The organism is Rhizobium sp. H4 (assembly GCF_003013335.1).
Lineage (GTDB): Bacteria > Pseudomonadota > Alphaproteobacteria > Rhizobiales > Rhizobiaceae > Rhizobium > Rhizobium sophoriradicis.
The window spans coordinates 57,672-111,778 of record NZ_PSOW01000017.1 but is presented as its reverse complement, the minus strand read 5'-3'; the positions used below and the strand labels follow the sequence as shown (position 1 = coordinate 111,778).

At 62.8% G+C, this 54,107-nt stretch carries 61 protein-coding genes and 2 pseudogenes (2 of these 63 cut by a window edge); 34 read left to right on the top strand and 29 right to left on the bottom strand.

From position 1 onward, the window contains the following. Window positions 1-287, bottom strand: partial view of a DUF721 domain-containing protein gene (locus C4N04_RS24335; protein WP_038692305.1) — the 5' portion only. It extends 211 nt beyond the left edge of the window; the window shows 287 of its 498 coding nt (coding positions 1-287); its start codon is at window positions 285-287; the stop codon falls past the left edge of the window. 108 nt (window positions 288-395) lie between these two features. Here C4N04_RS24335 and mutY point away from each other — a divergent pair, with 108 nt between their 5' ends. Genes mutY through C4N04_RS24320 form a run of 3 tightly spaced genes read left to right on the top strand, consistent with a single transcriptional unit; the run spans window position 396 to window position 2,479 of the window. Further along, window positions 396-1,487 (top strand): A/G-specific adenine glycosylase, encoded by a 1,092-nt coding sequence (gene mutY, locus C4N04_RS24330; RefSeq protein ID WP_106797207.1) that lies wholly within the window; start codon window positions 396-398, stop codon window positions 1,485-1,487. Window positions 1,488-1,489: 2 nt separating this feature from the next. After that, window positions 1,490-2,104, top strand: coding sequence for an HAD family phosphatase (locus C4N04_RS24325; RefSeq protein WP_096762575.1), 615 nt, complete (start codon window positions 1,490-1,492; stop codon window positions 2,102-2,104). Between the two features lie 3 nt (window positions 2,105-2,107). After that, entirely contained in the window at window positions 2,108-2,479 is a 372-nt protein-coding gene (locus C4N04_RS24320; RefSeq protein WP_038687371.1) for a nuclear transport factor 2 family protein, read from the top strand. Window positions 2,480-2,572: 93 nt separating this feature from the next. On the opposite strand, the gene C4N04_RS24315 is transcribed toward C4N04_RS24320, so the two are convergent. The 3 genes from C4N04_RS24315 to C4N04_RS24305 all read right to left on the bottom strand — a co-directional run bounded on the left by C4N04_RS24315 (window position 2,573) and on the right by C4N04_RS24305 (window position 4,765). Further along, the gene (locus C4N04_RS24315; RefSeq protein WP_039618319.1) at window positions 2,573-3,715 is read right to left on the bottom strand and encodes a site-specific DNA-methyltransferase; all 1,143 of its coding nucleotides are present in this window, start codon (window positions 3,713-3,715) and stop codon (window positions 2,573-2,575) included. A 373-nt stretch (window positions 3,716-4,088) separates the two neighbouring features. Then, the gene (locus tag C4N04_RS24310) at window positions 4,089-4,439 is read right to left on the bottom strand and encodes an antibiotic biosynthesis monooxygenase (protein ID WP_096762576.1); all 351 of its coding nucleotides are present in this window, start codon (window positions 4,437-4,439) and stop codon (window positions 4,089-4,091) included. After that, window positions 4,436-4,765 carry an NIPSNAP family protein gene (locus tag C4N04_RS24305; RefSeq protein WP_009989779.1) on the bottom strand — a complete coding sequence of 110 codons (330 nt, stop codon included), beginning with the start codon at window positions 4,763-4,765 and terminating at the stop codon, window positions 4,436-4,438. The genes C4N04_RS24310 and C4N04_RS24305 overlap by 4 nt, the downstream gene beginning before the upstream one ends. Before the next feature lie 70 nt (window positions 4,766-4,835). On the opposite strand from C4N04_RS24305, the gene C4N04_RS24300 reads away from it, so the two are divergent. From C4N04_RS24300 to C4N04_RS24285, 4 genes are all read left to right on the top strand, one after another. Next, window positions 4,836-5,522 (top strand): metalloregulator ArsR/SmtB family transcription factor, encoded by a 687-nt coding sequence (locus C4N04_RS24300; protein WP_086156082.1) that lies wholly within the window; start codon window positions 4,836-4,838, stop codon window positions 5,520-5,522. A gap of 181 nt (window positions 5,523-5,703) precedes the next feature. Beyond that, window positions 5,704-6,276: a hypothetical protein gene (locus tag C4N04_RS24295; protein WP_086156430.1), complete on the top strand. Its 573-nt coding sequence runs from the start codon at window positions 5,704-5,706 to the stop codon at window positions 6,274-6,276. 51 nt (window positions 6,277-6,327) lie between these two features. Then, on the top strand, window positions 6,328-6,672 hold the full coding sequence (locus tag C4N04_RS24290; RefSeq protein WP_038687366.1) for a hypothetical protein: 345 nt from the start codon (window positions 6,328-6,330) through the stop codon (window positions 6,670-6,672). 9 nt (window positions 6,673-6,681) lie between these two features. After that, window positions 6,682-7,125, top strand: coding sequence for a hypothetical protein (locus tag C4N04_RS24285; RefSeq protein ID WP_096772267.1), 444 nt, complete (start codon window positions 6,682-6,684; stop codon window positions 7,123-7,125). 119 nt (window positions 7,126-7,244) lie between these two features. Here C4N04_RS24285 and C4N04_RS24280 read toward each other — a convergent pair whose 3' ends face one another. After that, the gene (locus tag C4N04_RS24280) at window positions 7,245-8,144 is read right to left on the bottom strand and encodes a LysR family transcriptional regulator (protein WP_106797206.1); all 900 of its coding nucleotides are present in this window, start codon (window positions 8,142-8,144) and stop codon (window positions 7,245-7,247) included. Window positions 8,145-8,262: 118 nt separating this feature from the next. Between C4N04_RS24280 and C4N04_RS24275 the strand changes: the two genes are divergently transcribed. After that, the gene (locus tag C4N04_RS24275; protein ID WP_183599161.1) at window positions 8,263-9,651 is read left to right on the top strand and encodes an MFS transporter; all 1,389 of its coding nucleotides are present in this window, start codon (window positions 8,263-8,265) and stop codon (window positions 9,649-9,651) included. Window positions 9,652-9,808: 157 nt separating this feature from the next. Continuing rightward, complete coding sequence (locus tag C4N04_RS24270) at window positions 9,809-10,498, top strand: HAD family hydrolase (protein ID WP_106797205.1); 690 nt, start codon at window positions 9,809-9,811, stop codon at window positions 10,496-10,498. A gap of 591 nt (window positions 10,499-11,089) precedes the next feature. On the opposite strand, the gene C4N04_RS24255 is transcribed toward C4N04_RS24270, so the two are convergent. Both C4N04_RS24255 and C4N04_RS24250 read right to left on the bottom strand, forming a co-directional pair. Continuing rightward, complete coding sequence (locus tag C4N04_RS24255) at window positions 11,090-11,737, bottom strand: hypothetical protein (protein WP_179363813.1); 648 nt, start codon at window positions 11,735-11,737, stop codon at window positions 11,090-11,092. Between the two features lie 56 nt (window positions 11,738-11,793). After that, on the bottom strand, window positions 11,794-11,997 hold the full coding sequence (locus tag C4N04_RS24250; protein WP_106797204.1) for a hypothetical protein: 204 nt from the start codon (window positions 11,995-11,997) through the stop codon (window positions 11,794-11,796). Window positions 11,998-11,999: 2 nt separating this feature from the next. Here C4N04_RS24250 and thrC point away from each other — a divergent pair, with 2 nt between their 5' ends. The 7 genes and pseudogenes from thrC (at window position 12,000) to C4N04_RS24215 (ending at window position 19,948) form a co-directional block, all read left to right on the top strand. Beyond that, window positions 12,000-13,424, top strand: a complete 1,425-nt coding sequence (thrC, locus tag C4N04_RS24245) for a threonine synthase (RefSeq protein ID WP_086156076.1) — start codon at window positions 12,000-12,002, stop codon at window positions 13,422-13,424. A gap of 3 nt (window positions 13,425-13,427) precedes the next feature. Next, window positions 13,428-14,726, top strand: a complete 1,299-nt coding sequence (locus C4N04_RS24240; RefSeq protein WP_106797203.1) for a pitrilysin family protein — start codon at window positions 13,428-13,430, stop codon at window positions 14,724-14,726. Between the two features lie 28 nt (window positions 14,727-14,754). Beyond that, complete coding sequence (locus C4N04_RS24235) at window positions 14,755-15,369, top strand: GNAT family protein (RefSeq protein ID WP_009994254.1); 615 nt, start codon at window positions 14,755-14,757, stop codon at window positions 15,367-15,369. Continuing rightward, the gene (locus C4N04_RS24230) at window positions 15,366-18,278 is read left to right on the top strand and encodes a sensor domain-containing phosphodiesterase (protein WP_106797202.1); all 2,913 of its coding nucleotides are present in this window, start codon (window positions 15,366-15,368) and stop codon (window positions 18,276-18,278) included. Before C4N04_RS24235 ends, C4N04_RS24230 begins: the two co-directional genes overlap by 4 nt. A 116-nt stretch (window positions 18,279-18,394) precedes the next feature. Next, window positions 18,395-18,814, top strand: a complete 420-nt coding sequence (locus tag C4N04_RS24225; protein WP_106797201.1) for a hypothetical protein — start codon at window positions 18,395-18,397, stop codon at window positions 18,812-18,814. A 96-nt stretch (window positions 18,815-18,910) separates the two neighbouring features. Continuing rightward, the gene (locus C4N04_RS24220) at window positions 18,911-19,219 is read left to right on the top strand and encodes a Dabb family protein (RefSeq protein WP_038687345.1); all 309 of its coding nucleotides are present in this window, start codon (window positions 18,911-18,913) and stop codon (window positions 19,217-19,219) included. Window positions 19,220-19,243: 24 nt separating this feature from the next. Further along, window positions 19,244-19,948 (top strand): annotated as a pseudogene (locus C4N04_RS24215) (substrate-binding domain-containing protein). Between the two features lie 59 nt (window positions 19,949-20,007). On the opposite strand, the gene C4N04_RS24210 reads toward C4N04_RS24215, so the two are convergent. From C4N04_RS24210 to C4N04_RS24195, 5 genes are all read right to left on the bottom strand, one after another. Next, the gene (locus C4N04_RS24210; protein ID WP_106797200.1) at window positions 20,008-20,910 is read right to left on the bottom strand and encodes a zinc ABC transporter substrate-binding protein; all 903 of its coding nucleotides are present in this window, start codon (window positions 20,908-20,910) and stop codon (window positions 20,008-20,010) included. Window positions 20,911-20,926: 16 nt separating this feature from the next. Further along, the gene (locus C4N04_RS24205) at window positions 20,927-21,799 is read right to left on the bottom strand and encodes a metal ABC transporter permease (RefSeq protein ID WP_039618285.1); all 873 of its coding nucleotides are present in this window, start codon (window positions 21,797-21,799) and stop codon (window positions 20,927-20,929) included. Then, entirely contained in the window at window positions 21,796-22,545 is a 750-nt protein-coding gene (locus tag C4N04_RS24200) for a metal ABC transporter ATP-binding protein (RefSeq protein WP_106797199.1), read from the bottom strand. Before C4N04_RS24200 ends, C4N04_RS24205 begins: the two co-directional genes overlap by 4 nt. Continuing rightward, a complete protein-coding gene (locus C4N04_RS32520) occupies window positions 22,542-22,670 on the bottom strand; it encodes a hypothetical protein (RefSeq protein ID WP_280950813.1) in 129 nt (42 codons plus the stop codon). The genes C4N04_RS24200 and C4N04_RS32520 overlap by 4 nt, the downstream gene beginning before the upstream one ends. Window positions 22,671-23,103: 433 nt before the next feature. After that, window positions 23,104-24,042 carry a LysR family transcriptional regulator gene (locus tag C4N04_RS24195; RefSeq protein WP_009997087.1) on the bottom strand — a complete coding sequence of 313 codons (939 nt, stop codon included), beginning with the start codon at window positions 24,040-24,042 and terminating at the stop codon, window positions 23,104-23,106. A gap of 98 nt (window positions 24,043-24,140) precedes the next feature. Between C4N04_RS24195 and C4N04_RS24190 the strand changes: the two genes are divergently transcribed. The 9 genes and pseudogenes from C4N04_RS24190 to pcaD all read left to right on the top strand — a co-directional run bounded on the left by C4N04_RS24190 (window position 24,141) and on the right by pcaD (window position 32,698). Continuing rightward, window positions 24,141-25,289: a muconate/chloromuconate family cycloisomerase gene (locus C4N04_RS24190; protein WP_077990937.1), complete on the top strand. Its 1,149-nt coding sequence runs from the start codon at window positions 24,141-24,143 to the stop codon at window positions 25,287-25,289. A gap of 11 nt (window positions 25,290-25,300) precedes the next feature. Beyond that, window positions 25,301-25,591 carry a muconolactone Delta-isomerase gene (gene catC, locus C4N04_RS24185; protein ID WP_009997083.1) on the top strand — a complete coding sequence of 97 codons (291 nt, stop codon included), beginning with the start codon at window positions 25,301-25,303 and terminating at the stop codon, window positions 25,589-25,591. A gap of 63 nt (window positions 25,592-25,654) precedes the next feature. Continuing rightward, window positions 25,655-26,593 carry a catechol 1,2-dioxygenase gene (gene catA, locus C4N04_RS24180; protein ID WP_077990939.1) on the top strand — a complete coding sequence of 313 codons (939 nt, stop codon included), beginning with the start codon at window positions 25,655-25,657 and terminating at the stop codon, window positions 26,591-26,593. A gap of 106 nt (window positions 26,594-26,699) precedes the next feature. Then, window positions 26,700-28,051, top strand: a pseudogene (locus C4N04_RS24175) (Rieske 2Fe-2S domain-containing protein). After that, entirely contained in the window at window positions 28,048-28,536 is a 489-nt protein-coding gene (gene benB / locus C4N04_RS24170) for a benzoate 1,2-dioxygenase small subunit (RefSeq protein WP_106797198.1), read from the top strand. Before C4N04_RS24175 ends, benB begins: the two are co-directional and overlap by 4 nt. A 37-nt stretch (window positions 28,537-28,573) precedes the next feature. Then, the gene (gene benC, locus C4N04_RS24165; RefSeq protein WP_077990941.1) at window positions 28,574-29,599 is read left to right on the top strand and encodes a benzoate 1,2-dioxygenase electron transfer component BenC; all 1,026 of its coding nucleotides are present in this window, start codon (window positions 28,574-28,576) and stop codon (window positions 29,597-29,599) included. After that, window positions 29,596-30,384, top strand: coding sequence for a benzoate diol dehydrogenase BenD (benD, locus tag C4N04_RS24160; RefSeq protein WP_009997077.1), 789 nt, complete (start codon window positions 29,596-29,598; stop codon window positions 30,382-30,384). Before benC ends, benD begins: the two co-directional genes overlap by 4 nt. A 39-nt stretch (window positions 30,385-30,423) precedes the next feature. After that, entirely contained in the window at window positions 30,424-31,758 is a 1,335-nt protein-coding gene (locus C4N04_RS24155) for an MFS transporter (protein ID WP_106797197.1), read from the top strand. A gap of 151 nt (window positions 31,759-31,909) precedes the next feature. Then, window positions 31,910-32,698 (top strand): 3-oxoadipate enol-lactonase, encoded by a 789-nt coding sequence (gene pcaD, locus C4N04_RS24150; protein ID WP_077991117.1) that lies wholly within the window; start codon window positions 31,910-31,912, stop codon window positions 32,696-32,698. A gap of 53 nt (window positions 32,699-32,751) precedes the next feature. On the opposite strand, the gene C4N04_RS24145 is transcribed toward pcaD, so the two are convergent. Together C4N04_RS24145 and C4N04_RS24140 are read right to left on the bottom strand one after the other, a co-directional pair. Then, entirely contained in the window at window positions 32,752-33,237 is a 486-nt protein-coding gene (locus C4N04_RS24145; protein ID WP_009986679.1) for a peroxiredoxin, read from the bottom strand. An 83-nt stretch (window positions 33,238-33,320) separates the two neighbouring features. Beyond that, window positions 33,321-34,163: a protein-disulfide reductase DsbD domain-containing protein gene (locus C4N04_RS24140; RefSeq protein ID WP_179363811.1), complete on the bottom strand. Its 843-nt coding sequence runs from the start codon at window positions 34,161-34,163 to the stop codon at window positions 33,321-33,323. 141 nt (window positions 34,164-34,304) lie between these two features. On the opposite strand from C4N04_RS24140, the gene C4N04_RS24135 reads away from it, so the two are divergent. The 3 genes from C4N04_RS24135 (at window position 34,305) to C4N04_RS24125 (ending at window position 36,365) form a co-directional block, all read left to right on the top strand. Next, window positions 34,305-34,910, top strand: a complete 606-nt coding sequence (locus C4N04_RS24135) for a YqgE/AlgH family protein (RefSeq protein ID WP_038687330.1) — start codon at window positions 34,305-34,307, stop codon at window positions 34,908-34,910. A gap of 101 nt (window positions 34,911-35,011) precedes the next feature. After that, complete coding sequence (locus tag C4N04_RS24130; RefSeq protein ID WP_009992169.1) at window positions 35,012-35,203, top strand: CsbD family protein; 192 nt, start codon at window positions 35,012-35,014, stop codon at window positions 35,201-35,203. A gap of 91 nt (window positions 35,204-35,294) precedes the next feature. Continuing rightward, entirely contained in the window at window positions 35,295-36,365 is a 1,071-nt protein-coding gene (locus C4N04_RS24125; RefSeq protein ID WP_106797196.1) for a putative zinc-binding metallopeptidase, read from the top strand. 164 nt (window positions 36,366-36,529) lie between these two features. On the opposite strand, the gene C4N04_RS31625 is transcribed toward C4N04_RS24125, so the two are convergent. The 6 genes from C4N04_RS31625 to C4N04_RS24095 form a co-directional block, all read right to left on the bottom strand. Beyond that, window positions 36,530-36,760, bottom strand: coding sequence for a hypothetical protein (locus C4N04_RS31625; RefSeq protein ID WP_125461962.1), 231 nt, complete (start codon window positions 36,758-36,760; stop codon window positions 36,530-36,532). A gap of 238 nt (window positions 36,761-36,998) precedes the next feature. Then, window positions 36,999-37,454, bottom strand: coding sequence for a ribonuclease HI (gene rnhA / locus C4N04_RS24115; protein ID WP_009994544.1), 456 nt, complete (start codon window positions 37,452-37,454; stop codon window positions 36,999-37,001). Then, window positions 37,451-38,416: a homoserine kinase gene (locus C4N04_RS24110; RefSeq protein WP_096762589.1), complete on the bottom strand. Its 966-nt coding sequence runs from the start codon at window positions 38,414-38,416 to the stop codon at window positions 37,451-37,453. Before C4N04_RS24110 ends, rnhA begins: the two co-directional genes overlap by 4 nt. A gap of 54 nt (window positions 38,417-38,470) precedes the next feature. Then, window positions 38,471-39,472: a 4-hydroxy-3-methylbut-2-enyl diphosphate reductase gene (gene ispH, locus C4N04_RS24105; protein WP_039618273.1), complete on the bottom strand. Its 1,002-nt coding sequence runs from the start codon at window positions 39,470-39,472 to the stop codon at window positions 38,471-38,473. 138 nt (window positions 39,473-39,610) lie between these two features. Continuing rightward, window positions 39,611-40,366 carry an SURF1 family protein gene (locus C4N04_RS24100; protein ID WP_039618271.1) on the bottom strand — a complete coding sequence of 252 codons (756 nt, stop codon included), beginning with the start codon at window positions 40,364-40,366 and terminating at the stop codon, window positions 39,611-39,613. Continuing rightward, window positions 40,359-40,739 carry a DUF983 domain-containing protein gene (locus C4N04_RS24095; protein WP_096762591.1) on the bottom strand — a complete coding sequence of 127 codons (381 nt, stop codon included), beginning with the start codon at window positions 40,737-40,739 and terminating at the stop codon, window positions 40,359-40,361. The genes C4N04_RS24100 and C4N04_RS24095 overlap by 8 nt, the downstream gene beginning before the upstream one ends. A 144-nt stretch (window positions 40,740-40,883) precedes the next feature. Between C4N04_RS24095 and C4N04_RS24090 the strand changes: the two genes are divergently transcribed. Together C4N04_RS24090 and C4N04_RS24085 are read left to right on the top strand one after the other, a co-directional pair. Next, on the top strand, window positions 40,884-41,525 hold the full coding sequence (locus C4N04_RS24090; protein ID WP_096771219.1) for a chloramphenicol phosphotransferase: 642 nt from the start codon (window positions 40,884-40,886) through the stop codon (window positions 41,523-41,525). Next, window positions 41,525-42,001 (top strand): GNAT family N-acetyltransferase, encoded by a 477-nt coding sequence (locus C4N04_RS24085; protein WP_106797195.1) that lies wholly within the window; start codon window positions 41,525-41,527, stop codon window positions 41,999-42,001. The genes C4N04_RS24090 and C4N04_RS24085 overlap by 1 nt, the downstream gene beginning before the upstream one ends. Window positions 42,002-42,012: 11 nt before the next feature. Here C4N04_RS24085 and C4N04_RS24080 read toward each other — a convergent pair whose 3' ends face one another. The 7 genes from C4N04_RS24080 to coxB form a co-directional block, all read right to left on the bottom strand. Continuing rightward, window positions 42,013-42,495 (bottom strand): HIT family protein, encoded by a 483-nt coding sequence (locus tag C4N04_RS24080; protein ID WP_009992277.1) that lies wholly within the window; start codon window positions 42,493-42,495, stop codon window positions 42,013-42,015. A gap of 433 nt (window positions 42,496-42,928) precedes the next feature. Further along, window positions 42,929-43,807, bottom strand: a complete 879-nt coding sequence (locus C4N04_RS24075) for a cytochrome c oxidase subunit 3 (protein ID WP_010055616.1) — start codon at window positions 43,805-43,807, stop codon at window positions 42,929-42,931. A gap of 60 nt (window positions 43,808-43,867) precedes the next feature. Then, on the bottom strand, window positions 43,868-44,476 hold the full coding sequence (locus tag C4N04_RS24070) for a cytochrome c oxidase assembly protein (RefSeq protein WP_077990962.1): 609 nt from the start codon (window positions 44,474-44,476) through the stop codon (window positions 43,868-43,870). Next, on the bottom strand, window positions 44,473-44,613 hold the full coding sequence (locus tag C4N04_RS31925; protein WP_038687313.1) for a hypothetical protein: 141 nt from the start codon (window positions 44,611-44,613) through the stop codon (window positions 44,473-44,475). The genes C4N04_RS24070 and C4N04_RS31925 overlap by 4 nt, the downstream gene beginning before the upstream one ends. Continuing rightward, the gene (locus tag C4N04_RS24065) at window positions 44,613-45,563 is read right to left on the bottom strand and encodes a heme o synthase (RefSeq protein ID WP_106797240.1); all 951 of its coding nucleotides are present in this window, start codon (window positions 45,561-45,563) and stop codon (window positions 44,613-44,615) included. Before C4N04_RS24065 ends, C4N04_RS31925 begins: the two co-directional genes overlap by 1 nt. A 68-nt stretch (window positions 45,564-45,631) precedes the next feature. Further along, on the bottom strand, window positions 45,632-47,332 hold the full coding sequence (gene ctaD, locus C4N04_RS24060) for a cytochrome c oxidase subunit I (protein ID WP_038687311.1): 1,701 nt from the start codon (window positions 47,330-47,332) through the stop codon (window positions 45,632-45,634). 18 nt (window positions 47,333-47,350) lie between these two features. Next, window positions 47,351-48,235 (bottom strand): cytochrome c oxidase subunit II, encoded by an 885-nt coding sequence (gene coxB, locus C4N04_RS24055; protein WP_077990963.1) that lies wholly within the window; start codon window positions 48,233-48,235, stop codon window positions 47,351-47,353. A gap of 315 nt (window positions 48,236-48,550) precedes the next feature. Here coxB and C4N04_RS24050 point away from each other — a divergent pair, with 315 nt between their 5' ends. From C4N04_RS24050 to C4N04_RS24040, 3 genes are all read left to right on the top strand, one after another. Next, window positions 48,551-49,213, top strand: coding sequence for an invasion associated locus B family protein (locus C4N04_RS24050; protein ID WP_077990964.1), 663 nt, complete (start codon window positions 48,551-48,553; stop codon window positions 49,211-49,213). Window positions 49,214-49,520: 307 nt separating this feature from the next. After that, complete coding sequence (gene tldD, locus C4N04_RS24045; protein ID WP_106797194.1) at window positions 49,521-50,936, top strand: metalloprotease TldD; 1,416 nt, start codon at window positions 49,521-49,523, stop codon at window positions 50,934-50,936. 14 nt (window positions 50,937-50,950) lie between these two features. Next, a complete protein-coding gene (locus C4N04_RS24040; RefSeq protein WP_106797193.1) occupies window positions 50,951-51,442 on the top strand; it encodes a GNAT family N-acetyltransferase in 492 nt (163 codons plus the stop codon). 19 nt (window positions 51,443-51,461) lie between these two features. Here the strand turns inward: C4N04_RS24040 and C4N04_RS24035 are convergent, their stop codons facing one another. Continuing rightward, window positions 51,462-51,779 (bottom strand): MazG nucleotide pyrophosphohydrolase domain-containing protein, encoded by a 318-nt coding sequence (locus tag C4N04_RS24035; RefSeq protein WP_009990581.1) that lies wholly within the window; start codon window positions 51,777-51,779, stop codon window positions 51,462-51,464. 79 nt (window positions 51,780-51,858) lie between these two features. Beyond that, the gene (locus C4N04_RS24030) at window positions 51,859-53,142 is read right to left on the bottom strand and encodes a D-alanyl-D-alanine carboxypeptidase family protein (protein WP_106797192.1); all 1,284 of its coding nucleotides are present in this window, start codon (window positions 53,140-53,142) and stop codon (window positions 51,859-51,861) included. A 215-nt stretch (window positions 53,143-53,357) separates the two neighbouring features. Here C4N04_RS24030 and C4N04_RS24025 point away from each other — a divergent pair, with 215 nt between their 5' ends. Continuing rightward, window positions 53,358-54,107, top strand: partial view of a polysaccharide deacetylase family protein gene (locus tag C4N04_RS24025; RefSeq protein ID WP_106797191.1) — the 5' portion only. It continues 288 nt past the right edge of the window; only the first 750 of its 1,038 coding nucleotides appear in the window; the start codon lies at window positions 53,358-53,360; its stop codon lies off the right edge, out of view.

The following is a 54,107-nucleotide window of genomic DNA, read 5'->3' as shown; positions in this document are numbered from 1 at the left end:
CTGTTGATGCGCTGGATGAGCTCGCCCTGGGCATGGGTGAGGAAAAGCGCGCGCGCACCTTCGCAAGCGATCGTCAGCACGCCGGGGCGGAAGCTGCCGTCGTCGCCGCCGCCGCGGGCCCAGGCGATCTTTTCCGGCCGGGTGCAATCGGCGAAATCCTCGCCGGCGATTTCGCTCCAGGAGCCGAGCAGCGCCGTGTTGATGCCGGCGCGGCGCGCCAGGACGGGATCGATCAGCCCGTTCGCCAGCTCGGAAATCTGCTTTACATCTTTGCGTGGATAACTCATCGAAACCCTTGGACGCCCCTGCCAATCGCGCAGGCAATTCGCATCGCCGGCTTGATCCGCCGGCATTGCTTCGCCAAGTATAGGGCCTTCCCCTGATCCCGGCAAATCATGACGATCACGACACTAGACAGCCTCTCTGCAAAGCCCCTGCTCGACTGGTACGACCGCCATCACCGCGACCTGCCCTGGCGGGTGTCGCCCGGCATGGCGGCACGCGGCGTCAAACCCGATCCCTATCGCGTCTGGCTGTCAGAGGTGATGCTGCAGCAGACGACGGTGCAGGCGGTCAAACCCTATTTCGCCAAGTTTCTCGAGCGCTGGCCTGAGGTGACCGACCTTGCCGCCGCCGAGAACGACGAGGTGATGGCCGCCTGGGCGGGGCTGGGCTATTACGCCCGCGCCCGCAACCTGAAGAAATGCGCCGAAGCGGTGGCGAAGGACCATCGCGGCGTCTTTCCCGATACCGAAACCGGTCTCAAATCGCTGCCCGGCATCGGCGACTATACGGCAGCCGCCGTCGCCGCCATCGCATTCAACCGGCAGGCGGCCGTCATGGACGGCAATGTCGAGCGGGTGATTTCCAGGCTCTATGCGATCGAGGCGCCACTTCCGGGCGCCAAGCCTGTGATGAAGGACAAGGTGACGCTGTTGACGCCTGCGAACCGGCCCGGCGATTTCGCCCAGGCGATGATGGATCTCGGCGCGACGATCTGCACGCCGAAGCGGCCGGCCTGTTCGCTCTGTCCGTTCCGCGGATCGTGTCAGGCGCTGAAGCTTCGCGATCCCGAACTCTTTCCGGTCAAGACGGCGAAGAAGGAAAAGCCTGTGCGGCAGGGTGCCGCCTTCATCGCGGTGACCGGCGACGGCGAGATCCTGCTCAGGCGGCGCGCTGAAAGCGGCTTGCTCGGCGGCATGACCGAGGTGCCGACGACGGCCTGGACGGCGCGCCTCGACGGCGAGACTTCCGTCACGGCCGCGCCCTTCGCCGCCGCCTGGCAGGCCTGCGGCACCGTCATCCATGTCTTCACCCATTTCGAGCTCAGGCTGTCGATCTGGCGCGCGGCGATCGTTCAGAAGCTGGAAGCGGATGACGGATGGTGGGAGCCGGTTACAAATCTTGAAGCGCAGGCCTTGCCGACCGTCATGAAAAAAGCGATCGCAGCGGCTATTCCTCTCGCGTTCAAAACATCCAGGGCATAACCATGACCACCGACATACAGCATATTGTTTTCGACATCGGCAAAGTCCTCATTCACTACGATCCGCATCTTCCCTTCAGCCGGCTCATTCCTGATGAAACCGAGCGCAACTGGTTCTTCGCCAATATCTGCACCCATGACTGGAACGTCGAGCAGGACCGCGGCCGCACCTGGGCGGATGCCGAAGCGCTGCTGATTGCTGAACATCCGGCTCGCGAAGAGCATATCCGCGCCTTCCGCAAACATTGGCACGAGATGGTGCCGCACGCCTATGACGACAGCGTCGCGATCCTGGAAGGGCTGATCGCCGACGGACGGGACGTGACGATGCTGACCAATTTCGCCTCCGACACGTTTCGCGAGGCGCAGGAGCGCTTTCCCTTCCTCAAGCTGCCGCGCGGCGTCACCGTTTCCGGCGATATCGGCCTGATCAAGCCGGATATCGCGATCTACGAAACGCATACGAACAGCTTCGGTCTCGATCCGAAGGCGACGATCTTCATCGACGATGCGCCGGCCAATGTCGAAGGCGCCAAGGCCTTCGGCTGGAACGCGGTGCTGTTTTCGGGCGCCGAGAAGCTACGCAATGATCTTGCCGCCTACGGATTGAAGGTCTGAGCCATGGCTTTCGACCCGGCCGAGGAAATCGAACGCTTCCACGCCGCGATCAACGCCCTCGATTTCCCTGTTATCGAGGGCTATTTCGCCCAGGACGCGACCTATGTCTCGAACGGCGTCGGCAGTCTTGCCTGCCGCGAAGAGATCATGGCCGCCTTCCGGCGCTATTTCGACGACTATCCCGATCAGACGGCGGAGAATTCGCTGGTTGAAACGCTGACGCCGCTGTCCGGCCGGGCCGTCTGGTCGCTCCGCGCCACCCACAGCAAGACCGGCAAGCCGCTGATCCGCGAGGGCGAGGAGACGATCACCTTCAATGCCGAAGGCCGCATCACCCGCGTCGACGTCACCGATTACAAGGATTTCCAAAAATAGAAGACGCCCGGAGCTTGAACTCCGGGCGCCTTGGCCTTCTTCCGCAACTGGAGGAAACCGGAAGAAGGTATTTCGATCCGCCGAAGGCGTTGCTCACTCCACCTTTGCCAGATCACTGCGGATGACGGACCTGAGATCGTCGATCGGGCGCAGGGACTGCCCGTCTTCGAAATGCCAGAAGGTCCATCCGTTGCATGCATCGAGACCCTGCACCTTAGCGCCGAGACGATGAATAGAGCCGGCCTCGCCGCCTGAAGCGACGGTGCCGTCGGCGCGAACAATGGCGCTGTAGCGGCGTTTGGCGTCGGTCAGCACCTGGCCGGGTTTGATCAGGCCGCTTTCGACGAGCACGTTGAAGGCGACGCGCACCTCGGCCTTCTTGCCGGTCATGACGGTCAGTTCCGCCTTCCCCAGCGGCTCGACGGCGGCGATGCGGGCGGAGGCCGCATCGATATAATCCTGCTCGCGCTCGATGCCGACGAAGTGACGGCCGAGACGCTTGGCGACGGCGCCCGTTGTGCCCGAGCCGAAGAAGGGATCGAGCACGATATCGCCCGGCTTTGTCGAGGCCATGATGACGCGGGCGAGCAGCGCTTCCGGCTTCTGGGTCGGATGCACCTTCTTGCCGTCCTCGCCCTTCAGCCGCTCATTGCCGTTGCAGATCGGGAACAGCCAGTCCGAGCGCATCTGCACGTCGTCATTGGCGGCCTTCATCGCATCGTAATTGAAGGTATAGCCCTTTGCCTTGGCATTGGGGCTTGCCCAGATCATCGTCTCATGGGCGTTCTGGAAACGGCGGCCCTTGAAATTCGGCATCGGATTGGTCTTGCGCCAGATGATGTCGTTGAGGATCCAGAAGTTCAGATCCTGCAGCGTCGCGCCGACGCGGAAGATATTGTGGTAGGAGCCGATCACCCAGATCGAGCCCGTCGGCTTCAAGACGCGGCGGCAGGCGAGCAGCCAGGCGCGGGTGAAGGCATCATAGGCCTCGAAGGAGGCAAACTGATCCCATTCGTCATCGACGGCATCGACCAGCGACTGATCGGGACGGTGCAGCGTTCCGCCGAGCTGGAGATTGTATGGCGGATCGGCGAAGATGACGTCGACGGAGTGGGTGGGCAAGGCTTCAAGGGCGCTGACGCAGTCGCCCTTGATGATCGTGTCAACCCAGGAGTCCGGCCGGGAATCCGACTTGACGGAGGCCTTGAGGTCGGCAAGCGGAAAAACTGATGCCATTCTGATACTCACTCATACGCTATACGCTTAACTCTCCGTTATGGTTACGCAACTTAGTTACCAAAGGCTGAAGGGGTGGCTGATTTCGGGAATTTATTGCGCCAGTAGTCGGACCGAGTCGGCAGAGATGGCACTGTCCGGTTCATACTAATGATTGCCCCTCACCCTAACCCTCTCCCCGTTCCGACGGGGAGAGGGGACGTGCCCTGCGAAACGCTGGAGAGGGACCGAGAGGATGCGGCATATCCCCTTCGCCCCGCGCGCGGGGAGAAGGTGGCGGCAGCCGGATGAGGGGCGCCCTCGCCGATCTCCCAGGCCGGAATTTCGCTTAATATGGAGCTCCTGCGCGTGCCCCAACCAGCGAGAAACACCATCACGCCGCATCATGCACCTTGCGGCTATCCGCCGGCGCCTCGTCGCGTTCGAACATGCCGTAATCGCGCAGGACGCTGGCGATGCGCAGGCGATAGTCGGCGAAGATGCCGCCGCGGCCGGCTTGCTGGGCGGCTCGGTGAGCATCGAGGTTGCGCCATTTTTTGACGGCCTCCTCGTCGCGGAAGAAGGAGAGCGACAGCAGCTTGCCGCGGTTCGTCAGGCTCTCGAAACGCTCGATCGAGATGAAGCCGTCGATCTTTTCGAGCTCCGATCGCAATTCGCCGGCGAGATCGAGATATTTGTGGCGTTCGCCCATATAGGGCACGACTTCGAAGATGACGGCGATCATGGCAGCACCAGCTTGGCGTGAGGGGCGGAGACGTTTTTGAGGAAGATGCGGTCTTCCTTCCGGATAAAGCCTTCGCGCCTGGCGAATTCGTAATTGTCGCGGCCAAGCGGGTCGGCGGCCAGCCTGGCGCGATAGGCTTCGTAAGCGGCGAGGTTTTCGATGTTGTAGACGCCGTAAGCGGTCGTCGCCGAACCCTCGTGCGGGCCGAAATAGCCGATCAGGTCGGCGCCGTTCCGAGGGATCGCCTGGCCCCAGTTGCGGGCATACTCGGCAAATGCCTCCTTCTTGAAGGGGTCGATCTCGTAGCGGATGAAGCAGGTGATCATCGGGGTCTCCTTTTTGCTTCCCCGTTTTTCGCACATTGCCTGACGGCGATGCTTCGGTTACGATCGAACTATGAAGGAAGGTCCTGACATTGCGCAGATCGGCGCACTGATCGGCGATCCCGCCCGCGCCAACATGCTGGCGGCGCTGACCGGCGGGCGGGCGCTGACGGCGACCGAGCTTGCCGGGGTCGGCGGCATCACCGTGCAGACGGCGAGCACGCATCTGGCCAAGCTCGAAGCGGGCGGCCTGCTTGCCCAGCGCAAGCAGGGGCGCCACCGCTATTTCACGCTGGCCGACGAGGCCGTCGCCCGGCTGATCGAAAGCATGATGGGCTTTGCCGCCGGGCGCGGGCATCTGCGCCACCGGCCGGGACCGAAGGAACCGGCGCTGCGCAAGGCGCGCATCTGCTACGATCATCTGGCCGGCGATTACGGCGTGCGCATGCTCGACAGCCTGATTGCGTCGGGTTCGATCGCAGCGGTCGGCGACGGCCTGGCACTCACGGAAAAGGGTGAAGGCGACCTCAAGCGCATCGGCATCGATGTCGGCAGCCTCAAATCGTCACGCCGACCGCTCTGCCGCTCCTGCCTCGACTGGAGCGAAAGACGGGCGCATCTGGCCGGCAGCCTCGGCAAGGCGCTGTTGTCCAGCTTCCTCGACAAGGGCTGGGCCAGACGCACCGCCGAAAGCCGCTCGATCCTCTTCTCGCCGGAAGGCGACCGGCAGTTCCTGAAGCTGTTTCCGGTCGATGCATAAGCATAGACCTGAAGTTTTTTGTAGCTCCGCAACCCGGGGCGACGGGACCAGACCAAGGTCCGGCGCCTATCCGACTGAGGGCCCAGGATAGGAACAGTCACGATGTAACCGAAGTTTGTCAGGCAGCTGTCCATTCTCTTGGAAGGCGACAGCAGCTCAACGACAAATGGAGGAATATACCATGATGAAGGTAACACATCTGGCATTGGCTGCGGCCCTTCTGGCCGGCACGGCGGCTTCCGGCTTCGCCCAATCCTCGAGCACGGTCGGCACCGGCGGTTCGTCGGCCGGCGGCGGAACTGCGAGCAGCACGGTCGGTACTGGTGGCAGCTCTGCCGGAGGCACCTGCCCTGCCGGCGCGACCAACTGCACCCCCGGTTCATCCTCGACAGTCGGCACAGGCGGCTCGTCGGCTGGCGGCGGCACATCGAGCAGCTCGGTTGGTACCGGCGGCTCGGCCGCGGGCTCGGGATCAGGCTCCGGTTCCGCTTCGACGCTCGGCACGGGCGGTTCCTCGGCCGGTGGCGGCACATCGAGCAGCTCAGTCGGCACAGGCGGCTCCGCCGCAGGCTCGGGCGATGCGAATTCGGCTTCGAGTGTCGGCACCGGCGCCTCGTCGGCTGACGGAGACAAAACGGGCAGCACCGTCGGCACCGGCAGCAGCGCTGCAGGCTCCAACGACAACCAGGGCAAGAAGGGCTGCGCGCCCGGCCAGGTCAAGAAGGATGCCGCCGGCACCGAGGACTGCAAATGATCCCGGGCCGGCGCCCTTGGGGCGCCGGCCAAACCCTTGGGAGATAAACCAATGACCCGGTTTTCCATAATCGCACTCGCCGCTTCGCTCGCTCTGATCGCCGGCCCAACCATGTCGGAGGAGATCAAGCTCGACGACGGAACGACCTGCACGATCGTTCAGTCACAGGCGGGTAACACTTCCACCACCGTGACGGCTGGCAATGGGCAGGTGTCTTCCTCGACCACAACAGGGAGCGGGTCGGCCGGCTCGTCCTCGTCATCCGCCTCTGCCGGCTCCTCGGCCAGCTCCGGAAGCGTCGACAGCTTTTCCACTGCAAGCATCACCCGGCCTGACGGCACCGTCATCACCAAGCGTTCCGATGGCACCTGTTCGATAACGAAACCTGCGAAATAGGAGATGGCAATGAGACATATCAATCTTATCGCGGCCGCCTCGATCGCTCTACTCGCGTCGAGTTCGGCCGTCCTTGCGGAAGAATGCAATGCGGCCGGCACCGTCGGAACGGCTGGAAGCGCTTCGGCCGGCGGTACATCCGCCAGCTCTGTGGGAACGGCGGGCGCCTGCCAGACCGACGGCGGCACGACATCCTCGATCGGATCGGGGGGAAGTGCGGCCACAACCGACGGCAAGGCGCAAAGCAAGACTCATATCAACGACAATGGCGACAAGCTGAAGGCGCAGACCAAGGCCCAGGCGGTCGACCAGGGAACGTTCAGCAAGTCGCGCACCAAGACCAGCACCGATGGCGACTCGCTGCAAAGCACGACCCGCACCATGTCGCATGTGCCCGGCGAGAAGCCGGTCAAGAGTACCACCACCAATAAAATCATCCTGCCGGAGCAGTAGGTCAGGAGGGCTCGCTTCACTCGGACGGAGGCGAGCCCATGGCCCTCGATGGGCCGGAGCCGAAGTGCTTGCTGACATTCTGCGTCTTCGTGAAGAGCTAGACCCTGACCGGCCCGTGTTCAGTTCATCGAGTGGAACGTCTCGAAGATAAGCGCCCTCAGCCAGCGATGAGCGGGATCTGCGTCCATGCGCGGGTGCCAGGCCTGGACGATGTTGAAACCCGGCACGGCGACCGGCAGGTCGAAGGTTCTGATCTCTCTCGTCGCCGCGGATCTGCAATAGGACTTCGGAACCGAACCGATCAGATCGGATGAGGCTGCAACTGAAATCACCGCCGGGAAACTCGGCACGATCAGTCTGACATCCCGATCCAAGCCCAGTTCGGCAAGCGCTCTGTCGACCGGCCCGGCGTAGTCCGCCTGCGTCGAGAAGACTACGTGGCCGCAGGCAGCATAACGCTCAGCCGTTATCCGGTCTGCGTCGAAGATCGGATGCCCCACCCTTGCGACGCCGACGTAGCGATCCTCGAAAAGGCTCTGGCAACGCAGCTCGCCGCTGTCTCGCGGGAGCACACCGATGTCCAGATCTATCGCCGCCTCCCGCAATGCCTGAACGTCTTTGTCGGATCTCGGCGCAAAACGAAGCCTTATTCCCGGTGCAGCCTTCGTCACTGCGGCGCTCAGATCCGCGGCGTAGAGAAGCACGAAGGCTTCGTTGGCGCGGATCGTGAAGTGGCGCTGCACCTCCCGAATGTCGACGGTCGACGGCGGGCTCAGCACCGCTTTCACAGCGTCTTTTAACAGATGCACATCTTCGGCAATGGCCAGGGCATGGGGCGTCGCAACCATGCCGCGGCCGGCCGGCACCAGGATCGGATCACCGAGCGCAGTCCTCAAGCGTGACAGTGTCCGGCTCATGGCGGACGTGCTGAGGCCAAGCCGGCGCGCGGCAGCCGATACGCTTCGTTCGGCCAGCAAAGCGTCCAGCGCCACCAGAAGGTTCAGATCGAGATCAGACATGGCGCGATCCTAGCAGACGTGGCGCCACGCGCAACTGATCATTGCTTCCGTTGCGTCTGGCGCAATTGGTGAGCTGGGAGTAACTAGTCACCATCCCAGGCACACCGAGGATTTCCCCATGTCTCTCAGCTACACCACACCGGTTTCTCAAGAAGGTCTGGCGGCGCCCCGACGCTATCTGGCGGTCGCCCTCCTGCTTCTGGCGGTTGTTCTCGTCGTATTGGATGGAGCGATCGCCAATGTCGCCTTGCCGTCGATTGCACTCTCGCTGCAGGCGGAAGCGGATAACACCGTATGGGTCGTCTCGGCCTACCAGTTGGCCGTGCTCGTCGCCATTCTTCCATGCGGGGCGCTCGGAGAGATCTACGGCGCCCGGCGGGTCTTCCTGATCGGCGTCGCGCTGTTCACCGCGGCTTCCGCAGCCTGCGCCTTGGCGGGCGACCTGCCCTTGCTGATCCTTGCGCGTTTCGCCCAGGGCCTTGGCGCGGGCGCGATCATGGCGCTGGCGATGATGATCCTGCGCCAGGCCTTGCCGCAGCGCATGCTCGGTCCGATCATCGGCATCAATGCCATGGTCATCGCAATTTCCTCCGCCGCCGGCCCCGGCATTGCCGGCGCCATCCTCTCCGTCACGACCTGGCCTTGGCTGTTTGCGGTCAATATACCGCTCGGCGTTATCGTTCTCCTCGGCGGCGGCCTGCTCGGCCACGTTGAGGGCGCGAAGCGGAAGCTGAAGGCGAAGGCGTTGCTGGCCAATACGCTGATGTTCATCCTGTTCTTCTCAGGCGCCGACCGGATAGCCACCGCGCCGGTCAGCGGTGCCGCCCTCATCGCCGCCTCACTCGCCTGCCTATTCGCCCTGCTGCGTCTGGAACGAAACAGTGACCTGCCTCTGATTCCGACCGACCTGTTAGCGGCGCCGGCATTCCGCATGGCGGTGATCGCCTCGATCTCCTGCTTCTGCGGACAGATGCTGAGCTACATCGCCCTGCCCTTCTACCTCCAACACAGGCTGCACATGACGCCGGTTCTGGCTGGTCTCTACATGATGCCCTGGCCTGCCGCGACAGCAATCATCGCGCCGATCTCGGGACGTCTGGCAAACCGGTTCAAGACCTCATGGCTTTGTGGAATCGGCGGCGCGCTTATGGCGCTTGGCCTTCTGGTGGCCGGTCTCACACCGCCCGACCCGAGAGGTATCGGATTTCTCGTCGGCACGGTGATCGCCGGCCTCGGCTTCGGACTGTTCCAGACTCCCAACAACCGAATTCTGCTGCTTTCGGCACCGAAAGCCAGAAGCGGTGCCGCGGGCGCCATGCAAGGGACCGCGCGGCTTCTCGGCCAAACCTTGGGCGGGGTCGCGATGTCGATCATTTTCGCAACGCTGCCCTTGTCGGCGGCGCTCGACTTCGCGGTCGCCATTGCAGCCGGCTGCACGGCGATCGCCGGCCTGGTCAGCCTGAGCCGAGCTCGTTACGAAGCGGCGGGGCAGCCTGCAACGGCCTGAAGTGCCCGCTTCATGGGCGTCCGGCGACCGTGGTTCCACCGAGCCGGTCGCCTGCCGCATCGCAGCCATGCTGGAGATCAGGTTGAGCTTTGGCCTGCCATCGTGTAAAGCCGCAGCATCCCCTGACAAGACCAGACTTTCAGCAAGGCGTGAACATATGGACGGCTTCGACCTCATCATCTTCGATTGCGACGGCGTTCTCGTCGATTCCGAAATCATCGCCGCGGAGGTCGAATCCGCGCTGTTGACGGAAGCCGGATATCCGATCGGCGCCGAGGAAATGGGCGAGCGCTTCGCCGGCATGACATGGCACAACATCCTGCTGCAGATCGAGCGCGAGGCGAGCATCCCGCTTTCGGCCTCGCTGCTTGATAAGTCGGAGCAAGTGCTCGACGTCAGGCTGGCGAACGACGTCAAGGCCATACCGGGCGTCGAATTCGCCGTCTCCCGGCTGCCGATGAAGCGCTGCATCTGCTCGAATTCGAGCACGAAGCGGCTCGACATGATGCTCACCAAGGTGGGTCTGAAGCCGCTGTTTGCACCTTACATCTTCTCCGCCAAGGATCTCGGTCCCGACCGCGTCAAGCCGAAGCCCGACATCTTCCTGCACGGCGCAAGCCGCATGGGCGTCTCGCCCGACAAAACTGTCGTCGTCGAGGATTCCGTGCACGGCGTGCATGCGGCGCGCGCCGCCGGCATGCGCGTCATCGGCTTTACCGGCGCCTCGCACAGCTACCCTGCCCATGCCGACAAGTTGACCGATGCCGGCGCCGAGACGGTGATTTCCCGCATGAACGACCTGCCGGGCGTGGTTGCCGCGCTGGCGGCCTGGGAAGGCGTGCTTTAGGAACCTGCGGTCATTGCGCGGGCAGGCTACGACCATCGCCCGCCGCCGCTGCCGGATGCTCTCCGGCCTCCCCTCGCTCCGTCGTCCTCTGCCTTAATCCGGAGCCTATGCAGCGGGCATTGCGTTAAGAGCGACGGCATCCATCTGCGAGGAAATTAGCGAGCCAAGTGCGAGGTTGTGGATCCCAGGGTCAAGCCCTGGGATGACGGAGTGTGGGGTTGGCTTCGTCGCCAGACGCACCGCCGGCGCAATTTTGAGGCGCTGTTTTTGCCGTCGCTCTATCGCGGCTGCTGAGCCGATGTCACCAGGCACCACATCTCCTCCGTCATCCCAGGGCTTGACCCTGGGATCCATGCGGCTGCCACCCCGTGAAGAGACACGGCATCCAACCCCAGGGAAATTAAAGAAGTCGAGTGCGGAGCTGTGGATCCCAGGGGCGGCGGTCGTCTCCGTCTCACGTCAAAACGCCATCAGCAGCCAAATGCGAAACGTTGTCCGCGCGATGACCCCGGAACAGATCGATGAGGCTGCCAGATGTTGCTCGAACCGGCCGGCTCACGCGGCGGCCAGACCGCACTTTACCCGAAATAATCAGCTGCTCTTCTTGCTCTTCGCCGGCTGGGTGTCGAAGCCGACGTTGACGCGCACCAGCGCGCCGGCGCCGACCGGCATCTGGATGCCTTCCTTGCGGAAGATGACCTGCGTGCCCGGGGAGCCGGCGGGGATTTCGGTCGGGAACTTGGTGACCTCGGAATAGAGCACGTTCTCGCCATCGAGGATGGTGACGCGGACCGGCAGCGTCACCGGGCCGGGATTGCCGGCCGGGCCGGTGATCAGCCGCAGCTGGGCGACCACGGTCATCGTCAGGGCCGTGTCGTTCAGCGTGCATTGGCGGGTGTAGTCGCCGAAGGAGGCCTGGAAGACGATCTGCTGCGGGTCGTCCTTCTTGCCCTTGGCATAGGTGCGGAAGATCGCATCCTGGTCACGCAGGAAGATCTGCGGGCAGGCGCCCTGGACGACGGGGGCGACGGCGCCCTGCGCCGTCTTGGCCGTGCCGATCGAGGGGTTGTTCGAGGAGGGGTTGGCCGGCGCCAGCGGCATGATCTGAGCATTGCCGTTCGGCTGGGTCGGCGCCGCCTCCGGCTTGCTGTCGCCGCCGATGCCGAGCGAGTTGCAGCCGGCAAGCAGGGCAACGAAAGACGTGGAGATGATAAGACGCGAGACCTTGCCGAGCACTATGTTCCACCCTTTGCACAAGCGTTTCTTGGAGGCCCCAGTCTTTTTCGCGAGGCCTTTCACGACGGTTTGCGATGGTCTATATCAGCGGCGCAAACAAAAATCGATTGGGTACGCGCCGTTTTGATGCACTTTTCGCCGCCGGATGCGGGCAACTTCAACAAGATAACGGCAATGGTATGGCCTGAGGCCAGCCGCTTGCCGGTTTCCGGCAGAGCAGGCCCCGGCTCTGCCCGGTCGAATTTCTTCCAGCGATAGATCAAGGATGACCAACGTGGACTATATCTCGACCCGCGGCGAGGCCCCTGCCCTCGGCTTTTGCGACGCCCTGCTGACCGGGCTGGCGCGTGATGGCGGGCTCTATGTTCCCCGGGAATGGCCGCAGTTTTCGAAGAAAGAAATCCGCGCGCTGAGGGGCAAGAGCTATCAGGAGATCGCCTTTACCATCCTGTCGCCCTTCACCAATGGCGAGATCCCCGCGGCGACGTTCCGGGCGATGATCGACGAGGCCTACGCCACCTTCCGCCATCCGGCAATCGCGCCGCTCGTCCAGACCGGGCCGAACAGCTTCGTCATGGAGCTCTTCCACGGCACGACGCTCGCCTTCAAGGATGTGGCGATGCAGCTGCTCGCACGGCTGATGGATTATGCACTGGAAAAGCGCGGCGAGCGGGCGACGATCGTCGGCGCCACCTCGGGCGATACCGGCGGCGCGGCGATAGACGCTTTCGCCGGGCGTGAGCGCACCGATATCTTCATTCTCTTTCCGCACGGCAAGGTCTCGCCGGTGCAGCAGCGGCAGATGACGACCTCGACGGCCGCCAATGTGCATGCGCTGGCCGTCGAAGGCAATTTCGACGACTGCCAGAACCTCGTCAAGGCGATGTTCAACGACGCGGCATTCCGCGACAAAGTCAGCCTGTCGGGCGTCAACTCGATCAACTGGGCGCGCATCATGGCCCAGATCGTCTATTACTTCACCACGGCGGTGGCGCTCGGCGGGCCGGACCGGAAGATCTCGTTCACGGTGCCTACCGGCAATTTCGGCGACATCTTCGCCGGCTACTGCGCCAAGCGCATGGGCCTGCCGATCGACCGGCTGGTCATCGCCACCAACGAAAACGACATTCTGACCCGCACGCTGAAGACCGGCCGCTACGACATGAAGGCGGTCAAGGCGACGACTTCGCCGTCGATGGACATCCAGATCTCCTCGAATTTCGAGCGGCTGCTCTTCGAAGCCTATGGGCGCGATGCCTCGAAGGTGCGCGCTTCGATGGAAAGCCTCAAGCAATCCACTGGCTTCGAGATTGGCCCGCAAGCGCTGAAGGCGATCCGCCGCGACTTCCGCGCCGGCCGCGCCAGCGAGAGGCAAGTCGCCGAGACGATCCGCAAGACCCATGCGGCAACCGGCTATCTCCTCGATCCGCATTCGGCGATCGGCGTCTTCGTCGCCGCCAAGAAGGAGAAGCCGAATACGCCGATGGTGACGCTTTCGACCGCGCATCCGGCGAAATTCCCGGCCGCCGTAAAATCGGCCAGCGGTATTGACCCGGCGCTTCCGACGTGGCTTGCTGATCTGATGCACAGGGAGGAGCGCTTCCAGATCATCGAACCGGAGCTTAAAGCCGTTCAAACCTTTATCGGCAAACACGCCCGCGGCAAGACGACGGCAGGCGCAGAAAGATAGCCAATGACAGTTGAGTGCACCCGGCTGAAATCCGGGCTGACAGTAGTCACAGAAACCATGCCGCACCTTGAAAGCGTTGCGCTGGGTGTCTGGATCAAATCGGGATCGCGTAACGAGACGGCAGACGAGCACGGCATCGCCCACCTGCTCGAACACATGGCCTTCAAGGGCGCGGCCCGCCGCTCGGCCCGTGAGATCGCCGAGGAAATCGAGGATGTCGGCGGCGAGGTCAACGCCGCCACCTCGACCGAGACGACCTCCTATTACGCCCGCGTGCTGAAAGACCACGTGCCGCTCGCCGTCGATATCCTCGCCGACATCCTGACGGAATCGGCCTTCGAGGAGGAGGAGCTGGAGCGCGAGAAGCAGGTGATCCTGCAGGAGATCAACGCTGCCAACGACACGCCCGACGACGTGGTGTTCGACCGCTTCTCCGAGGCCGCCTATCGCGACCAGACGCTCGGCCGGGCGATCCTCGGCACGCCGCAGACCGTCGTTTCCTTCACGCCGCAGCAGATCCGCGCCTATCTCGGCCGCAACTATACGACCGACCGCATGTTCGTGGTGGCGACCGGCGCCGTCGATCATCAAGAATTCCTCCGCATGGTCGAGGATCGTTTCGCCAGCCTGCCAACGTCGCCATCCGCCCCGCCGGTCATGGAAGCGGCGCGTTATGTCGGCGGCAGCGTGCGCGAACCGCGCGATCTGATGGATGCGCAGATCCTGCTCGGCTTCGAAGGCAAGCCCTACCATGCCCGCGATTTCTACTGCTCGCAGATCCTCGCCAATATTCTCGGCGGCGGCATGTCCTCGCGGCTGTTCCAGGAAGTGCGCGAATTCCGCGGTCTCTGTTATTCGGTCTATGCCTTCCATTGGGGTTTTTCCGACACCGGCATCTTCGGCATTCATGCGGCGACCGGCGGCGAAAACCTGCCGGAGCTGGTGCCCGTGATCATCGACGAACTGCACAAATCCGCCAATGAGATCCACCAGAAGGAAATCGAGCGCGCCCGCGCCCAGATCCGCGCCCAGCTGCTGATGGGCCAGGAGAGCCCGGCCGCCCGCGCCGGCCAGATCGCAAGGCAGATGATGCTCTACGGCCGGCCGATCTCCAATCCGGAGATGATGGAACGGCTGGAAGGCATCACCATCGAGCGGCTGACCGATCTCGCCGGCCGGCTGTTCTACGACACGGTGCCGACGCTGTCGGCGATCGGGCCGCTGGAACAGCTCGCACCGATGGAAGACATCACCGCCTCGCTTTCGGTCTCGGCGCCGAGGACGATGCAGGCAGGCCGCTGAGCCGACATCCGTCTGCCGGGAGTGATCGATGCCAAAATCGGTGTTTCGGTTCCTGTCGCGGCAGCCGGATGCAGTCGAACTGGAAAACGACAAATATCTCCTGCGCCTGCCGCGCTACCAGGATTTCAACCAGTGGCACCGGCTGCGGGCGGAAAGCCGCAACTTCCTTGAACCCTGGGAACCGACCTGGCGGCGCGACGAGTTGACGGAGGGCTCCTACCGCGCCCGCGTCATCCGCGGCAAGCAGGAATATGCTTCCGGCCAGGCGATCCCGCTGTTCATTTTCCTCAAGGAAAAACGCACCCTCGTCGGCGGCGTCACCATCGGCTATATCAGGCGGGGTGCGGCACAAAGCTGCATGATCGGCTACTGGATGGGCGAACGCCATGCCGGCCAGGGGCATATGTTCGCCGCTCTGCAATTGGTTATTCCTTACATCTTCACCGGGCTTGAGTTGCACCGTATCGAAGCAGCCTGTATTCCAGATAACGCGCGCAGCATGCGTCTGCTTGAAAAGGCCGGGTTTCAGCGGGAAGGCTATCTGCGCGGATATTTGAAGATCAACGGTCAGTGGCACGACCATGTGATGTTTTCACGGCTCGCCACCGATACGGATAAAGGCAGGATAACCGACAGCCGATGACCAGAGACCGCATGCTGCCCAAGTCACCGTCCGGACGAGTGATCGCGGTGATCGCAGCCCTTTTCCTGGCGGCCTTCGCCCTTGCGGCGGGTGTTGCCCGGGCGGCCGAACCGGTGAAGATTTCCCGTGACGATACCGCGCTCGACCTGACGGCGACGACCGAGATCTACGCCAACCAGGGCGAGGCCTTCCAGGTGTCGACGGCGGCCGGCGCCGATGGCATTCGCCGCCGCATCGAGGTCCGGGCGAGTTCGGAGAATCACCAGGGCGACTGGGCGGTGTTTGCGCTTGCCAACGTCTCGGAGGAACAGCTGGAGCGCGTCATCGTCGCGCCGCATTTCCGTCTGGTCAATTCCAAGCTGTTCTGGCCGGATCTCGGCTCGCAGCGCATCAGCGCGATCACACCGAGCGAAGGTTTTGCGCTGGACCGGCAGCCGAGCGACGAGGCCGATGTCTTCCGCATCACGCTGAATCCCGGCGCCGTCATCACCTTCGTCGCCGAACTGTCGACGCCGGAGTTGCCGCAGATCTATCTCTGGGAGCCGAACGCCTACAAGGATACGATCAACGCCTTCACCCTCTATCGCGGCATCGTGCTCGGCATTGCCGGCCTGCTGGCGGTGTTTCTCACCATCCTCTTCGTCGTCAAGGGCACCTCGATGCTGCCGGCGACGGCCGCGCTTGCCTGGGCGGTGCTCGGCTATATCTGCGTCGACTTCGGTTTTCTCGGCAAGCTGATCAGCGTCGCCTCGGCCGACCAGCGAATATGGCGTGCCTGCGCCGAAGTGGCGCTCGCCTCGAGTTTCGTCATCTTCCTCTTCACCTATCTCAACCTCAATCGCTGGCATGCGCATCTCGGTTACGCCACGCTCGCCTGGGTGCTCGGCCTGGCGCTGCTCTTCGGCGTGGCGATCTACGATCCGTCGATTGCCGCCGGCATCGCCAGGCTGTCCTTCGCGCTGACGGCGGCGACCGGGCTGCTGTTGATCATCTATCTCGGCTTCAACCGCTACGACCGCGCCATTCTGCTGGTGCCGGCCTGGGCGCTGACGCTCGTCTGGCTGTTCGGGGCGTGGCTGACCGTCACCGGCCGGCTCGACAACGACATCATCCAGCCGGCGCTCGGCGGCGGCCTGGTGCTGATCGTGCTCTTGATCGGCTTTACCGTGATGCAGCACGCCTTTGCCGGCGGCGCTTTCCAGCAGGGGCTGTTTTCCGATCTCGAACGGCAATCGCTGGCGCTGACCGGCTCCGGCGACATGGTGTGGGACTGGGACGTGGCGCGCGACCGCGTCGTCACCATTCCCGATGTCTCGGTCAAACTCGGCCTCTCCCCCGGCACCATGCACGGGGCGGCGCGCAACTGGCTGCCGCGGCTGCACCCTGACGACCGCGACCGCTTCCGCGCCACGCTCGACGTGCTGCTCGAACACCGGCGCGGTCGGCTGAATCATGAATTCCGCATCCGCGCCGAGGACGGGCATTTCCACTGGCTGCTGATCCGCGCCAGGCCGGTGCTCGGCTCCAACGGCGAGATCATCCGCTGCGTCGGCACGATCGTCGACGTCACCGAGCAGAAGAACTCCGTCGAGCGGCTGCTGCAGGATGCGCTGCACGACAATCTGACCGGCCTGCCGAACCGGCAGGTCTTCCTCGACCGGCTGCAGGCGGTGCTGGCGCTGGCGCCGGGCGGCGACACGCTCAGGCCCACCGTGATGGTGATCGATATCGACCGCTACAAGCTGGTCAATGACGCGCTCGGCGTTGCGGCCGGCGACAACATCCTCATCGCCTTGACCCGGCGGCTGCGCCGGCTGATGAAGCCGCAGGATACGCTGGCGCGGCTTGCCGGCGACCAGTTCGGCCTGATCCTGGTATCCGAGCACAATCCGGCCAAGGTTGCCGATTTCGCCGATGCGATCAGCAAGGCGATCATGGTGCCGATCAACTTCTCCAACCGCGAGATCATTCTGACCGCGTCGATCGGGCTCGCATCCTGGGTGGACAGGCAGGAGAGCGCCAGCGGTCTGCTCAGCGACGCCGAGCTTGCCATGTACCGGGCGAAACGGGCCGGCGGCAACCGCGTCGAACCGTTCCTGCCGGCCTTCCGCGATTTCGGCACCGACCGGCTGCAGCTCGAAACCGATCTGCGCCGCGCCATCGAACGCAGGGAATTGTCGATGGTCTACCAGCCGATCGCCCGGCTGGAGGATGTCGAGGTCGCCGGCTTCGAGGCGCTGATGCGCTGGGAACATCCGAAACGCGGCAATATCCCGCCCTCCGAATTCATCCCGATCGCCGAGGCCTCCGATCTCATCGGCCCGCTCGGCATGTTCGCGCTGGAACAGGCGACCAACGACCTGATGAGCTGGCAGACCCAGACCGGCGAATTGCCGATCTTCGTGTCGATCAATCTGTCGAGCGTGCAGCTGCTCAACAACGAGCTCTATGACGACGTGCGTTCGGTCCTCGCCAAAACCCATTGCGCGCCTTCGCGGCTCAAGCTGGAACTGACGGAATCCATGGTGATGGAAAATCCGGAGCAGGCCCGCCTGGTACTGCAGAAGCTGAAGGAAGCCGGCATTGGCCTGGCGCTCGACGATTTCGGCACCGGCTATTCCTCGCTTGCCTATCTCACCCGCTTCCCCTTCGACACGATCAAGCTCGACAAGGCGCTGGTGCGCGACGGCAGCGACAAGAAGGCGACCGTGCTCCGCTCGGTCATAGCGATGGCGCGCGAGCTGGAAATGAAGGTGGTGGCCGAAGGGATCGAATCCAACGAGGATGCGATCGAGCTCGCCAAGATGGGCTGCAGCTACGGGCAGAGCTATCTGTTCGGGCCGCCGATCCCATCGGAATCGGTGCTGCGGCTGCTGCGCGACCGGTTTCCGCTGACGAAAAGGGCTTGAACGCAGGCGAACGGGCTGACCGGTTTTCCGCCTGCGCAGCGCGCCTCTCCCATGAATGGTCATTGACCAACGACCGGCGATATGCGCCTCCTTCCCCATCGCATAAGGACAATTCAATGCTCAAGTTTCTGCTCGCCCTTTCGGTCAGCACCCTGTTCGTCTCGCCGGTTCAGGCGACCGACCTTTTTCCCGCCACCAAGGCCTGCGTGCCCGGCAAGCCGCATTGCGAGCGATGGACCGATGAGTTCAAGAGATCGCTGGCGCTGGCGCAGAAGGGCGATCACGTCGCCCAGCAGACCGTGGCCTTCTGCCTGTACTCCGGCTGCCACGGCGCCGTCGCCGTCGACAGGGTCGCCTCCTGCAGCTGGTACCTCGTCATCGTCAATTCGGGTGCCGCGACGGTGCTCGACCGCTCCAATCTCAGAAATACCTGCCGGCCGATGACGCCGGCGCAGAAGGATGAAGCCCGCGCCTTGTCTGGCGAGCTCATCCGCAAGCTCTACAATCGCGCACCTGCTGAAAGCGATCAGATGTGACCTCGCCTGCCGGCCACGTCCGGTTGACGATAAATCTGATTGCCCTCCCGGCTTTCGCCGCTATTCTGCCGGCAACGACAATCGGGAGGACCACTGATGATCCTGCACTGCGTGTTCCTGCGGCTGAAGACCGCGATGACGATCGACGACAAGCAGGCGTTGTTTGCCGCGATCGTCGCGCTGAAACAGGTCATTCCCGGCATCGTGGATATCAAATACGGGCCGAATGTCTCGCCCGAGGGGCTGCATGGCGGCTTCGTCGACGGCTTTGCCGTCACCTTCGAAAGCCCTGAAGCCCGGGACGCCTATCTCGTCCATCCCGAACATGTGGTCGTCGGCGAGCGCATCGTCTCCTCGACCGACGGAGGCCTCGCCGGCATTCTGGTCTTCGATCTCAATATGTAAAAGCGCATCTGGGACGGCTGGGCCATGAATCAGGAAATCCGGCTTTTTGGCGCGATCGCTGTCCGACCCGCCGTCCTTGCTCTCATCCCCCGGTTCGAGATGGCCACAGGTTTGACTGTTGCGGCCAGGTGGGAGGTCAATTCCACGGTCAAGAAGCACATCGAAGCCGGCGAGCCTTTCGACCTCGTCATCATCAACCCTGATATGGTTGAGGCGCTGACCGCCTCGGGAAAAGTCAAGGCGGGAAGCTAGGTGGCGTTCGGCAGAATCGGGATGGGGGTGGCGGCCAAGGCAGGCAGCCGGCCGCTCGACATCGGATCGACAGAAGCGTTCAAACGAGCATTGAAGAACGCGAAATCGATCGCCTATGCCAGTGACGGAACCAGCGGCGGCTATTTTTCCAGTCTGCTGGATCGGCTGGGAATAGCAGATGAGGTAAAGCCCCGGCTGGTGGCTGCGCCAGGAGGACAGACAGCATCGGCTGTCGCCCGTGGGGAAGCCGAGTTGGCCGTCGTCCCCGTGACGTCAATTTTCGCTGCTGCGCCCGAGGTCATGCTTATCGGCCGGTTTCCGGCAGAACTCCAAAGTTACATCGACTTTGCCGTGGGCATCGGCGCCGATGCCAGCGACGCTGAAGCTGCGGGGCAGCTCTCGGAATTTCTGGTGTCGGCAGCCGTGGATGACGTCCTGGCGGCCAAAGGCGTCGAGCGACGCCGCGAAGCGATTTGACATGGGAGCATGACGCCGAAGCGAATCCCGGCATCATGCTTTTCACCATCCGACCGCCCTCAGCTCGATTTCGCCATGGCGGTGGCGAGCTGGTCGACATTGTAGCGGAACATCTTCTCATAGGTCGGCGCCGGTCCCTTGGCGTCGGAGAGCGATTCGACATAGAGCTCGCCGCCCGGTGCCGCACCCGTTGCCTTGGCGACCTGCTTGACCAGCCGCGGATCGTTGGAATTTTCGAAGAAATAGGCTTTCACATGCTCGCTCTTGATCTGTTCGATCAGCTTGGCGACGTCGGCGGCCGAGGCCTCGCTCTCGGTGGAGAGACCGAGCGGCGCGAGGAAGCTCACCTTGTATTCGCGGCCGAAATAGCCGAAGGCGTCGTGGCTGGTCAGCACCTTGCGGCGATCCTCGGCGATCGTATCGAATTTCGAATGGGCATAGGCGTTCAGCTCATCGAGCTTCTGGGTATATTTCTCGGCATTGGCCTTGAAGGCGGCGGCGTCGGCGGGATCGGCTGATGACAGCGCCTTTTCGATATTGGCGACCCAGACCTTGACGTTCACAGGGCTGTTCCAGACATGCGGATCGGTGATGGTCTTGCCGTCCTCCTCCATGGTGCGGGTGTTGATGCCCTCGGAAACCGTCACCGGCTTGCCCTTGTAGCCCGAGGCGGTGATCAGCCGATCCATCCAGCCTTCCAGCCCTTCGCCGCTGACGAAGGTGACTTCGGCCGCCTTCAAGTTCTTCGCGTCGGCCGGCGACGGCTCGAATTCATGGGGATCGCCATTCGGTCCGACGAGGCTCGTGACATGAACATGGTCGCCGCCGACCTGTTTCACGACATCGGCAAGCACGGTGAAGGACGCCACAACCTTCAGCGTTGCGGCCGAAGCGGGTGCGGCCGAGAACACCATCAGTGCGGGAAGTGCGGCGGCGGAGAGAAGCAGTCTGCGCGATATCATCGAAGTCTCCTTGAAATCAGCCCTTCAGATGCGGGCGGGGAAAGAAGCGCCGGGCGATGCCGGAGGGCGCGAAAAGGATCGAGAAGGCGTAAAACAGCGCCGCAGTCATGATGATCGTCGGGCCGGAGGCGAGCTCGAGATGGTAGGAAGCGATCAGGCCGAGATAGCCGGAGGCGGCCGCACTGGCGGTCGCAATCAGCATCATCACGGCCAAGCTGCGCGACCAGAGCTGGGCGATTGCCGCCGGCAGCATCATCAGGCCGACCGCCATCAGCGTGCCGAGCGCCTGGAAGCTGGCGACGAGGTTCAGCACCACCAGCAGCAGGAAGAGGACGTGATAGACCGGCCCGCGCCCGCCGACGGCCCTCAAGAAACCCGGGTCGAAACATTCGGCCACCAGCGGCCGGTAGATCGCGGCAAGGATGACGAGCGTCAGCGAGGTGATGGCGCCTATCTGATAAAGGGCGGGCGCATCGATCGCCAGGATGGTGCCAAAGAGCACGTGCAGCAGATCGATGTTCGAGCCGCGCAGCGAGACGATCAGCACGCCGAGCGCCAGCGAAGCGAGATAGAAGCTCGCAAAGCTTGCATCCTCGCGCAGCACGGTCATGCGGCTGACGGCGCCGGACAGCAGCGCCACCGACAGCCCGGCGACAAGGCCGCCGAGGCCCATCGCCGTCAAGGAGAGCGAGCCGGCGACGAGATAACCGATCGCCGCCCCCGGCAGCACGGCGTGGCTCATGGCGTCGCCCATCAGGCTCATGCGCCGCAGCATCAGGAAGACGCCGATCGGCCCCGAGCCGAGCCCGAGGCAGAGGCAGGCGACAAGGGCGCGGCGCATGAAACCAAAATCGGCGAAGGGCGCCAGGAAGAGATCGTAAGCCGTCATGCCGCCGGCGCCTCCGCCGGGCTGCAAGCCTCGGCATCCTCATCCCAGCGCTCGGCCATGGCGCGCGCCTTCATGAGATTGGCGGACGACATGACATCGCTGGTCGGCCCCCATCCCACAAGCTCGCGGGCGAGCAGCAGCGTCTGAGGGAAATGCGTCCGGACGAGCTCGAAATCATGCAGCACGGCAATGACGGTGCGGCCCTCGCCGTGCCAGCGGGCGACGATATCGAGCAGATCCCTGGTCGTGCGGGCGTCGATTGCCGTGAACGGCTCGTCGAGCAGAATGACGCCGGCATCCTGCAAGAGCAGGCGGGCAAAGAGCACGCGCTGGAACTGGCCGGCCGAGAGCGATCCGACATGGCGTCTGCCGAAGCCTTCGAGACCGACGGCGGCAAGCGCCTCGCCCGCCCTTTTCACATCGGCCGGCGCGACACGCCCGAAGGCTCCCCTGCTCTTCCAGGCGCCGAGCATGACGGTGTCGATGACCGAGATCGGGAAACGCCGATCGATCTCGGCCGCCTGCGGGAGATAGCCGAATTCCGCCCGCCCCAGCCGGTGCTCGACCCTGCCCTCGGCGGGACGCAGCTCGCCCATGATCGCCTTCAGCAGCGTCGACTTGCCCGCCCCGTTCGGCCCGGCGATCGCCGTCAGGCTGCCTGGCGCAAAGGCGCCGGAGAGATGATGGACGGCGGGGTGTCTGTCATAGGCGACCGTGAGATCTTCAAGCCGGATCAATCGCGTCATGGCAGCAGAACCGCCCAGTGAATGGCCAGCCAGAGCGCTGCAATGACCAGCGAGATGCCGATCACCCTTGAGAAGGCCGATTGCCCCAGCAGGCTGACGGGGGGGCGATCGGGGTTCGGGGGCATGGCTCATCCTGACAATGTAATAACATTACTGTTATGTTATAACGATTGCGGCGGGATTGAGGCGGAGCCTCTTGACGGGTTTGATATTGCGGGACGGCAAGGTGCGGCCATTTGACAGCCGGACGCTTCAGAGCCGAATTTGGTTCATGATGCTGCGGCCGTGCCGCACGCGTGCATTCTGCCATACCGTGCTGTCTTGCTCCGTAAGCCACCCCACCCTCCGTCCTCCTCGGGCTTGACCCGAGGATCCACTCTGCCCTCGATCGGACTGGGCGTGGATCCCAGGCTCGGAGGCCTGGGATGACGGAGACTGGGGGTGCGTTTCTGGCAAACTCGCCGTCGGGCGTGCGCTCCACTTAGGATGCCGGTCGGGGTCAGCCTGAGCGCGATGCATCCTCAAGGGAGCGAACGAGGCACATCCGGCGGGCCTGCGTCAACTCTCGAGCGCATCCAGATGGACATTGGAGAGTTGGAGCCAGGGTGGATTGTCGGCATACATTTCGCGGATAAGCAGCTTTATCGATTCGATCCGACCGCCGGCTTCGTCACGGCGATAGCTCATGATGATGGGTGAGGTCGCTCTCTCGTCGGCAATCATGCGATAGCAGACATCGTCCGGCCGCTGGCGCTGCGAGGCCGCGGGGATGATGCAGAGGCCGGCGCCCGCAGCGACCATGCCCAGCGCCGTCTGGATTTCGCGAACCTCCTCGACATGTCCGGGATTGACGTTGATCTCGCCAAGCAGGTTCAGCGTCTCGTCCGCAAAGCTTGGCCGGGGCGTCGAGGGATAGATGATCAGGGATTCCCCCTCCAACTCGGAAAGCGCGATAGGCTCCTTGGCGATGGATTTGGCATGGTTCTTCGGAAAGGCGACGACAAGCCGCTCCTCTCGGAGCGTCAGCCGTTCGACTTCCCTGTCGTTGAAACGCACCCTGCCGAAACCCAGATCGATGCGTCGTTCCTTGAGCGCAGTCACCTGTTCCGTCGACATCATTTCCCGGATCTCGATATCGAGGTCGGGCCAGCGCTGCCGCATGCGCCTGACGAGGTCCGGCATGCCTCCATAGAGGGTGGAGCCGACGCAGCCGATGACGAACCGTTCGCGCTGATCCTTTCCTATTCTCCGGGTCTGATCACGGATATGCTCGAGCCGAGCGATGATCTGCGAGGTCTGGTCGAAGAAGAACCGTCCCGCCTCCGTCAAGCTCAGCGGCCGCCTGGACCTGTCGATCAGGCTTACGCCGAGCTCCTCCTCCAGCTGTTGGATCTGCCGGCTGAGCGGCGGCTGGGCGATGTGGAGAATTTCCGCGGCGCGCGAGAAATTGCGCTCGGTGGCGACCGCCACGAAATAGCGGAGTTGGCGCAGCTCCATTCCTATTATACCTCCCAGGTATAGAGTTCGACCTATATAGTCTTGGACCTTACCCTAAACGAGGGCTAGCCTTCCTGCAAATTAAGGGAGGAAGTGCAGTGCGCGCGGAAATTCGGATCGTTTCCATCGAGGCTACTATACTCGATCTGCCGACCATCCGGCCGCACACGCTCTCAATGGTCACCATGAGCCGCCAGAGCATGACGATCGTGCGTGTTCGCTGCTCCGATGGGATCGATGGCCTCGGTGAAGGCACGACCATCGGCGGTCTCGCCTACGGGCCGGAGAGCCCGGAAGGCATGAAGCTCACCATCGACGAATATATCGCGCCGCTGCTTCTCGGCCGCGACCCGACGCGCGTACAGGCGACGATGGATCTCGTTCGGAAGGCGGTAAAGGGCAATCACTTTGCCAAATGCGCCGTTGAATCCGCGTTGCTGGATTGCCAGGCCCGCCGCCTCGGCGTGTCGATGTCGGAGCTGCTCGGCGGCCGGCGTCGCGAGAAACTGCCGGTTGCCTGGACGCTCGCGTCCGGCGATACCGCAAAGGATATCGAAGAGGCGCAGGCGCTGCTCGACCGGCGCCGCCACAAGGACTTCAAGCTGAAGATCGGCGTCAAGTCGATCAAGGAGGATATCCGCCACGTGGCGGCCATCCGCAAGGCGCTGCCGGACATGGCCTCGGTTCGTGTGGACGTGAACATGGCCTGGCGGGAACGCGAGGCGCGCAATGCGATTGCGGCACTCACCGATGCGGGCTGCGTCTTGGTGGAGCAGCCGGTGTGCGGTGTGGCGCCGCTTGCCCGGCTGACGCGCGGGTCGCCGATCGCCATGATGGCCGATGAAGTGCTCGTCGGTCCCGAAAGCGCACTCGAAGCGGTGACGGCGCACGCAGCCGACGTGTTCTCGATCAAGATCGAGCAGGCAGGCGGCTTGTTCGCCGCCGCCAAGGTCGTCGCCATCGCCGAGACGGCCGGCATCGGCATCTATGGCGGCACCATGCTCGAAGGGCCGATCGGCACGATCGCTGCTGCGCAGTTGATGGCCGGCGTGAAGGATCTGCAATGGGGCACGGAGTTTTTCGGCCCGCTGCTGCTGACCGAAGAGATCCTCGCCACGCCTTTGGATTACAGCGATTTCGAACTGACCATTCCCAACGGACCGGGACTGGGGATCGAACTGGACGAGGATCGCATGGCGTTCTTTGTTCGGGGCAGAGTGCGCAAGACGATCAGCATTGCCGGATAAGGGAGGCGATGATGCTTTTCCATGTAAGGATGGATGTGAAGATTCCCCATGATCTACCCTCGGCGGAGGCGGCGGAGATCATCGCTCGGGAAAAGACCTATTCGCATGAGCTGCAGCGCAGCCGCAAATGGCGACATATCTGGCGCATTGCCGGTGAATACGCGAACTACAGCATCTTCGACGTGACGGACAATACGGAGCTGCACGAGATCCTGTCGGGGCTGCCGTTGTTCAAGTTCATGGACATCGAAGTGACGCCGCTGCTGCGGCATCCCTCGGCGATCCGCGAGGACGACACCTAGCGCCATGTTCGGCGCGGGACGGAAGCCGCATCGACTTTCTGAGCAATCCAAGAGGAGGAAAAAATGAGCGTGAAGATTTTCGGCAGGCCCGACATTCAGGACTTTCTGAGTGTCCTCAGCGGCCTCGACAAGGACGGCGGCAATCCGCGCGTCAAACTGATCGTCCATCGGATCATGTCCGACCTGTTCAAGGCGATCGACGATCTCGATATCACCCCCGACGAATATTGGAGCGGCATTGCCTGGCTCAATGAGATCGGCGCCGCCGGCCAGGCCGGCCTGATCTCGCCCGGTCTCGGTCTCGATCATTTCCTAGACGAACGCCTCGATGCGATCGATGAGGCGCTGGGCATCGAAAATCCGACGCCGCGCACGATCGAGGGTCCGCTCTATGTGGCCGGCGCACCGGTCTGTCACGGCTTTGCCCGTCTCGATGACGGCACCGACGCCAATGGTCACACACTGATCATGCACGGCACCGTCTATGGTTCTGACGGCAAGCCGCAGCCGGGTGCGACTGTCGAAGTCTGGCATTGCGACACCCGCGGTTTCTATTCGCATTTCGACCCGACCGGCAAGCAGGCGCCGTTCAACATGCGCCGCACGATCGTGACTGACGAACAGGGCTGTTACAAATTCCAGAGCATCGTGCCGCACGGCTATGGCGTGCCGCCGGGCAGCCCGACGGAACAGCTGCTTTCCGCCCTCGGGCGCCACGGCCAGCGGCCGGCGCATATCCATCTCTTCATCAGCGCCGACGGCCATCGCAAGCTGACGACCCAGATCAACATCGAAGGCGATCCGCTGGTCAACGACGATTTTGCCTATGCGACGCGAGACGGCCTGGTTCCGGCCCTGATCGAGCGCAGCGACGAGGCCAGCATCAAGGCCAATGGTTTGAGCGGCCCATTCGCCGAGATCACGTTCGACATCCATCTGACCGCACTGGTGGACGGCATCGACAACCAGATCAACGAACAGCGCAAACGCGCCGCCGCGTAAACGGCAAGGAGGGCGGCTGAATAGCCGCCAGCCCGCATATCATCGTCATCATCGACACTGTTGCAAAGGTTGCGCCGGTTATTGCGCACTTTGCGGGAGAAAAACCATGTCTGCGATCATCGACAAAGCAAGAGACCTCGATCATCTGCTTGCCACTGCCGTGCAGGACGACAAGGAGGCCGGCCTGTTCCGTTGCCGCCGGGACATCTTCACCGACGAAGACCTCTTCGAGCTGGAGATATCTTCGAAGGCAATTGGGTTTATCTGGCCCATGAGAGTCAGATTCCGGAACACAACGATTATTACACGACCTATATCGGCCGTCAGCCGGTCGTCATCACTCGCGACAAAAACGGCGAGCTGCACGCGGTCATCAACGCCTGCGCCCACCGCGGCGCGATGCTGTGCCGCCGCAAGCACGGCAACAAGGGCAGCTTCACCTGCCCCTTCCACGGCTGGACCTTTTCCAACACCGGCAAGCTGCTCAAGGTCAAGGACGAGAAGACCACCCAGTATCCGCCTCAGTTCGCGCAGAACGGTTCGCACGACCTGAAGCGCGTTCCCCGGTTCGAGAATTATCGGGGCTTTCTGTTCGGCAGCCTGAATGATGAGGTCGCGACGCTCGCGGACTATCTCGGCGAGACGAAGGTCATCATCGACCAGATCGTCGACCAGGCGCCGGACGGGCTTGAAGTGCTGCGGGGCAATTCGTCCTACATCTACGACGGAAACTGGAAGCTGCAGATGGAAAACGGCTGCGACGGCTATCACGTCAGTTCCGTGCACTGGAACTACGCCGCAACAATGGGGCGGCGCAAGGAAGAGGGCACGAAGGCGGTCGACGCCAACAGCTGGAGCAAATCGATTGCCGGCGTCTATGGTTTCGAGAACGGCCACATCCTGTTGTGGACCAACACGATGAACCCCGAAGTGCGTCCTATCTACGACCAGAAAGACGAGATCGCAGCCCGCGTCGGCGCCGAGAAGGCAAACTTCATCGTCAACCAGACCCGCAACCTCTGCCTCTACCCGAATGTGTTCCTGATGGACCAGTTCAGCACGCAGATCCGCGTGACCCGCCCGATCAGCGTCGACAAGACCGAAATCAATATCTTCTGCTTCGCGCCGAAGGGCGAAAGCGAGGCCGATCGCCGGCTCCGCATCCGCCAATACGAGGATTTCTTCAACGTGTCCGGCATGGGCACGGCCGACGACCTGGAAGAATTCCGCGCCTGCCAGTCCGGATATGCAGGCACAGCAGCGCTCTGGAACGACCTGTCGCGGGGTGCGCCGCTCTGGATCGATGGTCCTGACGAAAACGCGAAGCAGATGGGCATCGCACCGCTGCTGTCGGGCGAGCGCAGCGAGGACGAGGGCCTGTTCGTTCGCCAGCACGAATACTGGGCTAGGGTGATGCGCCAGGCACTGTCCGCCGAAAAGAACGGAGTTGTCCCATGAGCATTTCCCATGACGCCATCTGCGCGTTCCTTTATCGGGAAGCGCGTCTCCTGGACGATCGCGAGTGGGACGAATGGCTGACCTGCTATGCACCCGACGTGACCTACTGGATGCCGGCCTGGGATGACGACGATCGGATTACCGAAGACCCTCAGTCGCAGATTTCGCTGATCTACTACCCGAACCGCGACGGCCTGGAAGACCGCGTGTTTCGGATCAAGCCCGAGCGGTCTGGCGCGTCGACCCCCGAGCCTCGAACCAGCCACAACGTGACCAATGTCGAGGTACTGGCGGATCGGAGCGGGGAAGTGGACGTGCGCTACAACTTCCACACGCTGAACCACCGCTACAAGGTCACCGACCAGTTCTTCGGCACAATGTTCGTCACTCTGCGCAAGCACGGTGACAACCTTCTGATCGCAAAGAAGAAAATCGTGCTGAAGAACGACTACATCCGCCAGGTCATCGACGTCTACCACATCTGAAGGCCGGCGCGCGCAGCCGAGACCTTGAGGAGGAGTCATGTGCTACAAGATCGCATTGAATTTTGAAGACGGCGTAACCCGTTTCATCGGGTGCAAGAGCGGCGAGAAGGTTCTCGACGCGGCCTATCGCGCCAAGATCAACCTGCCGATGGACTGTTCCGACGGCGTCTGCGGCACCTGCAAGTGTCGCGCCGAAAGCGGCTCCTACGATCTCGGCGATGATTTTATCGATGACGCGCTTACCGCCGACGAGGCAGAGGCCGGGCTGGTGCTGACCTGCCAGATGAGGCCCTCATCCGACTGCGTCATAGCGGTGCCGACGACATCAACCGCCTGCAAGACCGGGCAACAGAAATTCACCGCCACGGTGGCGGCTGTCGTGCCGCACAAGGATGCGGCGATCGTATTGGAACTGGATGTGGACGCAGAGGCCGCTCCCTCCTTCCTGCCCGGCCAGTATGTCAATATCGACGTGCCGGGCAGCGGCCGGAGCCGTTCCTATTCGTTCAGCACAGCGCCGGGCGAGCAACGCATCGGCTTCCTGATCAAGAAAATCCCGGGTGGATTGATGAGCAGCTGGCTTGCCAAGGCCCAGCCCGGTGACAGGCTCAATCTGACCGGGCCCCTGGGCAGCTTTTATCTGCGCATTGTCGAGCGGCCGCTTCTGTTTTTGGCCGGAGGCACCGGTCTTGCGCCGTTCCTCTCGATGCTCGAGGTTCTTGCCCGCGCAGGATCGGAGCAGGAAATCCATTTGATCTACGGCGTGACGCGCGATCTCGATCTGGTTCTCGTCGACGAGATCGAGGCCTATGCCGCGCGCCTGCCCAACTTCAGCTTCACCACGGTGGTGGCCGAGGAGGCCTCGAGCCATCCGCGTAAGGGATGGGTTACGCAACATATGCCGGCCAAGCTGCTTCATGACGGCGATATCGACGTCTATCTCTGCGGTCCCCCGCCGATGGTCGATGCGGTGCGCAAACATTTCGACGCCAACGGCGTGAAGCCCAACAGCTTCCAATACGAAAAATTCACGCCCAATGCGGCGGCGAAGGAGGCAGCATGAGCGCGCCGCGCGTTACCGGTCGGTTTGACGGCAAGGTGCTGGTCGTTACCGGCGCCGCGCAGGGCATCGGCCGTGCCGTGGCCGTCCGTGCCGCGAAGGAGGGCGGCAAGGTGCTGTTCGTCGACCGCGCCGATTTCGTGGCGGAGATCGCAGCCGAAGCCGGCGCCGCCGAAACTGCCGCCTTCAATGCCGATCTGGAGACCTATGACGGCGCGGTTTCCGCGATGCGCTTCGCCGAGCAACGCTTCGGCGGCATCGATATCCTGATCAACAATGTCGGCGGCGCCATCCGCATGCGCCCCTTCGCGGAATTCGAAGCGCAGCAGATCGACGCGGAGATCCGCCGCTCGCTGATGCCGACGCTCTATTGCTGCCATGCCGTCCTGCCGCATCTCTTCGCACGGGGCGGCGGCACCATCGTCAACATATCCTCGAATGCAACGCGCGGCATCCATCGCGTGCCTTATTCGGCGGCCAAAGGCGGCGTGAACGCCATCACCCAGTCGCTTGCCATGGAACTGGCTGAGCGCAACATCCGCGTCGTCGCCACCGCACCGGGCGGCACGGAAGCGCCTGCGCGTCGGATTCCGCGCAATGGCGCGGGCGATACGGATGCGGAGAAGGCCTGGATGGCCGAAGTCGTCTGCCAGGTGAAGCAATCCAGTCTCATGAAGCGGTACGCGACCATCGAGGAACAGGTGGCGCCGATCCTGTTCCTCGCCTCGGACGAAGCGTCCTACATCACCGGCAGCGTACTGCCCGTGGCCGGGGGCGATACCGGCTGACATCTCAATACTGACTGCGTTAAAACTCAGGGAGGAGCCATGATGCGCACGATCGATGTGAATGAAGCGATAGACAACAATCCATTCGGAAGATTTCAGTGGTCGGTGGTGGCGCTCTGCGCGCTGCTGCTGATCGTCGACGGTTATGACGTCTTCGTGGCCGGCACCGTGCTGCCGACGCTGATTGCGGAATGGGGCCTGACCAAACCGCAGGCCGGTGCGCTGCAGGCCTGGGCGCTGTTCGGGATGATGTTCGGAGCCCTCGCTTTCGGCTCCCTGGCCGACAGGATCGGACGCAAGAAGGGCATTGCGATCAGCTTCGTGCTTTTCACCCTTTCCACCCTTCTGACCGGTTTTGCCAGTTCGCCCGACCAGTTCAAAATCTTTCGCTTCGTCGCCGGTCTCGGCTGCGGCGGACTGATGCCCAATGCGGTAGCGCTGATGAACGAATATGCCCCTAAGCGGCTCCGCAGCACCATCGTGGCGCTGATGTTCTCCGGTTATTCCGTCGGCGGCATGGTTGCCGCAGGGCTAGGCATCGGCATGATCCCGCAATATGGCTGGCAGCCGATGTTCTTCGTCGCCGCCCTGCCGTTGCTGATGCTGCCGCTGGTGCTCTGGAAGCTGCCCGAATCCCTTGGCTTTCTGATCCGCCAGGGCCAGCAGGAGAAAGCCAGACGGATCTATGCGAAGATCGATCCGTCGGCGCGCCTCGGCAAAGACGACATGCTGGTCTTCACCGAAACCAAGGGCGCGTCCGCATCGGTCGCCGAACTGTTCCGCCACCAGCGCACGTTGCGCACGCTCATGCTCTGGGTGGCCTTGTTCTGCTGCCTGCTGCTTGTCTATCTGCTGTCGTCCTGGCTGCCGAAAGTGCTGCAGGAAGCCGGCTATGCCGAAAGAGCGAGCCTTGTCAGCCTCTTCTCACTCAACTTCGGCGGCATGGTCGGCGCCATCGCCGGCGGTTGGCTGGGCGACCGTTTCGGCCTTCCGAAGGTCGTCGTCGGCTTCTTCGTGGCGGCGGCCCTGTCGATCGCGCTGATTGGTTTCAATCTGCCTGCCGGGCTGCTGTTCCTGGCGATCTTCATCGCCGGCGCCACCACCATCGGCACGCAGATCCTGCTTTATGCGAGCGTCGCGCAGCTCTATAACCTCTCCGTCCGTTCGACGGGGCTGGGCTGGGCGTCCGGCGTGGGCCGTATCGGCGCCATCGTCGGCCCGACCCTCGGCGGCGTGCTTCTGGCACAACAGCTGCCGCTGCAGCAGAACTTCCTGATCTTCGCGATCCCCGCGGCGGTCTCGGCGCTCGCCATGCTGATCTTCGCGATCAGCAACGCCCGCCGCGCCGGCGCCGTCGTGCTGGCTGCCGCATAAGAGTGCGGAACGCATGCTTCCGCCGACGGCCATCCCAATGTGGCCGCCGGCGCCTTCGCGTCGCAACTGCGCCGACGCCTGGATAGGAGGTTCGGCCGGATCGTCGGGAAATTACCTCCAGACACTTCTAAAAACCGAAAGTCGTCAAGCCATGCCCTATCTCGATCTCGCCAGCCACCGCCTGCACTATCGCATCGACGGTGACAGGAGTGCGGCCGGCAAGCCGTGGCTCATGTTCTGCAATTCGCTTGGAACCGATCTGCACATGTGGGATGCACAGGCAGCCGCATTGTCACAGCACCACCGCGTGCTGCGTTATGACCGCCGCGGCCACGGTCGCTCGTCGGCGCCGCCACCGCCTTATGCGCTGTCAGACTTCGGCAAGGATGTCCTTTCGCTGCTCGATGCGCTGGAGATAGAGCGGACGCATTTCTGCGGCCTGTCCATCGGCGGCCTGACCGGGCAATGGCTGGGCATTCATGCCGGACAACGTCTGGGCAAGATCGTTGTGTGTGCGACCTCCGCCAGGATCGGCACCGCCGAAAGCTGGGTCGCGCGTATGGAGGCCGTGCAGGAAAACGGCCTTGGCGGGCTTACCGCGGCCACGGCAGAACGCTGGTTCACGCCGGCGTTCAACGCTGGCCAACCTGGCATCGTGCGAGACATTCTCTATCGTTTCACCGCGACAACGGTCCAGGGCTATATCGGCGGTTGCGCGGCTCTGGCAACCACGGATTTGCGGGAAGAAATCACGCGGATCACCAACCCCCTGCTTGCCGTCTCCGGAAAAGAAGATCCGGTATGTCCGCCGTCCGATTTGGAGAGCATCGCCGTTCGTGTGCGGCAGGGTCGTCATCTGTCATTGCCGGGGCGGCATATCGTCAATGTCGAGTCGGCATCGGCGTTCAATGCTGCGCTGAGCGAGTTTCTCGACGATTGACAACTCGGAAAGGCGGCCGACCGGCCGCCCCTTTTACTGTCAGCAATGAAAACTCAAAGCAGTTCCAGCATCGCGGCAGCACCCGAGACGATGGCCTGGCCGGGGCTTTCCTCGACGTTGAGGGCCTTCACGACGCCATCTTCCACCAGCATCGAATAGCGCTTGGAGCGAAGGCCGAGGCCGCCGGCGGAGAGATCGGCTTCGAGGCCGACGGCCTTGGTGAAGCCGGCGTCCCAATCGGCGAGGAAGTGGATCTTGCCGAGGCCGCCGGAGGATTGCGCCCAGGCGCCCATGACATGCCAGTCATTGACGGCGAGGACGGCAATGTCGTCGACGCCCTTGCCGAGGATGGTGTCGCGGTTTTCGAGATAACCCGGCAGATGGTTCAGCGAGCAGGTGGGCGTAAAGGCGCCCGGCACGGCAAAGAGCACGACGCGCTTACCGGCAAAGAGCTGATCGGTGGTGATTTCGACCGGGCCGTCGGCAGTCTTTTCCTTGAAGGTGGCGGCAGGAAGCTTGTCGCCGATCGCGATGGTCATGGGTTTTCTCCTTTGTTCTGGTTTGCGGCGGATGCCGGCTTGGCGGGCGCCGCGAGAAGATCGCAGGCGACTATAGGTGCCGCTCAGTCGAAGGCAAGCGTGGTTTCCATCGCCTTGCCGCCATCGATGACCAGCACGCTCCAGCGCTTGCCCGATAGATCATAATCCTTCGGCAGCTTGCCGATTGCAATGTCGGTCTTGAAGGTGGCGCCGTCGCGTTTGCCGCCGATCTGCTTGGTGTAGGCATAGCCGCTCGGGCCGGTGACGATGATATCGGGGACGCCGCCGCTTCCCCCGCCCGGCAGCCTGAGCGTCAGCGACAACGTCTTCCTGTCCGGCGAGACCGCATGCGCCGTGACCTTGAAATCGGCCGAAGGCGGCTTCGGCAGCGCCGCATCGGCGGCCGCAAGGATCGCCTCCTCCTGCGGATGCGACTGGATGGCGGGACCGAGCGTCACCGCCAGATTTGCCTGGAAGGGAATGCAGATATCCCTGCAGATGCCGATGAAAACAGTCGCGTCGATCGCGACCGGACCTTTGCCGGCCGCCATCAGCGACAGCGGCAGTGTCACCGGCGCGTCATAGGCGATATCCTCGATGGCGCCTTTGAAGAAATGCTTCGGAACCGGATAGGCGATGGTTTCAAGCGTGACGCCGCTTGCCGGTGCGATGGTGACTTGAGGCGGAATGCCGCTGTTGCCGGGCTCGCGCCAATAGGTGATCCAGCCGGGTTTCGGTTCGATCTGCAGGCCGGCGCGGATTTTGCCGCCGGCATCGGGCGCCAGCGCCACGAGGCGCATGCGGCCGCCTTCGGCCTCGGCCCAGGCGCTCATCTCCGCCCGGGCGGAACAAAAGGGGGCAACGGTCGCGGCCAGTGAAATGGCCGCCATGAAAAGCTGGCGGGGTGCCAAACAAATAATCATCATGGAACAAAGGTTTACAGAAAGTGTCGTTTGGTCGCCAGAAGCGGACGGCCACATAATCTTCATTTTCAGTTGATTGATTGGTGACATTGGCCCATCTTTCTCTTGTCGGGGCCTTTTTGCGGTCTGGCGGCAGGAGGAACGATGTCCTTATCGACGCTGAAGAACAGACGGGAACGTGGCTTCTTCGATGGCCAGTTCCTCATCGCCATGCCCGGCATGGAGGACCGCAATTTTGCGCGCACCGTGATTTACATCTGCGCGCATTCGGATGCAGGCGCCATGGGCTTCGTCATCAACCGGCCGCAGAGCCTCACCTTCACCGACGTGCTGCTGCATCTCGACATGATCAAGCAGGAAGAGCCGATCGTGCTGCCGCAGCGCGCCCGTGACTTCCCGATCCAGACAGGCGGCCCGGTGGAAAGCGGCCGCGGCTTCGTGCTGCATTCGGACGATTATTCCAGCGACTCCTCGATCCCGGTCAGCGACGACATCTGCCTGACGGCGACGCTCGACATCGTGCGCGCCATCTCCAAGGGCGTCGGGCCGAAGCGCGCGACGATGCTGCTCGGCTATTCCTCCTGGGGGGCCGGCCAGCTCGAAAACGAGGTCGCCAACAATGGCTGGCTCACTTGCCCGGCCAATGAGGAGTTGATCTTCGACCGCAGCCTCGAGGACAAATACGAGCGGGCGCTCGCCGGCATGGGCGTGACCGCCGCCATGCTTTCGGCCGAGGCCGGCCACGCCTGACGCCTGTGGCGCCGTGGCTGGCGGTCGCTGGAACGAATAGCTGCAAGTGACGTTTCCTTCCCGCGCGGACGAGAGGTCCGACGCCAACAAGGAGATATTACATGGGTAGCACCAGCGACAAGATCTCAGGCAAGGCCAACGAAATCGCCGGCAAGACGAAGCAGGCGGTCGGCAAGGCTGCCGATGATCGCGACATGCAGGCCAAAGGCGCCGTCCAGGAAGCCAAGGGCAAGGGGCAGGTCGCAACCGGCAAGGTCAAGGGCAAGCTCAAGGGCGCCGTCGACCGGCTCTGACCAGAAAGCGCATCCTTGATGAACCATGCCTGCTGCGCCCTTCGCGCGGCGGGCATTTTTAATCCGCCGCTGCTTTGCTGAGATTAAGACGATGAAGCTTTTCGCCTGCGACAATTGCGATCAGGTGGTCCATTTCGACAACCGCCACTGCGTGCGCTGCAACCATCGTCTCGGGTTTCTGCCCGGCGATCTCGCCATGCATGCGCTGGAGCCGGGCGACGAGACGGTCTGGCAGCTTGTTGCCGATCCCGAGCGGCAGGTGCGCTTCTGCGCCAATGCCGGCCTCGACATCTGCAACTGGCTGGTGGAGGGCGACAGCGACTTCTGCTCCGCCTGCCGCCATAACCGGCTGGTGCCGAACACCGATACCGAGGACGGCATTGGCCGCTGGCGGCGGATCGGCCAGGCGCAGCGGCACCTCTTCTATTCGCTCCTGCGCTGGAAACTGCCGCACCCCGACCGCCTCGAGGATCCGCAAGGCGGCCTGGTCTTCGATTTCCTCGAGGATTCGCTGCAGAATGACGGCCATGTCGTGCCTGCGATGACCGGCCACGAGGAAGGCCTGATCACCATCCGCGCCGCGGAAGCCGACGACGCGACGCGCGAACAGGCGCGCAGCTCGATGAAGGAGCCCTATCGCACGCTGCTTGGCCATTTCCGCCACGAGGCCGGCCATTTCATCTGGAACAAGCTGGTGCGCGACCGCGACGGCCTGGCGGATTTCCGCGCCGTCTTCGGCGACGAACGGCAGGACTATGCGGCCGCACTGCAAAGACATTATGCCGGCGGCCCGCCTCCGGGATGGCAGGACAATTTCATCAGCGCCTATGCGGCATCCCACCCCTGGGAAGATTTCGCCGAGTGCTTCGCCCACTACCTCCATATTGTCGACACGCTGGAGACGGCGCGCGCCTTCGGCATCGCCATCGATCCGCGCGGCCACGAGGAAATATCAGGCGAGGTCGATTTCATCCCTTACAGGGCAAAAAGCGCCGAGCAGCTGGTCAGCGCCTGGGTACCGCTCAGCCTGGCGATCAACGCCATCCAACGCAGCATGGGCCAGCCCGACGCCTATCCCTTCGTGCTCTCCTCGCCTGTTGTGGCCAAGCTCGAATATCTGCACCGGCTGATCCAGGGGGCCGCCGTCGTGGCGCGGCAATAGGTGGGGTAAATGCTGCACGAACTTCGCTGGCCGCACGGCACACCATTCATTGCCCTTCGCTCGCGCTCAGTGCCTCGCTCCTGTCGTCGCTCACCCCCTCATCTGCCTGCCGGCATCTTCTCCCCGCTGGGCGAAGGGGAATCGTGGCATCGCCGTGTCCTGCTTCAACCGCGCGACGGGTGCGACCCTGTCTGCTCAACCGAATACTTAATCATCATCAGCGCTGCCGCCTTGCTAAGTAACAGATCGCGCTCGTCCGCCAAATCCTGTTCGAAACGCTGACAGAGCTTTTCATAGACATCGAAAAGTGCTCTTGCCTCGTCCTGCCGACGATACACGTTCTCCATACGATCTATCGTTGAGCTCAATTCGATGGTCGTGGGAATAGATGACACATCCACCTCCTGAACAGAACAACCCTCATCCGCCTGCCGGCCCCACTGGGGTCGAGCCACGGGTCTCGACCCGTCCTTCGGACCCCCGCGGGCGCGGAGAAGGGGATATGCCGCGACCTCTCCGTCCCTCGCCAAGGTCTCGTATGGCACGTCCCCTCGCCCCGTTTTTACGGGGAGAGGGTTAGGGTGAGGGGCAGCCTTCAGGCACAGGTGTAAGCCCCCTAATCGCCGCCACACCCTAAACCGAAACCGCCTTACCCTTCTTGAACGGCTCCATGCCCCGGCGGGCAAGTTCATCCGCACGTTCGTTTTCCGGGTGGCCGGCGTGGCCCTTGACCCAGTGCAGCGTCACCTTGTGGCGGTTGCGGGCTTCTTCCAGCGCCTGCCAGAGTTCGGCGTTCTTCACCGGCTTCTTGTCCGATGTCTTCCAGCCGTTTTTCTTCCAGCCGAAAATCCACTTGGAGATGCCGTCCTTGACATAGGCGCTGTCGGTATAAAGGTCGACCTCGCAAGGGGTTTTCAGCGCCTGCAGGGCAGAGATCGCCGCCATGAGTTCCATGCGGTTGTTGGTCGTGTCTGCTTCGCCGCCGCAAAGCTCCTTTTCGACGTCGCCGTAACGCAGCACCGCGCCCCAGCCGCCGGGACCGGGATTGCCGGAGCATGCGCCGTCGGTGAAGATATCGACGTGTTTCATAGGCTCAACCCGTATTCGGCGGCCGAGCCGATCTGGCGGTGGAAGCGCAGTTTGCGCAGATATTCGAGCGGGTCCTTTTTGGTGACCATGGCGCCCTCCGGCGTTGTCAGCCAATCGTAGAGCCGGGTCAGGAAGAAGCGCAGCGCCGAACCGCGCGACAGCACCGGCAAGGCGGCGATCTCTTCGCTGCTCAAGGGGCGCACGCTCTGGTAACCCTCGAGCATCGCCGTGCCCTTGGTGATGTTGTAGGCGCAGTCCTTCTCGAAGCACCAGGCATTCAGGCAGATCGAGACGTCATAGGCGAGCAGGTCGTTGCAGGCGAAATAGAAATCGATCAGGCCCGAGAGCTCATCACCGAGGAAGAAGACGTTGTCGGGGAAAAGATCGGCATGGATGACGCCGGCCGGCAGGTCGGCTGGCCAGGCGGCGGCGAGGAAATCGAGTTCGCTGCGGATTTCATCCTGCAGCCCGGGCTCGACCTCGTCGGCGCGCGCCGCGGATTTTTCCCAGAGTGTGCGCCAGCCGTCGATCGACAGCGCGTTCGGCCGCTTCAGCTCGAAACCCTCGCCCGCCACATGCATTTGGGCGAGCGCCCGGCCGACTTCGCGGCAATGCTTTGCCTCCGGCTTTCTCAGCCACATGCCTTCGAGGAAGGAGATCAGCGCCGCCGGGCGGCCGGAGAGTGAGCCGAGCAGCGCGCCGTCGCGGCGCGGCAGCGGCAGCGGGCAGGACAGGCCGCGGGCGGCAAGATGCTGCATCAGGCCGAGGAAGAACGGCAGATCGGCCTTTTCCACTCGCTTCTCGTAAAGCGTCAGGATCAGCGGCTCCTTGGAGGTGTGCAGCAGGAAGTTGGAATTTTCCACACCTTCGGCGATGCCCTTGTAGGAGAGCAGGCTTCCCGCATCATATTCGGTCAGGAACCACTTCAGATCGTCTTCGGCGATATCGGTATAGACTGCCAAGTGAGGTCTCGTCTTCGCGTTATGGATGGTGGATGGGCCGGACCGCGGTTCGGCCTAGCCGTTGACGAAGGCCATGTCGGCCGCCGTCAGCTCGATGCTGCGCAGCTCGCGATTGACCAGGAAATTCTCGGTTTCCTGCACCGTTTCGGCCAGTTCGACACGGGCGTCGAAGCGGGCGCGGAACGCCTCGATGATCTCGTTGACGATGACCTCGGGCGCGGAAGCGCCGGCGGAAAGGCCGAGCGTCGAGATCGCACCGATCTCGTCCCAGTCGAGTTCGGCGGCGCGTTGCACCAGGATCGATTTCTTCGCCCCTGCCCTCAGCGCCACTTCGACCAAACGCTTGGAATTGGAGGAATTCGGCGCGCCGACGATGATGAAGAGATCGCAGCCGGGGGCCGCCTGCTTCACCACTTCCTGGCGATTGGTCGTCGCATAACAGATCGAATCGGCCGCCGGCGCTGTGAGCTTGGGAAAACGCTCCTGCAGGCGGGCGATGACGCCGGCCGTATCGTCGACCGACAGCGTCGTCTGGGTGACATAGCCGAGATTGTCCGGGTCGGCGGGCGCGTAGGCGTCGGCATCCTCGATCGTCTCGATCAGCGAGACAGAGCCCTCCGGCAGCTGTCCCATCGTGCCGATCACCTCAGGATGACCGGCATGGCCGATCAGGACGACATGGCGGCCGAGGCGGTTGTGGCGCATCGCCTGCTTGTGGACCTTGGAAACCAGCGGACAGGTGGCGTCGAGATAGAAGAGGTTTCGGCTAACCGCATCCTCCGGCACGGATTTCGGCACGCCATGGGCGGAGAAGACCACCGGCTGGGCGCGATGCTCGGCCGGGATCTCGTCCAGTTCCTCGACGAAGACGGCGCCCTTGGCCTCCAGCCCCTCGACGACATAACGATTGTGGACGATCTCGTGGCGCACATAGACCGGAGCGCCATAGGATTTCAGCGCCAGCACGACGATCTGGATGGCGCGGTCGACGCCGGCGCAGAAGCCGCGCGGCCCGCAGAGCCTGATCGTCAAGGGAGGTTTCGCCGCAATATTCATGTCTTTTCCGTCAAGAATTCATATTCCTGTACCTGTCACAGGAATGAGGGAGAACGTGGCCAGGTCCAGCTTCAACAGCGACGTCCCGCGAGGTCGTAATCGACGTCTAGCCCAATATAGTCGAGAATTGAAGCGATACTATTGCGAGGGTTTGTTGCCCGGCTTGCGGAACCAGGAGATCGCCACCACGACGACGAGCACGGCGGCCAGGCCATACCAGGTGAAGGCATATTGCAGATGGTCGTTCGGCAGATCGACCTGGGTGACGCCGCCGATCGGCAGGCCGGCCGGATTGGGCGCTGAATCGGCATCGACGAAAAAGGGGATGACACGCCCCTTCTCCAGCCCGACGCTGTCGGCCATGACGTCGAGGTCCTTCCAGTAGAAGATGTTCTTGGCGACGTCATTGTCCGGCACCAGCGAGGAGGGCTTGCCGGGAAGTTTTGCCCGCGCCAGGCCGGTGACGGTCTGCTGATCCGTCAACTGGCCCTGCATGCGCATTTCCGGTTCCTTGTTCTCATAGGGAACGAAGCCGCGATTGACGAAGAGGACCCGGCCGTCGGCAAGCTCGAGCGGGGTGTAGACGTAAAAGCCGGTCTGGCCGCGCCAGGTGGCGAAGAAATGCCGCTCCTTGTTGTTGATATAGCGGCCGGTAGCGGTGACCTTGCGGTATTCGATGTCGCCGCCGGATGCCGCGATTGCCTCGATATCGGCGAGCGGCACGGGCGCGGCAGCCTGGCGCGCGGCGATATCGGCGAGCAGGCCCTCTTTCCAGTGGAGACGCTCCACCTGCCAGGTGCCGAGCGAGATCAGGATGGCGAGCGCAATCAGCACCAGCACGCCTGTTATCACAGGCAGCCGGCGGCGCGGGGCGGCGCGGTCCATATCAGTCACTCAGGCGTCCCTCGCGGGCATTGTGGCGGTATTGCATGGCGATCAGGATGCCCTTGAACCAGCGCAGCGTCAGCAGCGACAGGATGATCGTCAGCGGCCCGAACAGCAGGATATGCACCCAGATCGGTGGGCCGTAATTCACCTGCAGCCAGAGCACCATGCCGATGATGACAAAGCCGACGATCAGGATGACGAAGACAGCAGGACCGTCGCCGGAATCGGCGAAGGAATAATCGAGGCCGCAGCAGGCGCAATGCGGCTTTACCCCGAGCAGGCCATCGAACAGCTGGCCTTGACCGCAGCGCGGGCAGCAGCCCTTGATACCTGTTTTAACAGGATCGACGGGGGGAAAATGAGCGCTGTCCTCGTTCATGCCATTCCTTCCCGCAGTTGCCTTCGCGGTCGCGGCTTGTTCAATGCTGCCTTAACTCTCCCATAATGTATTCGCATCCCGAATGGAAAGGCCTGCGCGGTTTCGCCTCACCGATTCGCGCCAAACAGAAGAAGAAGAAGAACGATGACCCATGACAGCCATGCCGGGCAGATCATCATCCTGAACGGTGCCCCGCGGAGCGGCAAATCCAGCATCGCCCGGGCAATCCAGGAGGAATTCGAGGGACCGTGGATCAACCTCGGCGTCGACAGCTACAATGCCATGACGCCACGGCGCTATTTGCCCGGCATCGGCCTCAGACCCGGCGGCGAGCGGCCGGAGTTGGAAGAGCTGATACCATTCCTCTATGCCGCCCTCTATGAATCGATCGCCATCCATGCCGGGCTCGGCCTCAACGTCGTCGCCGATCTCGGCCATCACGACAGCTACTCACAGCCGCTCGGCATTCTCGGCGATTGCGCCCGGCGCCTTGAAGGATTTTCCGTGCTGTTCGTCGGCGTGCGCTGTCCGATCGAGACAATCATGCAGCGGCGGGAGGTTGCAGAGGGGGGCCGCGAGACACTGTATCTGCGCGCCACTGACGACGTGCCGATCCCCGAACCGGTGCAGCGATGGCAGGACGAAGTGCACCGGCCCGGCATTTACGACATCGAGGTCGATACGTCGGTGCTGACCGCTCTGGAATGCGCCGAGGCGATCCGCCACCGGCTCGATCTCGGCATCCCCGAACCTTCAGCCTTCGAGAGAATCGCTGGCGGGCGCTGATGGCTGTAGAACTTCTGCCCGTGAAAGAGGCCGAGGATTGGCTGGCCTATCATGCCATTCGGCGGCACGTCTTGTTCGAACTGCGTGGCCTCGATGGTTACGACGACAAACATCCGGATGAGCATGACGCGAGCCATATACCCCTTCTACTGAGGAAGGATGGCATAGCACTCGGCACAGTTCGCCTTGACCTGTCGAACGGCCAGTCCGGTGTCGTGCGACTTGTCGCCATCATGCCGGAATATCAGAGTCAGGGGCTCGGGCGGATTTTGATGTCCGAAGTCGAGAGGCTGTCGGCATGGCATGGCCTCTGCCGCCTGGAGGTCCATGCGGCGCCGGATGCTGTGCCTTTCTACGAAAAGCTTGGCTGGGTCATGGTCGATGCCGGCAAAAGCAGTCCGCTCATGGCGAAGGACATTCAGTCATCCCGTCATGGCAGCGGATCCGGCGACGATCCGTCGTTCCCGCGCCGGTAGGCGTTTGGCGATCAAGCTCGCATTGCTTCCCGCAGCAATTCAATGGTCTGCGTGACGGATCGGCCTTCAACCTGGGGCGGCAGCGCGCGCTCGCAAAACTCGCGCCAGACAAACAGCGTCAGCTCAGCGCCGTCTGTCGGGGTTTCTCCCGGCCCGTCCGCAAAATTCTGAAGCACGCGATAGCGGCTGTCTTTCCAGAACAGTTCCTCCACCCAAGCATAGATCGGGATCACATGAAAATGGATGGGATAGCCGGGAGAGTGTCCAAACCGGCCGATATAAATGCGTTGCGCTCCCAGTTTCCGCTTCAGTACGTCCTGAGCTTTCGCCAGCAATGGACCAAGCTCCGTTAATGCGGCTTCGGACAGATCGGAAAGATCGTTGGTGTCCAGCTTGGAACTGATCATGAGATAACCGGGAAGAGCGGAATTCACCCGGTGGTTCACCAGCCATCCATCCGTCTCGACAACATGAAAACGATCGGGGATCTGCAAATTGCCTACTCCTCTATGAATTCAGGAATTTTGCAGATGGAGCACTCAAGACCTCTCCCGGATCATGCCAATGCTCTATCGATGACAAAGAATGGATGAGTGTCCGCCTCCTGCCAATCGTACGCCTCACTGTTCGTCATGCTCGGCATCCATGCACGCGCTCCGTCTTGTCCCAGGAGATCGCGGGGACGGCCCCCTCATCCGCCTGCCGGCACCTTCTCCCCGTAAACGGGGCGAAGGAGGATAGCCGCGACCTCTCCGTTCCCCACTAACCTCTCGCAGGGCACGTCCCCTCGCCCCGTTTACGGGGAGAGGGTTAGGGTGAGGGGCAGCCATTGTTCCGAACCGGGCAGCCGCGCAATGACGGAGGATGGAGCGAACCATACAAAAAAGGCGGGCACCAGGCCCGCCTTTCGTTTCAATATCTTCCCGATCAACCGGCTGCGACGGGTGCGCCCCAGCCGCCCCAGACGTAGATGCAGAAGAACAGGAACAGCCAGACGACGTCGACGAAGTGCCAGTACCAGGCGGCCGCCTCGAAGCCGAAATGCTGTTTCGGGGTGAAGTCGCCGCGCAGCGCGCGCAGCAGGCAGACCAGCAGGAAAATGGTGCCGACGAGGACGTGGAAACCGTGGAAACCGGTCGCCATGAAGAAGGTCGCGCCGTAGATCGAATTCTTGAAGGCGAAAGGCGCATGAGCATATTCATAGGCCTGGACGGTGGAGAAGAATATGCCGAGCAGCACGGTCAGCGTCAGGCCCTGGATCAGGCCCTTGCGGTCATTGTGCAGCAGCGCATGGTGCGCCCAGGTGACCGTCGTGCCGGACAGCAGCAGGATGACGGTGTTGTAGATCGGCAGGTGCCAGGGATCGAGGACCTCGATGCCCTTCGGCGGCCAGACGCCGCCGGTATAGGCGAGCCGCGAGGCCTGGATTGCCTCGTTCGGATAGAGGCTGGCGTCGAAATAGGCCCAGAACCAGGCGACGAAGAACATCACTTCGGAAGCGATGAACATGATCATGCCGTAGCGCAGGTGCAGCGAGACGACGCGGGTATGGGCGCCCTCATGGGCTTCCTTCACCGTATCGGCCCACCAGCCGTACATGACGTAGAGAACCAGCACGAGGCCGATATAGAAGAGCCAGGGATTGGCGAGCTCGGCGCCGGCAACCTTGAACGAGCCGCCGTTCAGGTAGCGCATGTAGCAGACGCCGCCGATCGCCATGATGAAGGCGCCGAACGAGGCGAGAATCGGCCACGGGCTCGGATCGATGATGTGGTAGTCGTGATTCTTTTGGTGCGCATCGGCCATGTAGCTATCCCCGGATGTCTTCCTCACTTCGCTCCCGGCATAGCCGGAAACGAGCCTTGATCAAAGTTTCTTTTCTATCTTCACCGCTCCACCCTCATTCGAAGCGACAGGCTTCGGACCCTCTTTCGGATAGAACGTATATGACAACGTCACCGTGTGGATATCCTTCGATTCCACCGCCTTGACGATATCAGGGTCGATGTAGAACACGACCGGCATTTCCAGCTTCTCGCCCGGCTTCAGGTCCGTGTCGGTAAAGCAGAAACATTGCACCTTGTTGAAATAGGCGCCCGCTTCGCCCGGCGTGACGTTGAACACCGCCTGGCCGCGCTGGATCTCGTTCGAGCGATTCTCGGCGACGAAATTGACCTGGATGGTTTCGCCGATCTTCGGATTGACCTCGCGCTCGACCGGCTTGAAATTCCATTGCAGGCCCGGCGCAACATTGGCGTCGAAGGTCACCCGCATCTTGCGGTCGAGGACGACGCTCGACATCTGCTCGACGCGCTGGGTCGTGCCGTTATAGCCCGTCACCTGGCAGAAGAGACGGTAGAGCGGCACGGCGGCATAGCTCATCGCCCCCATGCCGAAGACGAAGCTCAGGCACATCATGACGACGGCGCCGTTGTTGCGCCCCTGCTTCCTCGGTGCGGCGGCCTTGTCGCTCATCCGGCTGCTCCCCCACCCATCTTCACGATCGCCATCACGTAGAAGAGAACGACGAGACCGGCGAGCACCAGCCCGAGGGCGATGTTGCGGTTGCGGCGCGACTTCATCTGCTTTTCGGTGAGCTTGACGAGATCCATCAGAACAAGCCTCCCGCTTGCGAAACCAGCATGGCGGCCAGCCGGTCGATCATCAGGGCGGAGAAGACGGCGAACAGATAGAAGATCGAGAAGGCGAAGAGCTTCTTTGCCGGGATCATCTTCAGATCGCCGTCCGGCATGCGCCAGACGGCGATGGAACAGTAGACGAAGATCGCCCCGAGGGCGGCGGCGACGAGGCCGTAGCCGTAGCTGGCAAAACCCAGGAAAGACGGCAGGACCGCGCAGATCGCGGTCAGCACCGCATAGGCGACGATCTGATGTTTGGTCACCCGCTCGCCGGAAACATTCGGCAGCATCGGCACGCCGACGGCCTCGTAGTCGCGCATCTTGAAGAGCGCGAGCGCCCAGAAATGCGCCGGCGTCCATAGGAAGATGATCAGGAAGAGCACCGTGCTCTCGATCGTCACCGTGTTCGTCACGCAGGCCCAGCCGATCATCGGCGGAAAGGCGCCGGCGGCACCGCCGATGACGATGTTCTGCGGCGTCGAGCGCTTCAGCCACATGGTGTAGATGACGGCGTAGAAGAAGATGGTGAAGGCGAGGATGCCGGCCGACAGCCAGTTGACGGCAAGGCCGAGAATGACGACCGAAAAGCCCGACAGCACCAGGCCGAAGGCCAGCGCCTCGGAGGGCGCGATGCGGCCGGCCGGGATAGGACGCTTGGCGGTGCGGCTCATGACGGCGTCGATATCGGCGTCGTACCACATGTTGAGCGCACCGGAGGCGCCGGCGCCGACGGCGATGCAGAGGATGGCGATCAGGCCGAGGACCGGATTGATATGGCCCGGCGCCAGCACCAGGCCGGCAAAAGCAGTGAAGACCACGAGCGACATCACCCGTGGCTTCAAGAGTTCGAAGTAATCGCGTGCGCTGGCTTCCGACAATTCGCCGTCCTCTGCAAGCGCCTCGTGATTGTCGATGACCGTCATCATTCCGTCCTGAATGTCTCAATGTCAGGACGCCGTATCGAGATGCGGCGTCCTGTTATCCGCACAGTTTACTTGATGCGCGGCAGCTGTTCCCACTGGTGGTAGGGCGGCGGCGAAGGCAGCTGCCATTCGAGCGTCGTCGCGCCCTCGCCCCACGGATTGTCGCCCGCCACGCGCTTCTTGGCGAGGGCCTCGAAGACGCAGAAGAGGAAGACCACCACGCCGAAGGCCGAGATGTAGGAGCCGACGGAGGAGACGTAGTTCCAGCCGGCATAGGCATCGGGATAGTCGATGTAGCGGCGCGGCATGCCGGCGAGGCCGAGGAAGTGCTGCGGGAAGAACACCAGGTTGACGCCGATGAACATGATCCAGAAGTGCAGCTTGCCCAGGAATTCGCTGTAGAGGTAGCCGGTCATCTTCGGGAACCAGTAATACCAGCCGGCGAAGATCGCGAAGACGGCGCCGAGCGACAGAACGTAGTGGAAGTGCGCCACGACGTAATAGGTGTCATGCAGCGACCGGTCGAGACCGGCATTGGCGAGCTGGACACCGGTGACGCCGCCGACCGTGAACAGGAAGATGAAGCCGATCGCCCAGAGCATCGGCGTGCGGAACGAGATCGAGCCGCCCCACATCGTCGCGATCCAGGAGAAGATCTTCACGCCCGTCGGAACGGCGATGACCATCGTGGCGAAGACGAAGTAGCGCTGCGCGTCGAGCGACAGGCCGACCGTGTACATGTGGTGGGCCCAGACGACGAAGCCGACGGCGCCGATCGCGACCATGGCGTAGGCCATGCCGAGGTAACCGAAGATCGGCTTCTTCGAGAAGGTCGAGATGATGTGGCTGACCATGCCGAAGCCCGGCAGGATGAGGATGTAGACCTCGGGGTGACCGAAGAACCAGAACAGGTGCTGGTAGAGGATCGGATCGCCGCCGCCTTCCGGAGAAAAGAAGGCCGTGCCGAAATTGCGGTCGGTGAGCATCATGGTGATGCCACCCGCCAGAACCGGCAGCGACAAGAGGAGCAGGAAGGCAGTGATCAGCACGGACCAGGCAAAGAGCGGCATCTTGTGCAGGGTCATGCCGGGCGCGCGCATGTTGAGGATGGTGGTGATGAAGTTGATCGCACCGAGGATCGACGAGGCGCCGGCAATATGGAGCGCGAAGATCGCAAGGTCGACTGCCGGCCCCGGCATGCCGCTGGTCGACAGCGGCGGATACATCGTCCAACCGCCGCCGGCGCCATAAGCGCCTGCGGGACCTTCAACGAACATCGAAAGCAGCAGCAGGATAAAGGCCGGTACGATCAGCCAGAAGGAGATGTTGTTGAGGCGCGGGAAGGCCATGTCGGGGGCGCCGATCATGATCGGCACCATCCAGTTGGCGAAACCGCCGATCATCGCCGGCATGACCATGAAGAAGATCATGATCAGCGCGTGCGCGGTCGTGAACATGTTGAACATCTGCTTGGCGCCGTCGATTGCGGCGTCGCCCTCATAGCCGTAGACCATCGAGGCCAGGCCGTGGAAGATCTGGATGCCCGGCTCCTGCAGCTCCATGCGCATGGCCACCGACAGAGCGCCGCCGATGATGCCGGCAATGATCGCGAAGATCAGGTAGAGCGTGCCGATGTCCTTGTGGTTGGTCGAAAACAGCCAGCGATTGACAAAGCTCGGCGTGTGCCCGTGATCGTGGTCATGATCATGGGCGTGGTCATCATGGGCATGACCGTGAGAATGATCGTCGTGAGCGGAAGGTCCAGCCATTGTCCCGATCCCCTTTAATTACTGTGCTTCGGCGACGTCGACGGTCTTTGCGGGACCATCGGTTGCGGCCATGAGTGTCTTATAGGCGCCGGGCAGGTCGCTGGCGGCCGTGGTCAGCCACTGCTTGTACTTGTCCTCGGAGACGACGCGGATGGCGATCGGCATGAACGCATGGTCCTTGCCGCAGAGCTCGGAACACTGGCCGTAGAACAGGCCTTCGCGCTCGGCCTTGAACCAGGTTTCGTTCAGGCGGCCGGGAACCGCGTCGATCTTCACGCCGAAGGAGGGCATCGCGAAGGCGTGGATGACGTCGGTCGGCGCGGCAGTGACGAGAACGCGCACGGTCTTGTTGACCGGCAGGACAAGCTCGTTGTCGACGGCGAGAAGCCGGGGATAGACCGACTTGTCTTCCTTGCCGGCGGCGGCGCGGTCCTGATCCTTCAGGAGATAGGAATCGAAGGCGAGCGGCGTTTCGCCTGAGCCCTCATATTCATAATTCCACTGCCACTGGGTGGCGGTCGCCTTGACCGTGACGTCGGGATTTTCCGGCAGCGTCAGCTGCGCCGTCAGCAGGTTGAAGGAGGGAATGGCAAGAAGCAGCAGCACCAGGACCGGCCCCACGGTCCAGATGACCTCGATGAGCGTGTTGTGGCTCGTTCTCGAGGGCACCGGATTGGCGCTGGCGCGGAACTTGACGCAGACGAGAATGAGCAGGATCAGAACGAAGAGCGTGATCGGAACGATAAACCACAGGGTATATTGTTCGAACCACTGGATTTCCCGCATGATCGGCGTCGCAGCCGGCTGCAGCGTCGCCTGCCACGGCGTCGGCTGGTCGGCATATGTGCCGGAAGCAAAAAGCAGACAGACCAGCGCGGTCAGAGCTGCATAAGCCTTCTTCATCACCTTATTATCTCCCTCGAGCGCTTGACCTGCAAAACCAATGCAGAATCCTTGCCATCTTCAGCGCTTCAAACCACAGTTTGGCATTTGCCGCAACAGGCCAGAGCAATTGTCTATGCGGCATTTTTGCTTAAAGCATAGGCAGGCCCGAACGGCAAAACATCACAAGTTTTTCATCAGCATATGAAAAAACACCTTTCCGGCCAATCCGGCCGCCGCACATTCTTGCCGAAAGGTCCAATTTCTGCCGCAGTCCCCCGGTTTTCACGGGGTGGGGCTTTTCATTTCCGGTGGGCAGCTTCAACAATAGCCGCAATGATTCGATATCCAGAGGTTTTCATGGGTTTCCGTTCCCTCGCGCAGTCGCTCGTCGTGACTGTCAGCATCGCGGCTGCCGCGGCGACGCCCGTTTTCGCACAGCAACCCGCTCCCTCCCCAGCCCCGCCCACCGCACCAGCACCGGCCGCCCCGGCGCCTGCCCCGCAGCAGCCGAACGCCGCCAGCCCGAAAGTCGAACCGGTGACGCCCGGCCAGACGCAGCCGCAGGCGCCGGGCACGGTGAAATCCAATCATGGCGCCTGGTCCGTTGTCTGCGACAAGCCGGCCGGCGCTTCGGCCGAACAATGCGCGCTGATGCAGAACGTCATCGCCGAAGACAGGCCGGAAGTCGGGCTTTCCGTCGTCGTCCTGAAGACGGCCGACCGCAAGTCGAAGATCCTGCGCGTGCTTGCACCGCTCGGGGTGCTGCTGCCGAACGGCCTCGGCCTCAATGTCGACGGCAAGGATATCGGCCGCGCCTATTTCGTGCGCTGCTTCGCCGATGGCTGTTATGCCGAAGTCGTGCTCGAGGACGAGTTGCTGAAGACCTTCCGCAGCGGCGCCCAGGCAACCTTCATCGTCTTCCAGACCCCCGAAGAAGGCATCGGCATCCCCGTCGACCTCAAGGGTTTTGCCGAGGGTTTTGACGCGCTGCCGTAAGGGCAATTTCCGTCTCCTGGTCCGCCCCTCATCCGCCTGCCGGCACCTTCTCCCCGCTCGCGGGGCGAAGGGGCATCGCCGCAACCTCTCGGTTCCCCGCCCACGTTTCGCAGGGCACGTCCCCTCTCCCCGTTCACGGGGAGAGGGTTAGGGTGAGGGGCAGCATCCGCTGAACGGGCCAGTGTCGCACAAGACCGAGTACCTTCTCCCAACAAAGAATAATTCCGCCGCAGGGCTTCACTCTTTATCAGGTAGAGCCCTATCTAGGTGAGTAAGCGCATTCCCGCATGCCCATTGGAGCCAGACCATGACCACCGATCTCCTGACGCTTTTCGATGCCGACGAAGCCACGATGCGGGGCCTTGTCGCCGAGGCGCTCGCCGGCGCCGATGACGGCGAGCTCTTCATCGAGCATGCGCAGGCCGAAGCGCTGACCTTCGACAATGGCCGGCTGAAGGGCGGCAGCTTCAATACCGAGCAGGGTTTCGGCCTTCGTGCCGTTGCCGGCGAAGCGGTGGGTTATGCGCATGCGGGCGATCTTTCCGTCACGGCGCTGAAACGGGCGGCCGATGCCGTCAGTGCGGTCACGCGCGGTTATGCCGGCAGCTATGCAGCGGCACCCCAGCGCACGAACCGCAAACTCTATACCGACGAAAATCCGATCGGCTCACCGAGCTTCGAGGAAAAGGTGAAGGTGCTGACCGAGATCGACGCCTATCTCAGGAACAAGAACGACAAGGTGAGACAGGTAACGGCTTCGGTGGCGGCAAGCTGGCAGATGGTCGACATCCTGCGCGCCGACGGTCATCGCGTCCAGGACATCCGTCCGATGACGCGCATCAACATCTCGGTCGTGGTCGGCGATGGCGACCGGCAGGAAAGCGGCTCCTATGGCCAGGGCGGCCGCATCGGCTTCGGCGATTTCATCGCGACGGGAAGCTGGAAGTTCGGCGCCGACGAGGCGCTGCGCCAGGCGCTCGTCAATCTCGAAGCGATCGATGCGCCGGCGGGCACGATGGACGTCGTTCTCGGCTCCGGCTGGCCGGGCGTGATGCTGCACGAGGCGGTCGGTCACGGGCTGGAAGGCGATTTCAACCGCAAGAAGACGTCGGCCTTTTCAGGCCTTCTCGGCCAGATTGTCGCCGCTCCCGGCGTTACTGTCGTCGACGACGGCACGATCGACAACCGCCGCGGCTCGATCACCGTCGACGATGAGGGCACGCCGTCAGGCTACAATGTGCTGATCGAGAACGGCAAGCTCGTCGGCTATATGCAGGACCGGCAGAATGCCCGGCTGATGGGCATGGCGGCCACCGGCAACGGCCGCCGCCAGGGTTATGCGCATGTGCCGATGCCGCGCATGACCAACACCTATATGCTCGGCGGCGACAAGACACCTGATGAAATCATCGCCTCGGTGAAGAAGGGCATTTATGCAGTCTCCTTCGGCGGCGGCCAGGTCGACATCACCTCCGGCAAGTTCGTCTTCGGCTGCACCGAGGCCTATCTGATCGAGAACGGCAAGGTCGGCGCGCCGATCAAGGGCGCCATGCTGATCGGCAACGGCCCGGATGCGATGAAGCGGGTATCGATGATCGGTAACGACATGAAACTCGACACCGGCATCGGCAATTGCGGCAAGGCCGGCCAATGGGTTCCGGTCGGCGTCGGCCAGCCGCATCTGCGCATGGATCAGGTCACCGTCGGCGGCACGCAGACCTGAGGCGGGAGGTGTTGATGGCGGAGATCGAAATCAGACCCTTTGCCGAAGGCGACGCCGACGACGTGCTGTCGGTGATCCTGCCGATCCAGCGCGAGGAGTTCGGCATCGATATCACCGCCGATGCGCAGCCGGATCTGAGGGTCATCCCGGATTTCTACCAGTCCGGCAAAGGCCAGTTCTGGGTCGCCGTCAAGGACGGCGCGATCGTCGGCACGCTCGGCTTGAAGGATATCGGCCACAATCAGGCGGCGCTGCGCAAGATGTTCGTCGCCTCCGAAGTTCGCGGCCGCGAACACGGCGTGGCGGCGTTGCTGCTCGAGCGCATGTTCGCCCATGCGAGGGATGCCGGCCTCACCGATATCTTCCTCGGCACCACGGACAAGTTCGTCGCCGCCCATCGCTTCTACGAGAAGAACGGCTTTACCGAGATTGCCAAGAGCGCCCTGCCCCGTGCCTTCCCGCTGATGGCGGTGGACAACAAGTTCTATCGCTACAAGCTCGGCTGATTCACGCAGCCGGCATGCCTTAGCTCTTCGGCAGCTCCGCCGGCTGAAACAGCCACTTGCGTTCGATCGCCGCGGCAAGATCGATATCGTTGCTGCGGGCAAACAGCAGCAGGTGGCCGAGAAGGTCGGCAGTCTCGTCGGCCAGATCGCGCCGCATCTCCTCGGGCGAACGGCCCTTGGCACGACCCCGGCCGGTCAGCCGGTTCCAGGCCTGTGTCAACTCGCCCATTTCTTCCTGCAGCTTCAAGAGAAACCAATCGGCATCGCGTTCGATACCGTTTGCGGCGACATGGGCGGCGGATGAGATTTCGAACTGGTCGGCAAGACGACGCAACATCAGCGTTCTCCTTTTGTTTATGGAGGAGACGCTGATTCCCGATGCTTGTCCAGAGTGGAACTTGAGTGCCGGGCGGCGATCAGCCGTGGTCCGGCAGCAGCATGCAGTCATAGGAGCGCTGCTTCAGCGCATTGCAGGCCGAGACGGCGGCGTCCCTGCTGGCAAAACCGACGAAGCGGGCGCGATAAATCCTGTTGGCGCCCTCCCCGACCGCCTCGGTATAGGGCGAGGCGGAAACGAGCGGCGCGCCGCCTTCCGACTGCGCCTGGGCGAGAAGGGCGCGCGCCGCATCGGCGCTCGGGGCGGCCGAGATCTGGATCTGCCAGTCGCCATCAGCCTTTTTCGCCGAGGTCTTCGATGTCTTGCCGGCATTCAGGATCTCGTCCATCGCGACCGGACGGTCCAAGGGCACGACGGCGTCATCGGCATAGGCCAGGCTCTTCGACGCGAGGTCGTCGGCAGGGCGCGGCGCGTTGAGCGGTACCGGGACATCGGAAGCATCGGCGGCGGAAGCGACTTCGACGGCCTCCTTGGCGCCGACGCTCGCCACCAGCCTGGCGCCGCCGGAAGACGAGGCGCGGCCGAGATAGCGGTCGAGCAGCGCCGCCATCTTGGCGTCGCGGCTGCGGGCGGTGCGGCCGCCGAGCACGACGCCGACGACGCGGCGGTTACCGTCCCTGACGGCGCTGACGAGGTTGAAGCCCGAGGCGTTGGTATAACCGGTCTTGATGCCGTCCATGCCCTGGTAGCGATACATGAGATTGTTGTGGCCGCGCACGGTCTTGCCGCGAAAATTGAAGCTCGCCATCGAAAACAGGCGGTATTCATTCGGATAATTCTTCATCAGCGCCACGCCGAGCGTCGACATGTCGCGCGCCGTCGTCACCTGGCTGCTGTTCGGCAGGCCGGATGCGTTGAGGAAGACGGTGCGGCTCATGCCGAGCTGGCGGGCTTTTGCCGTCATCATCCGGGCAAAATCGCTCTCCGAGCCGCCGAGCGTCTCGGCCATGGCGGCGGCGGCGTCATTGGCGGATTTGACGATCATGCCATAGACCGCCTCGCGCACCGTGATGGTGCCGCCCGCTTTGACACCGAGCTTGGTCGGCGGCCGCGCGGCCGCGTATTTCGACATTCTGATCGGCGTATCCCAGGTGATCTTGCCGCGCTTCAGCGCCTCGAAGGTGAGATAGAGCGTCATCATCTTCGTCAGCGAGGCCGGATGGTTCAGCGTATCGGCGTTTTCGGAGGCAAGAACCTTGCCGGTGCGGGCATCGAGGATCAGCGAGGCGCTGCCGGCAAGAGCCGCAAGCGGCGCCGAAACGGCCAGCGTCACGGTCAAAACAGCCGCCAATAGCTTTCTCATGGAATCCCCCTGATGCGCTGGCTCTCGATGGCCGGCCCTGTGTCGTAATGTGACAGAAGCCGCAAGTTTGTCGCGACTTTGCGGCAACGCCTAACATTTTTCTAGTCTTTTCATCGTCTTGGTTAACAAAAAACGAAAGAAGCTGTGCGCAAACGGGATTCAGCAAGGCTTAAGCCGCTCTTGCTAGTTTGCCGTAAAAGGCGATGGGCGGGGGCATGACGGGACAATTGAAGCGGCTGGCAAAACGCGTGGCGATCGGCGCCGGGCTCGAGGCGTCATGGCTGATCGCCTCTGCCGGGCTGATGCCACAGGCGCGCGGGCGCGGCGTCGTCTTCACGCTGCATCATGTCCGCCCGCATGTGAGCCAGGCCTTTGAGCCGAACGCGCATCTGGAAATCACCCCTGCCTTTCTCGATGCGGCGCTGCGCCGGCTGACGCGGGAGGGCTATCGTTTCGTGTCGCTCGATCGGGTGCCGGCTTTTTTGGCGGAGCCGGAGGGCGGCAGGCCATTTGCGGCCTTCACGCTCGACGACGGTTACCGCAACAATCTGGAGCATGCGCTGCCGGTATTCGAACGGCACCAGGCGCCGTTCACGGTTTTCGTCAGCCAGGGTTTTGCCGAAGGCTCCCACAGCATCTGGTGGGAGACGCTCGCCGTGCTGCTGCGCAGCCGAAACGAGATCCGTTTCGACTTCGGCGGCGGCCGGGAGCGCCTGGCGCTCGACCGTCCGCAGCAGCAGTGGAACGCCTTCGACCGCTTTGCCGCTTACATCCACCGTACGGACGAGGCACGCGCCGTCGCCGTCATCGACAGCCTGGCGCGGGAAAACGGCATCGAGCCGACGGCAATCGTGCGTGAGCTGGTCATGGGACCCGGTGAGCTGCAATGGCTTGCCAGACGTCCGCTCGCCGCACTTGGGGCGCACACGATCAGCCACCGCGCCCTTGCCCGGCTGCCGGCAGCC

What these genes read in the sequence shown, in the direction of transcription:
- mutY (WP_106797207.1), top strand. Translation starts at nt 396, where the DNA reads ATGACGATCACGACACTAGACAGCCTCTCTGCAAAGCCCCTGCTCGAC.
- C4N04_RS24325 (WP_096762575.1), top strand. Translation starts at nt 1,490, where the DNA reads ATGACCACCGACATACAGCATATTGTTTTCGACATCGGCAAAGTCCTC.
- C4N04_RS24320 (WP_038687371.1), top strand. Translation starts at nt 2,108, where the DNA reads ATGGCTTTCGACCCGGCCGAGGAAATCGAACGCTTCCACGCCGCGATC.
- C4N04_RS24315 (WP_039618319.1), bottom strand. Translation starts at nt 3,715, where the DNA reads ATGGCATCAGTTTTTCCGCTTGCCGACCTCAAGGCCTCCGTCAAGTCG.
- C4N04_RS24310 (WP_096762576.1), bottom strand. Translation starts at nt 4,439, where the DNA reads ATGATCGCCGTCATCTTCGAAGTCGTGCCCTATATGGGCGAACGCCAC.
- C4N04_RS24305 (WP_009989779.1), bottom strand. Translation starts at nt 4,765, where the DNA reads ATGATCACCTGCTTCATCCGCTACGAGATCGACCCCTTCAAGAAGGAG.
- C4N04_RS24300 (WP_086156082.1), top strand. Translation starts at nt 4,836, where the DNA reads ATGAAGGAAGGTCCTGACATTGCGCAGATCGGCGCACTGATCGGCGAT.
- C4N04_RS24295 (WP_086156430.1), top strand. Translation starts at nt 5,704, where the DNA reads ATGATGAAGGTAACACATCTGGCATTGGCTGCGGCCCTTCTGGCCGGC.
- C4N04_RS24290 (WP_038687366.1), top strand. Translation starts at nt 6,328, where the DNA reads ATGACCCGGTTTTCCATAATCGCACTCGCCGCTTCGCTCGCTCTGATC.
- C4N04_RS24285 (WP_096772267.1), top strand. Translation starts at nt 6,682, where the DNA reads ATGAGACATATCAATCTTATCGCGGCCGCCTCGATCGCTCTACTCGCG.
- C4N04_RS24280 (WP_106797206.1), bottom strand. Translation starts at nt 8,144, where the DNA reads ATGTCTGATCTCGATCTGAACCTTCTGGTGGCGCTGGACGCTTTGCTG.
- C4N04_RS24275 (WP_183599161.1), top strand. Translation starts at nt 8,263, where the DNA reads ATGTCTCTCAGCTACACCACACCGGTTTCTCAAGAAGGTCTGGCGGCG.
- C4N04_RS24270 (WP_106797205.1), top strand. Translation starts at nt 9,809, where the DNA reads ATGGACGGCTTCGACCTCATCATCTTCGATTGCGACGGCGTTCTCGTC.
- thrC (WP_086156076.1), top strand. Translation starts at nt 12,000, where the DNA reads ATGACCAACGTGGACTATATCTCGACCCGCGGCGAGGCCCCTGCCCTC.
- C4N04_RS24240 (WP_106797203.1), top strand. Translation starts at nt 13,428, where the DNA reads ATGACAGTTGAGTGCACCCGGCTGAAATCCGGGCTGACAGTAGTCACA.
- C4N04_RS24235 (WP_009994254.1), top strand. Translation starts at nt 14,755, where the DNA reads ATGCCAAAATCGGTGTTTCGGTTCCTGTCGCGGCAGCCGGATGCAGTC.
- C4N04_RS24230 (WP_106797202.1), top strand. Translation starts at nt 15,366, where the DNA reads ATGACCAGAGACCGCATGCTGCCCAAGTCACCGTCCGGACGAGTGATC.
- C4N04_RS24225 (WP_106797201.1), top strand. Translation starts at nt 18,395, where the DNA reads ATGCTCAAGTTTCTGCTCGCCCTTTCGGTCAGCACCCTGTTCGTCTCG.
- C4N04_RS24220 (WP_038687345.1), top strand. Translation starts at nt 18,911, where the DNA reads ATGATCCTGCACTGCGTGTTCCTGCGGCTGAAGACCGCGATGACGATC.
- C4N04_RS24210 (WP_106797200.1), bottom strand. Translation starts at nt 20,910, where the DNA reads ATGATATCGCGCAGACTGCTTCTCTCCGCCGCCGCACTTCCCGCACTG.
- C4N04_RS24205 (WP_039618285.1), bottom strand. Translation starts at nt 21,799, where the DNA reads ATGACGGCTTACGATCTCTTCCTGGCGCCCTTCGCCGATTTTGGTTTC.
- C4N04_RS24200 (WP_106797199.1), bottom strand. Translation starts at nt 22,545, where the DNA reads ATGACGCGATTGATCCGGCTTGAAGATCTCACGGTCGCCTATGACAGA.
- C4N04_RS32520 (WP_280950813.1), bottom strand. Translation starts at nt 22,670, where the DNA reads ATGCCCCCGAACCCCGATCGCCCCCCCGTCAGCCTGCTGGGGCAATCG.
- C4N04_RS24195 (WP_009997087.1), bottom strand. Translation starts at nt 24,042, where the DNA reads ATGGAGCTGCGCCAACTCCGCTATTTCGTGGCGGTCGCCACCGAGCGC.
- catC (WP_009997083.1), top strand. Translation starts at nt 25,301, where the DNA reads ATGCTTTTCCATGTAAGGATGGATGTGAAGATTCCCCATGATCTACCC.
- catA (WP_077990939.1), top strand. Translation starts at nt 25,655, where the DNA reads ATGAGCGTGAAGATTTTCGGCAGGCCCGACATTCAGGACTTTCTGAGT.
- benB (WP_106797198.1), top strand. Translation starts at nt 28,048, where the DNA reads ATGAGCATTTCCCATGACGCCATCTGCGCGTTCCTTTATCGGGAAGCG.
- benC (WP_077990941.1), top strand. Translation starts at nt 28,574, where the DNA reads ATGTGCTACAAGATCGCATTGAATTTTGAAGACGGCGTAACCCGTTTC.
- benD (WP_009997077.1), top strand. Translation starts at nt 29,596, where the DNA reads ATGAGCGCGCCGCGCGTTACCGGTCGGTTTGACGGCAAGGTGCTGGTC.
- C4N04_RS24155 (WP_106797197.1), top strand. Translation starts at nt 30,424, where the DNA reads ATGATGCGCACGATCGATGTGAATGAAGCGATAGACAACAATCCATTC.
- pcaD (WP_077991117.1), top strand. Translation starts at nt 31,910, where the DNA reads ATGCCCTATCTCGATCTCGCCAGCCACCGCCTGCACTATCGCATCGAC.
- C4N04_RS24145 (WP_009986679.1), bottom strand. Translation starts at nt 33,237, where the DNA reads ATGACCATCGCGATCGGCGACAAGCTTCCTGCCGCCACCTTCAAGGAA.
- C4N04_RS24140 (WP_179363811.1), bottom strand. Translation starts at nt 34,163, where the DNA reads ATGATGATTATTTGTTTGGCACCCCGCCAGCTTTTCATGGCGGCCATT.
- C4N04_RS24135 (WP_038687330.1), top strand. Translation starts at nt 34,305, where the DNA reads ATGTCCTTATCGACGCTGAAGAACAGACGGGAACGTGGCTTCTTCGAT.
- C4N04_RS24130 (WP_009992169.1), top strand. Translation starts at nt 35,012, where the DNA reads ATGGGTAGCACCAGCGACAAGATCTCAGGCAAGGCCAACGAAATCGCC.
- C4N04_RS24125 (WP_106797196.1), top strand. Translation starts at nt 35,295, where the DNA reads ATGAAGCTTTTCGCCTGCGACAATTGCGATCAGGTGGTCCATTTCGAC.
- rnhA (WP_009994544.1), bottom strand. Translation starts at nt 37,454, where the DNA reads ATGAAACACGTCGATATCTTCACCGACGGCGCATGCTCCGGCAATCCC.
- ispH (WP_039618273.1), bottom strand. Translation starts at nt 39,472, where the DNA reads ATGAATATTGCGGCGAAACCTCCCTTGACGATCAGGCTCTGCGGGCCG.
- C4N04_RS24095 (WP_096762591.1), bottom strand. Translation starts at nt 40,739, where the DNA reads ATGAACGAGGACAGCGCTCATTTTCCCCCCGTCGATCCTGTTAAAACA.
- C4N04_RS24090 (WP_096771219.1), top strand. Translation starts at nt 40,884, where the DNA reads ATGACCCATGACAGCCATGCCGGGCAGATCATCATCCTGAACGGTGCC.
- C4N04_RS24085 (WP_106797195.1), top strand. Translation starts at nt 41,525, where the DNA reads ATGGCTGTAGAACTTCTGCCCGTGAAAGAGGCCGAGGATTGGCTGGCC.
- C4N04_RS24075 (WP_010055616.1), bottom strand. Translation starts at nt 43,807, where the DNA reads ATGGCCGATGCGCACCAAAAGAATCACGACTACCACATCATCGATCCG.
- C4N04_RS24070 (WP_077990962.1), bottom strand. Translation starts at nt 44,476, where the DNA reads ATGAGCGACAAGGCCGCCGCACCGAGGAAGCAGGGGCGCAACAACGGC.
- C4N04_RS31925 (WP_038687313.1), bottom strand. Translation starts at nt 44,613, where the DNA reads ATGGATCTCGTCAAGCTCACCGAAAAGCAGATGAAGTCGCGCCGCAAC.
- C4N04_RS24065 (WP_106797240.1), bottom strand. Translation starts at nt 45,563, where the DNA reads ATGACGGTCATCGACAATCACGAGGCGCTTGCAGAGGACGGCGAATTG.
- ctaD (WP_038687311.1), bottom strand. Translation starts at nt 47,332, where the DNA reads ATGGCTGGACCTTCCGCTCACGACGATCATTCTCACGGTCATGCCCAT.
- coxB (WP_077990963.1), bottom strand. Translation starts at nt 48,235, where the DNA reads ATGAAGAAGGCTTATGCAGCTCTGACCGCGCTGGTCTGTCTGCTTTTT.
- C4N04_RS24050 (WP_077990964.1), top strand. Translation starts at nt 48,551, where the DNA reads ATGATTCGATATCCAGAGGTTTTCATGGGTTTCCGTTCCCTCGCGCAG.
- tldD (WP_106797194.1), top strand. Translation starts at nt 49,521, where the DNA reads ATGACCACCGATCTCCTGACGCTTTTCGATGCCGACGAAGCCACGATG.
- C4N04_RS24040 (WP_106797193.1), top strand. Translation starts at nt 50,951, where the DNA reads ATGGCGGAGATCGAAATCAGACCCTTTGCCGAAGGCGACGCCGACGAC.
- C4N04_RS24035 (WP_009990581.1), bottom strand. Translation starts at nt 51,779, where the DNA reads ATGTTGCGTCGTCTTGCCGACCAGTTCGAAATCTCATCCGCCGCCCAT.
- C4N04_RS24030 (WP_106797192.1), bottom strand. Translation starts at nt 53,142, where the DNA reads ATGAGAAAGCTATTGGCGGCTGTTTTGACCGTGACGCTGGCCGTTTCG.